The following is a 57,671-nucleotide window of genomic DNA, read 5'->3' on the forward strand; positions in this document are numbered from 1 at the left end:
TCTACTTGATCAACAACAGCCAATTTAAAGGCAAGGTAATAATCACGCTGTGTACGCTTAGATGTTGTGGTCATTGCACTCTCCAATTGTTGTATTGAAAAGTGACAACCTTATTTAGGACGGGTCAACCTCATAAATTGAGGTATCATGAGTAAGGGCTTTTTTTGTGTCTATTTGAAAGGCCGTCTTGCGAAAATGGCTCGATGGCATGTCGGGCTACCTATCGGTGACACTGATTCGAATGGGCACTGTAAAAAGTTTTGGGGCTCCTCAGTTAAGCAGATTGGCTGCTTAATGTTGTACGCCCAGAAGAGCCTTAAACCAAGCGACCATCACCAACCGTCATGAGCGAAAGCCCCTTTATACGAAGCCCCTCGCCTCAATGCAGAATGACTTTACGAAGAACAGCTATAATGGCTAACGCCGCCCATGCGATAGAACGCTTCTGGGCGCAAACGGTAGTATTTATCCTCCATTTCTTGAGACTGCTCCTGGTAGGGGGCATTCAATACTTCTTGCAATTCTCTAATCAAATCATAGTTCCCTTGCTCTGCTTGTTGGTAAGCCGGAACGATAAGCCACTCGCGCCAAGTATATTTTGGATTGATCTGTTTCATAGCTTGGCTAACGCTAGCTTGTTGTTCATCTGCGTTGATGGCTGTCCGCCATTGATCGAGCCACTGTTGCCATTGGTCTAATTGTTCTTGCGTTGGCTTTTTGTAAAAGCTGTGCGCTAGTGTTGCGATGTCTTTGGGTACATGGGACAGCTCACGGAAAAACATGTTGAAGTCGGCGCGAGTGCTGACCATCAGTTTTAATAGCTGTACCACAAGCTCTGAGTCATAGCATTCAAGCCCTAGTTTACTGACCCACATGGCTTCGACTTTTTGCTCCATAACCGAACCGAATTCATTCCGTATTTGCAGCAGCGCTTGGTGAGCATTGGGTTCTTGTTGCAGCAAGGGTTCTAAGGATTTGCAGAACATATTGAAGTTTTGCTGTGCCGCTAGAGGCTGGTTTAGGAATGAGAAGTGGCGGCCACCGCCAGTCCAAGGTTGGAAAACTGGGTCAAACATTTCACAGAAGCCAAACGGGCCATAATCTAGCGTATAGCCTCCAACAGGGCAGTTGTCTCCGTTGAAGTTGCCTTGGCAATAACCGACACGAATCCAGTCAGCAACGAGCGAGCTTAACCGATCACGGAATAATTGAGCGAGTTTAACAAGCTTATCAGGGAAAGCCAGAGCGGAATCAATATCTTCATGGTACTCTCTGTCTATTACGTGACGTACAAGCATTTCAAGCTCTTTGAGAGCGTCTGGATAGGCATCACTGCGAGCGCGTCGAGCAAAAAGCTCTAGTTGACCGACACGTATAAATGACGGCGCTACTCGGGTTGAAATCGCCACTGGGTTGGAAACCATGACTTCTGGATCATTAGACTGAGAGCCTTCAAAGTACCAAGGACGTTGCACTTGCTCGGACTTGGAAACAAACAAACTAAGAGAGCGAGACGTGGGAATTCCCAATGCATTCATGGCCTCTTGCGCCAAAAACTCACGTACGCTAGAACGCAGCACTGCTCGCCCATCACCGCCCCGACAGTATGGTGTGCGCCCGCCCCCTTTTAGCTGCATTTCCCAACGCTTACCTTTAAAAACACCTTCAAATATCGACATGGCACGACCATCTCCATAGCCATTGCCGGTACCAAAAGGGCATTGTTGAGTGTATTCCGTCCCGTAAATGGACAGTGCGTAACCGGTCGCCCAGCCAAGTTTTAGCATTGGCTCGGGAGCATTAGACAGGTCCCCCGAAAAGGCACTCTGAAACTCCTGTGTCAGAGCCAGGGCATCGTCTAAGCCAATTTCTTTAAAAAAGGTAGTGCTATGAGCAATGTATTCGGCGTCTGGCAAAGGTGTTGGTGTTACGGGGACATAGTGCCCAGAGTAGACTTGTCTTGGGTGGTGCTCATTGCCATTGTCGTTGGCATCTGGATCGGCGTTTAGTGACGCCATGAAAGAGTAGTCAACGTGCTCGGCGAACTCTTGAAAGGTTGAGGTCTTGGTAGTGTGATCACTGGTGCTGTCGTTTGCCATGTTGCATCGTCTCTCTTGAATAATCGTCGATTAAGTTTGGCTTAATTTCTCATCTTTGAACGGATGAAGATACGGGTCTTATCGAATTAGTACATGATTGTAATGTCTAGGATACGACTGTTTTAATAAATTTTGCCTATCTACATGAGCACGTGGAGTATTGTATTTCGTCGACGGCATTGAGTGAATGAAGGTATGTCACATGTCATCTGATCCGTTTGTGCGAGTCTCTATCGGCGCTTTGCTCAGATGAGTCACAATATTTTATTAGGTTGAACCTTATTACTTTAAGATTAGCTGCGCAATTGATTGAACTGATTCGTTAAACTATTGCGTAATTTATAAAGCCGAACAGTAAGGAATGTAATGAATGAGCAGTCAGTCGTGGGTAACGAAATTATATAAGTGGATAGTGAAATCGAGTGAAAAAGAGGAGGGCGAGCAGCGTTCGGTAGCAAAAAACTTTCTTAGGTTAATCAGCGCGCAATTCCTAACTAATACAGGTGATGCCATTATAAATCCTAAGGTGACTTTACCTTGGCTTTTGCAAAGTGTTGGAGCGCCGACTTTTTTAGTTGGCTGGTTGGTGCCGATTCGCGAAAGTGGATCATTGTTGCCTCAGCTTTTTATCTCAAGTGCTATGCAAAGGCTCAAGATTCGTAAGTGGGTTTGGGTGTTAGGAAGTCTAATACAGGCCACATGCTTGGTACTTATGGCCGTCGTTGCCTACGCTTTAGAAGGTTTAAGTGCCGGGTTATGCATAGTGCTTTTGTTGGCGTTGTTCAGTCTTGCTAGAGGCTTAAACTCGGTTGCTACCAAAGACATACTCGGTAAGACCATACCTAAATCTGAACGTGGCCAAGTCACGGGATTATCCGCAAGTGCTGCAGGCTTAGTGACCATAGGGATTGGGGTCTTCATGCTATTCAGCGATCAATTGGATTGGGAGCACTCTGGCTACTTTGTTTGGGGATTAATTATAGGTGGTGCGCTTTGGGCGGTATCGGCCATTATCTTCTCTGGTTTGAATGAGCCTGAAAGTGATACTGAAGAGTCGGACTTCAGTATTAAGGGAGCTCTTAAACAACTGGCGTTGCTTAAAACAGACAAAGCTTTTCGCCATTTCGTTATGACGCGTGCGTTTTTCTTGGGAACAGCATTAAGTGCTCCGTATTACGTATTGTTAGCAGAAAAGCATATTGGTGATGCTATTTGGGTGCTGGCTATATTTATGGTGATCAGTGGTTTGGCAGGGTTGCTATCGGGCCCGTTCTGGGGGCGCTTCTCTGATGCTTCAAGCCGCAAAGTGTTAGTTAGTGCTGCGACCTTAGGCGGTTTGACAGGGATTATTCTTCTTGGAATGGTTCATTTTGTACCAAGTGTGATTGGGCAGGTTTGGGTTTTGCCTTTATTCTATTTTTTATTAACGGTGTTTCATCAAGGGATACGTGTAGGGCGTAAAACTTATCTGGTCGATATGGCTGAAGGCAATAAGCGTACTAGCTATACGGCTGTAGGTAATACAGCCATCGGTATTTTGCTTCTTTTATTGAGCCTACTAGGCGTACTAGCAGAAGTCGTCCCTCTAGAAGTTGTCATTGGGCTATATTCCAGCATAACGTTGGTGGGAGTCGTCATGGCATTGCGTTTACCAGAGACTTCTCAAAGTTAGCTAGGAAGTGGAACAGCTACACTCTGTTTCACTTTATTGAGTACGACTGTGGAGCTTGCGTCTCTAACTCCTTCCATAAATGCCAAGTCTTCACTTAAAAAAGTCGCCAGTGAAGGAAGGTCAGGTGCGATGACTTTTAACCAGTAGTCGCTTTCTCCTGTCACAGAATAGCACTCAAGCACAGTGTCCATCATTGCGACACGGTCTTGGAAATTTTTTCGCGCTCGAGTGTTGCCCTTTTCTAGGGTGACGGTTATGAAGGCTGTGACGTTATACCCGAGCTCACTGATATTCAATTGAGTATTATATGACTCGATTAGGTTGCTTTGTTCAAGGCGGTGTAACCTTCGAGAGCATTGGGAAGGAGAAAGGTTGACCTGCTCTGATAGTGCGACGTTAGATAGCCGAGCATTTGATTGCAGGGCTTGAAGTAGTCTCCAGTCGTAAGCATCAAGTTCGAGTGCGTTCATTCAAAATTCCTTGGTGTTATTTCCCCCAGTTTAGATCAATGTCTACTGGCGATTTTTTTATCTCTAATATCCTATGGAATTTCTGTTAATACACAAGCACATTTTTTGCAATATTTGTTGTTACTTTATAAGTCTCCATAATAAAAAGACCAAAAAAAGACCACTTGCATGTGGTCTTTTGTGGAATCAATATCGATATTAGCCATTATAAATGGTTTGACAACCAAGAGAGCGCTTCATCATAAGGGGCAGGCATCGCTTCAAGGCTTTTAATGATGCTTTGGAGCTGTTCAGTATCACCCGAGCAACTATTGAGATGACCAACCTTGCGTCCCACTCGTACATCTTTTTTGTACCAGTAAAGTTCCAAGCCTTTTATCGCCAACCAATCATAATCTACATCGATGCCGATCAGGTTGATCATCATGCTTTGATTTTTGATTTCCGCAGGAGCTAGAGGGAGTCCAGCGACGGCTCGAATATGATTTTCGAACTGACTTACGCTCGCACCAGCTTGCGTCCAGTGCCCGCTATTGTGGACTCGTGGGGCAAGCTCATTAATAAGTAAGTCATCACCGCAGCGAAAGCACTCCATTGCCATAACACCGACGTAATCAAGCGCATCCATTAGCTTGCCAAGCATGTTCTCCGCTTTAGCCTGCAAATGAGAGAGGCGTTTTAGAGGAGAAATGGACGCGTATAGAATTCCATTGATGTGTAGGTTTAGAGTAAGAGGGTAGAAGTATTTCTCACCATTTTTACCGCGTACGCCAACGACCGATACTTCCTCATCGAAGTTGATTGCTTGTTCGGCAATGGCTAGACCTTTCCAGTCATCAGGAATTTCTGTGCCTTCACTTTCTTTTAACCAGTACTGCCCTTTACCATCATAGCCACCACGACGGCGCTTCATGAGCACTCGGCTACCTAGGGTTTGGTATGCTTTTTCGGCTGTTGAGTCGCTTTCTACTGGGAACCAAGGGGCTGTAGCAAGTTCAAGCTTATCGATCCATTGCTTCTGTGTTAAACGGTCAGCGAGTTGTGGAAAGGTTTCCAAGTTGACGAAGTTAGGGTGTGCCGCAAGCTGCTTTGTTGCCGCTGTTTCAGGCCAGTCTTCGCGTTCAGCAGTCACTATATCGTCTGCTTTTAAAGGGAGTACTTCATCCGTTTCAATATCCACTGGTCGTACATCTAGCCCTAATGGTGTTGCAGCGTGCTGAAGCATTGCACCAAGTTGACCTGCACCTAATACCCAAATAGATGACATAAGTTACGCCTCGCGTGGATCTGGATTGGCTAAGACGGTATCAGTTTGCTCATCGCGGAACGCATCAATGCGTTGAGCCAAGTCTGAATCTTCATTTGCAAGGATTTGACAAGCAAGTAAACCCGCATTAAAAGCACCTGCTGTCCCAATTGCCAGAGTACCCACCGCTACACCTTTAGGCATTTGAGCAATGGATAACAAGCTATCCATTCCATTTAGAGCTTTACTCTGTACTGGTACACCAAGTACTGGAAGTCGAGTATGGGCCGCAACCATACCTGGTAGGTGCGCAGCGCCGCCAGCACCACCAATGATAACCTTGAAACCACGCTCAACAGCACTTTCAGAAAACTCTGCAAGCTTAACCGGCGTGCGATGTGCGGACACAACTTCTACATGGTAAGCGACACCTAGCTTGTCCATGATTTCTGCGGCAGCTTCCATGGTGGCCCAGTCACTTTTTGATCCCATTATTAGGGCTACTTTTGCGTGCAAAATAATTCTCCTGCGCTGTTCTCCAACGGGTTAAGAGGGGAGGTGTCGGAGGTTAATTCTGTTTGGTTAGAGAGTTACAAATAACTCTTCAAAATAGGGGCGATAATATAGCTGATTTTGGTTTAAACCGCGAGATTTGAAACTGTGGCCGATGAAATTTAGTTTATAAATAGATTTTGTGAATTGTGAATATTCATGGTTTTGATATCATGGCGATTTATATTATTTGCCGCAAGAGCTCGTTATGCATAATCACTTTCTATTGCTCGATAAGTTTCGTAAGTACCGCTCCACTATACAAGATTTACTCGCTTCTATTACAACGAGTCTTGATGTAGAAAAGCTCATTGCTGACCCTGAAGCACAAAAGGCAAGCTTAGTGAAATTGTCTAAGGCTTATCCATTTATAGAATTAATGTACAGCTTAGACCAAGCGGGAGTGCAGCTTCACGATACTATTTATAGCCAAAATGTTACGGCAGCACCTGATCGTTATATGGGAAAGGGGAGTGATCGTAGCCATCGTCCCTATTTTGTCGCTGCGCAATCGAGTACTACTCATACCGTCGTCACAGACCCATACCTATCCTCTGCGACATACAAGCTGTCGCTTTCGTCGGTACACCATGTCGTCACGTCTGAAGGGGGAGATCAAGGCTATTTAGTGATCAATTTCAATTTAGCTCGTTTGGTATCGTATTTGTTAGGCGATGAGCGGCGTGGTCGGTTACACCCATTTTTCCAAGGGGTGTATACCATCATTGGCATTAGCTTGATTGGTGTGTCGCTTTGGTTACTAGCTGGCGCCTTTTATACGCTAAAAGAAGGTTTTTCATTAGACCACAGCGCGACCAACGCCTCATTTGGTGTAGTGGTGATGCTTACGCTTTCATTGGCGGTCTTTGATTTGGGCAAAACCATACTCGAAGAGGAAGTTTTGATGAGCAAAGACATCAATCACTACCGCTCCTCTAGACGAACAATAATGAGATTCATGGCTGCTATTATTATTGCTGTGTCCATTGAAGCTCTATTGCTAATGTTCAAATCTGTACTGAGTGGCAATATGCAAAATGTCGTCTTTGGAGTATGGATGCTGCTATCAGCAGTGGGTTTGCTGGCAGGCTTGGGTGCGTATTTAAAACTTAGCAGAGGGGAAGAAAAATAAAAGCGAGGTTAAACCCTCGCTTTCAGATAGCTATCGTAATCTGGGATCTGCTTTTCAAAGGGCTGATCGAAAAGTGGAGAACTGACCAAGAAGTTGGCTGACGATACGCTACAAGCGATAGGAATATTCCACACTGCAGCTACTCGTAAGAGTGCTTTTATATCTGGGTCATGAGGCATTGGCTCAAATGGGTCCCAGAAGAAAATAAGTACGTCAATCTTCCCTTCAGCTATTAAACCTCCGAGCTGTTGGTCACCACCTAAGGGGCCACTAATTAGAGCGGAAACTGGGACACCCAACTGCTTCTGCAGCAACGTGCCCGTTGTTCCTGTCGCCATGAGGTCATGCCCAACAAGTTTCTCTTTATGAGCGTTTGCCCAAGCCGTTAGCTCGGGCTTCATGTTGTCATGAGCCACTAGAGCGATGCGTTTTTTCGCTCCAGTTGTGATGGTTATTTTTTCCATTAAGCGACTTCACCCACTTTAACGACTTTGATCATGTTCGTTGTGCCGTGTGAAACCAAGTGGTCGCCCTTAGTGATGATGACTAAATCACCATCTTTGATATAACCTAAAGATTTTACTTTGTTAACAAGGCCAGAGACGATTGTGTCGATGTTGAATTCTTTGGAAGAGAAAGCAACCGGTGTAACGCCTCGATACAGTGCTGTGCGATTTAAGGTTTCTTGCGTAGGAGACAAAGCAAAGATAGGTAAGCCAGATGAAATTCGCGAAAGTAGCAGAGGCGTAGTGCCGGATTCGGTAAGACTGATAATAGCTTTGACACCTTCGAGGTGATTGGCTGCGTACATGGCAGACATGGCTATCGTCTCAGAGATAGATGTAAAAGTAATGTCTATGCGGTGCTTAGAGCGCATTACCGATGGTTGCTTTTCTGCCCCTAAACAAACACGGTTCATGGTTTTGACAACTTCTTCTGGGTAATCACCCGCAGCGGTTTCGGCAGACAGCATAACGGCATCAGTGCCATCAAGAACGGCGTTTGCGACGTCAAATACTTCAGCGCGTGTTGGCATGGCTTGGGTGATCATGGTTTCCATCATTTGTGTTGCCGTAATCACTGGACGGTTTAGTTGGCGGCAGCGTTTAATCATGTGCTTTTGAACGCCTATTAGCTCAGCGTCACCAATCTCTACACCTAAATCACCACGTGCTACCATTACTGCGTCAGACGCTTTGATAATTGCGTCTAATGTCTCGTCGTCTGCAACGGCTTCTGCTCGCTCAACTTTCGATACGATGCCTGTTTTTAAACCTGCGGCTTCTGCAAGCGTCCGAGCTTCTTCTATGTCATCTGCGCTACGCGGAAATGAAACTGCTAGATAGTCTGCTTTCAGAGCCGCGGCAGTTTTAATGTCTTCTTTATCTTTTTCTGTCAACGCAGCGGCGGATAGACCACCCCCTTGGCGGTTGATGCCTTTATTGTTGGAAAGAGCGCCGCCAACGATGACTTTGGTAATCACTTCCGTACCTTTGACTTCTAGTACTTCCAGTACGACACGCCCATCATCAAGTAAGAGAACATTGCCGGGGGATGAGTCTTTCGCTAATTGCGGGTAATCAATACCGACGCGTTGTTCATCTCCTGAGTCTTTATCAAAACCAACATCAAGAATAAAAGTTGCGCCTTCTTTCAGCTCAACTTTAGTATTTTTGAAGCGAGCAATGCGGATTTTAGGACCCTGTAAGTCACCGAGAATCGCTACATGGCAATTATTCTTAGCGGCCATTTCTCTAACAATGTTTGCTCGGTTGATATGATCTTCCGGTTGACCGTGAGAGAAGTTCAAACGAAATACATTGGCCCCTGCTAGGATCAATTTCTCAATCATTTCAGGGGAGCTAGAGGCTGGACCTAAGGTGGCAACAATTTTGGTTCTGCGAGTCATATTCAATCCAAGAAAATTATAAAGCGTGTAATAGATAGTATAAGAGACGAAAAAGGCTGCGTCAGCAGCCTTTATAGAAACGCGTTACTTTGCGTTCATCAATGCAATGGTGTTATCCAGCATCCTATTGGAAAACCCCCACTCATTATCATACCAAGACATAACTTTGACCAGTTTACCTTGAACGCGCGTCTGAGTCGCATCAAAGTTAGATGTATAAGTGCTATGGTTGAAATCGATTGATACAAGCGGTTCATTGTTAATACAAAGCACTTGTGCGAGTACCGGATCAGCGGCAATAGCGTCAGCAATGATTTTGTTTACTTCTTCAGCTGTGGTTTCTCTCGGCGCTTGGAATGTAAGGTCGACAAGCGATACGTTTATAGTAGGTACTCGTACAGCCATACCATCAAATTTACCCGCGAGCTCCGGAACAACGAGACCTACTGCAGCGGCGGCTCCAGTTTTTGTTGGAATCATGTTCATCGCTGCTGCGCGTGCGCGGTATAGGTCTTCATGATAAACATCGGATAAACGTTGATCGTTGGTGTAGGCATGAATGGTTGTCATTAAGCCACTTTCAATGCCAAGCTTTTCGTTGAGCGGTTTGGCGATTGGGGCTAGACAGTTGGTTGTGCACGACGCATTAGAGATGACAGTCATATCAGAAGTGAGAATGTCTTGGTTTACGCCATAGACAACGGTCGCATCTACTTCTTTGCCTGGAGCAGAAATGATGACCTTTTTTGCGCCTGCTTGTAAGTGTGCGGAAGCTTTATCTTTCGTTGTGAAGATTCCGGTGCATTCGTAGACCACATCAACACCTAGGTCCCCCCAAGGCAAGTCTGCTGGGTTTCGTTCTGAGTACGTAAGGATTTTATCTTCATTAATGTAGAGCGCTTCTGTGTCGAAGTTTACGTCCGCATTAAAGCGTCCATGAACAGTATCGTACTTTGTCAGATGGGCGTTGATTTTTGAGTCGCCAAGGTCGTTAATAGCTACAACTTGGATTTGATCCCGTTTCCCTGATTCATAAAGAGCTCGAAGAACATTGCGTCCGATTCGTCCATAACCGTTAATAGCTACCTTAATCGTCATATCTCACTCCTAGAATATTTGAAAAATAGATCTATCCTAAAATAAGTGTAGGACAGAATTGTTTCGATGATATTGTAAAAACACTACAAAAATAAAAAATAAATTCCAACATCTACGTTTTATAGAGCATTTGAGTTATCAAAACGGTAACTCAAATGCTCTATAACTTCGTTCGTCAGCTTATACCTCTATTCTAACTAAAAAAAGCAGGTTATGTGGAGTCTTTTTGGTAAATAAATTACATAAAAAGGCTTTTTAAGTGTTTTTTAGGCTTGTTTGTCGCGAATATTTTATTAAAATGTAGTAAAATTACATAAATTGGTTGTCAGGGTGGCCCTGACAAGCCCGTACGGAGAGTAAATAATGAACCCGATCGTGGAAAATGTAACCCAAGCCATTATTGAGCGCAGTCGAACTTTGCGTACTCAATATTTAGCGGATATGAAGCGGGCTGAGTTAAAAGGCCCACATAGAGGGTCGCTTTCATGTGGTAATTTGGCGCATGGTTTTGCTGCGTGTCAGCCCCAAGAAAAGCAAGCGTTAAAGCTAATGGACGAGGCAAACATCGGTATTGTGTCGTCCTACAACGACATGCTTTCGGCACACAAGCCTTACGAAGACTATCCAAATATCATACGTCAAGCCGTGGTAGAAATGGGCTCTATTGCTCAGTTTGCTGGTGGTGTCCCTGCGATGTGTGATGGTGTTACGCAAGGGCAGGATGGCATGGAGTTGTCGTTATTTAGTCGTGACAATATCGCGCAAGGTGCGGCAATTGCTTTGTCCCATAACATGTTTGATGCCGCTGTTTTCCTAGGAATCTGTGACAAAATTGTCCCTGGGTTATTGATAGCAGCTCTTCGTTTTGGTCATTTACCAAGCCTATTTATCCCAGCTGGTCCAATGCACTCAGGCATTACCAATGCTGAAAAGGCTGCAGTACGTCAGCGTTATGCTAAAGGCGAAGCAACTCGAGATGAATTACTGGAGGCAGAGTCTGCGTCGTATCACAGCGCCGGTACATGTACATTCTATGGCACGGCGAATTCTAATCAGCTTTTAGTAGAGATGATGGGATTGCAATTGCCTGGATCTTCTTTTGTAAATCCAGGTACTCCATTACGTGAAGCGTTAACGCGCTATGCGGCACAGTTGACGACTAAGATTACTGCATTAGGTAAAGACTACCGACCGATTTATGAGGTCATCGACGAGCGGTCCATTGTCAATGCTATGGTTGGTTTGCTGGCGACGGGTGGGTCAACTAACCATACAATGCATATCGTTGCATTTGCGCGTGCAGCAGGAATCATAGTGAACTGGGATGATTTTTCGCAGTTATCAAAAGTCGTACCGTCTTTGACTCGTATTTATCCCAATGGACAAGCGGACATTAATCACTTCCAAGCAGCGGGAGGAATGGCGTTTCTTGTTAAGCAATTGCTTAAAGGCGGATTGCTTCATGAAGATGTTAATACGATTGTAGGTAAAGGGCTTACTCATTACACCAAAGAGCCGTTTTTGGATAATGAGACGCTCGTCTGGCGTGATGGCGTTGAAGCAAGTTTAGATGAGAGTGTGGCACGGCCTATTGATAATCCGTTTAGCAAAGAGGGTGGCCTATCGTTATTACAAGGTAATCTTGGGCGTGCGGTTATCAAGGTGTCAGCTGTTCAGCCTGAAAACCGTATCATTGAAGCGCCAGCAGTTGTATTTCACGACCAGAATGAGCTAGTTAAAGCAATTTCCAGCGGTGCATTGAAACGAGACTGTGTTGCTGTCGTTCGCTATCAAGGGCCGAAAGCTCTTGGCATGCCTGAGCTGCATAAGTTAACTCCATACCTAGGCAATCTACAAGATCAAGGGTACAAGGTGGCCCTCGTCACGGATGGTCGTATGTCTGGTGCGTCCGGTAAAGTGCCTGCCGCCATTCATTTGACCCCAGAGGCTCTAGCAGGCGGTCTAATTGCTAAAATTAAAGATGGAGATCTAGTCCGTCTTGACTCTGTAGAAGGGACATTATCAGTGTTGATCGACGACACTGAACTCGCGCAGCGTCAAGTTGAGGCGGTTGATTTAAGTGGATCTCATCAAGGCATGGGGCGTGAATTATTTAGTGCTCAACGAATGCTTGTAAGTGGTGCTGAGCAGGGGGCGTGCAGCCTATTTAATGACTAAGAATTTCTCTGACTACTAACTTTTGTTAGTAATGGTGTTTTGGCCTCCTTTTGGAGGCCTTTTTTTATTTAAAATATACTGATTCTGATGCCGATTTCATGCATTTTTGTATGCCATAAAAAAAGCCAAGCTAGGAAGGCGGTCTTCTAGCTTGGCTTTTAGAGTGTTAACCCACTTAATCTAATTAAGCGTTTCTAAGTTTCTCTCGTAAGAATCAAATGTGTCTAGCACCTTTTTCTCTGGTGCGCCTGTCATCAGACTGACAACAATGATGGCTAATGTGGACAAGATAAAACCTGGAACAATTTCATAGAGATCAAAAATCCCACCGGAAATTTGTTTCCATACCACGATGGTCACACCACCAATCACAATACCTGCGAGCGCGCCATTACGATTCATGTTACGCCAGAATAAGCTGAGAATGACAGCAGGACCAAATGCAGCGCCAAATCCAGCCCAGGCATAGGACACAAGTCCTAACACAGAGCTTTCCGGGTTAAACGCAAGTATTAAGGCAATAATAGAGAGTGCGACAACGCCCAAGCGGCCAACATTGACAATTTGTTTTTGCGACGCATTGGGGTTAATCCAAGCCTTGTAAAAGTCTTCCGCCAAAGCTGAGGACGATACGAGTAACTGAGAGTCAGCCGTACTCATAATTGCGGCAAGAATAGCAGCAAGAAGAATGCCTGCAATGACAGGGTTAAACACTGCGTTGACAAGAATCATAAAGATTTTCTCGCCATCTTCTAAGCTTCCGCCCATATGGTTATCAACGTACACAATACCGACTAGACCAATCAGCAATGCACCAAGCATCGAAATTGCTGTCCATCCTACGGCAATGCGGCGTGCAGTACTGATATCTTTATTAGAACGGGCTGCTTTAAAGCGAGCAAGGATATGTGGTTGGCCAAAGTAACCAAGCCCCCACGCAACCAATGAAATAATCCCAATGGCGCTCAAGGGGTCGCCACTAATGTCATTCCAAATCGTAAGCAACTCGGGGTTTTTGTCAGCTAACGTCGCGGGTAATGCTGACCATTCTCCTTCCATGATAGCCAGTGGCACAATAGCAAGTGCAGCACACATTAAGAGACCTTGTACTAGATCTGTCCACGATACTGCTAAGAAACCACCAAAAAGAGTGTAAGAGACGACACAGATTGTGCCAATGATAACTGCCCAGCGGTAATCTAGACCGAAAACGGTTTCAAATAGCTTTCCGCCCGCTACCAAACCAGAGCTTGTATAGAACAAGAAAAACAATAAAATAAAGAATGCTGAAATCGTTTGAATCAGTTTGGATTTGTCTTGGAAACGACTAGACAGGTATTCTGGTAGAGTTAAGGTGTTGGATTCGACGCTGTATGTGCGTAAACGCTTAGCGCAGATGAGCCAGTTAAGATAGGTGCCAGCTAAAAGTCCACCAGCAAGCCAGATGGATTCCATACCCGCGGCAAATGCGTAGCCAGGGAGCCCGAGAAGCAACCATCCACTCATGTCAGATGCACCTGCAGAAAGGGCTGTTGGCCAAGGACCAAGCGAGCGTCCACCTAGGAAATAGTCCTCAGAACTTGACGTCCGTTTGTAGGCGTATAAACCGATTCCAAGCATTACCACTAGGTATGCGAGGAACGTAAAGCTTATTGCTAAGCTATTTTCAATCATTGTAGTCCCCATGGTTTTATTTATAGATGTCGTTACTGTGTGCTAGACGAAAAACAAGCGCGAATGGGCTTTTTGTTTAACTGTGCTGGGCGCACGATATACGTTAGGTTATTGTCATCATTGATAGTGATGAAGTAGGTTGAATGTCCATGAAAGTGGCGACAAGTAATTGACCAATTCACAACCTGACGGGCGATTCTAGGCAGAGATAAAGGGTTTATCTTTCAAAAATCTACGGTATCGTTTCAAAAATCTCTGATCAGACGTGGATGAGTGGTATTTTTATTCTACGGTAGATGCCTATGGCGCGCTAAAGAGAGGGGCAGCCTGATGGAGTGTGGGTACGTCGAGTCCTAAATGAACTCAAAGCGGGCGCTACACCCGCTTTGAATTGGCACTAGTCTTGTTTCGGTAGACGAGTGTCTTGAACACTGAGTTTGAGTTTGCGTAGGTGTTCGTTAAACTCAGGTCCACGTTTTAAGAGCACGCCTGTTGCAAGCGCATCGATCAATGTTAAGTAGACGATACGTGAGCTCATAGGTGTATAGATGTCAGTGTCTTCTGTTTCTTCAATCGGCAAAACAATAGAGCAATGATTGGTTAGCGGTGATCCTGGATTGGTGATGCCAACCACTGTAGCCCCCGCTTCCCGAGCAACCCGAGCCGTTTCAATTAGCGGCAGTGTCCGTCCTGACAAAGAAATAATCACAACTGCATCACCAGGGTGGGTGCCTGCTGCGGCCATACGCTGCACGAGTATGTCGGTGTAAGCGACGACAGGCATGTTTAACCGGAAAAATTTGTGGTGTGCGTCTTTTGCAACCGGGCCGGATGCGCCTAGTCCGTAAAATTCTATTCTGCGAGCCTGGGCAAGCACGTCTACGGCACGGCTAATTAAGGTTTCTGGAAGAAGTTCTTGAGCGCGCGTAAGGTTATTTTTAGCGGCTTCAAAAATTTTGTTGGTAATGGCGCCGGGAGCGTCGTCTGGTTCTACGTTCAAATTTACATAGGGGGTGCCTTTGGCGAGGCTTTGGGCCAATGCAACTTTAAAATCAGGGAACCCACTACCAATAAGGCTGCGACAAAAGCGGTTTACGGTCGGCTCACTCACTTCAGCTCGCGCTGCCAACTTGGCGATACTCGAATGAATCGTGGTTTTAGGGTCGGCCAGAATCGCTTCTGCAACTTTACGCTCAGACTTGCTTAGCGTTGTTAGTTGCTCTTGGATTCTGCGAATAATATCTTCATGCTTATTCATCTATGTGCTTCAACAGTATTGTATTGACTCGAAAGGCTATCAAGGACATTCTGACAGCGGTTTCCCCCTCTGGCAATAAGTGATTGATAATGTGTTTAGTTTCTGACTATTTGGCGCGGTTGAACGCAATTTTACCGCAGAACGAAGAAATTGATGTGATCACGCTGGATGAAGGCTTTTCAAACAAGGTGTATCAGCTCAGTTGGGCGGGTAAGCCTCAACTTGTAATGCGCATACCTGGATTGGATGCTTCGTGCTTTCATATTGACCGAGACGTAGAGAAGCTCGTATGGCGTGATGCCTATGCGCGAGGGCTAACATCAAACATTTGTTGGGATGACGGTGATGGAGCCGTTGTCAGTACGTTTTTGATGGGGACGACGTTTTCTTGGGATGTTGCTCATACCACTGAGACGTTAACGTTAGTTGGTGCGGCCGTGGCAATATTGCATCGAATGTCTCGTGTTAGCTACGAATACGATGTTTTTGTCATAATTGACGATTGGCTCACTCAAATCGCGGACCATGATCGATTCGATGATGTGGCTCTGTATTGGCGCTTGGCCTGTCAGTGGCTTCAGCAAATAGACCCTCCCATCAGGCCTCACTCATTGGCTCTTTGCCATAATGATTTAATCCCAAAGAATTTCATTGTCCAACCCCAAAAGGTATGGCTGATTGATTGGGAGAGCGCAGGGATGAATGACCCATTGTTTGATTTGGCTGTATTGGCCCACTCCCATCACCTTAGTAAGCAACAGCTTGAAAGTGTCGCGGCTCAGATTCTATCGGTACCAATGTCGCGTGTTGATCAGAGGAGTATAGAGGCGTACCGCCAAGCCTACGTATTACGTGAGTTGGTTTGGTTGCTGTTGAAAGAGCTCACCGCGCCAGGCGACCTTAATTGTCTGGAGTGGTACCATTCCTTACAGAATAATCCGCAATTTAACCCATATTTTAAGACGTGAGCACACATTAGGTTTTAACCATGTCCATGACACTTCCTTCTGATTGGCAAGCTCATCTTGCTGAAGAATTTGCACAACCCTACATGCAGCACTTAATGGACTTTCTTGCTCAGCGGGAGGCATTAGGTAAAGAGATCTATCCTCCACAAACGCATCGTTTTAATGCTTTCGAAGCGACGCCGTTTTCCAGAGTTAAGGTCGTGATACTTGGCCAAGACCCCTATCATGGTGCGGGGCAGGCGCATGGTTTGTCTTTTTCTGTCATGCCAGATGTTAAAATTCCTCCATCATTGATGAATATCTATAAAGAACTTAATGGAGACTTGAATATTCCGATTGCACGCCATGGCTATCTGATGAATTGGGCGAAACAAGGAGTGTTGTTGTTGAACAGTGTTTTAACGGTTGAAGCCTCTAAAGCCGGATCTCATCAAAACCAAGGCTGGGAGCAATTCACAGATCGCGTGATCAGTTTGATAAATGAACATCACAATGGCGTCGTTTTTATGTTGTGGGGCGCTTATGCGCAAAAAAAAGGACGCCATATTGATCGTAATAAGCACTTAGTACTTGAAACTGTTCACCCTTCACCATTGTCTGCTTATCGAGGTTTTTTAGGTTGTCAGCATTTTTCTAAGGCCAATGCATACTTGGAAGCAATTGGTAGCGCAGCGATCGATTGGGGGGGTCACTTGCAAGGAGAACTGTTGTAGAACACGATAAAAGAGCGCCTGAATTGGCGCTCTTTTATATTATGAGTCCAGTTGATACGGGAGAGGCAGTAGCTCGATTTTTGCGTCACCGACGGTCGCGTGTTCCAGTTCATTAGAGTCTATATTTAATATGATCTGGGCAACATGTACCGCACCGGTATCTGATGTTTGAAAGACCTCACCAATTGTCTTTCCTTCTGAATTTACGATGTCATCACCTCGCTGGAGAGCCATGTCAGCGCACGCGAGCGCCAAATGTTTTTTGGACTTACCGCGGTATTTCATACGTGCGACGATTTCTTGTCCAGTATAGCAGCCCTTCGTAAAGCTGATTCCGCCATTGCGCTGCATATTGATCCATTGGGGGAGTAGCTCTTCACTGTCTTGTTGCGATAACAACGGACGTGCAGCAAGTAACGCCATAATTTCGTGTGCCGCTGGATCTTCTGCGTCAGGTAGCTCTTCGCCGACGGGAGCGACCGTTAAGGTCTGGCGATAAAACGTATTATCTAGGATTAGTTGGCTGCACCCTTCTTGGTAGCTTGTTGGGATTTGAGCGGGATATTGCTCCTGAGGCTCGGTGTTATCGGTTCGCGCAAACATGGAGCTCACGGTGTATTGATCGCTGACATCGTTCAGTTCAGTCTTAAAAAAAACGGCGTACTTTTTAAGGTGATTGAGTAGGGTGCTGAGAGCATCCTGTTTGACGACTAGCCAATAGGCATTTTCATCATGTTGCAGCACAAAGAAATTAGCGATGATTCGTCCTTTGGGCGTGCAAACTGCGGCAAAACTACTGTAATTCGTCGAGATTTTGTCCACGTCGGCGGTAAGCTGACCCTGAAGAAATTTTTTGCTATCGGGTCCAGTGACACAAATAACTCCCATGTCTTTTGAGTGTGCGTAGCTGGTTGGCGGTAGGTGATCATTAAGAAGTTGCTCGAGTTGCATATCGACCTCGATAAATAGTTGCGGTATGAGACTTATATGAGGGCATCCCTATTCATTTCAATGCGCGTAAATGATTGCCATCAAAATTGATGGTTTCTGTGCATCTGTAATACAAAAAATGCAGATCTGCGTTGCAAGATTGACTCTTGGTGCGGATCTTCTGACACTAAGATCTTTGCCAAATTGTCAGCCTCATCAGCGTCGTATAAATGTCTATAAAGAGTAGGCGTATGATGAATATTTGTTGTGGGTAATCTTTATGTTTTTAGGTTTAGATCTAGGCACATCAGGCCTCAAAGGTGTCGTCATAAGTGGAGCGGGTGATGTACTTGCGCAGGCGTCCTGCTCATTAACGGTTCAGTCTCCGAAAGCGACTTGGTCCGAGCAATCTCCAGAAGAATGGTGGCTTGCTCTGGTAGATGTGTGTCAGCAGCTGCGTAATGTCTGTGATTTTTCTGCAATCGAAGCGCTCGGTTTTTCTGGACAAATGCACGGTGCGACGTTACTGAATCGAGCTGGCGAGGTATTACGTCCTTGTATTCTTTGGAATGATGGTCGTAGTAAAAGCCAATGCGAATCTTTAATGCGCCGATACCCTGAGCTGTTAACGCTGTCTGGTAACTTGGTAATGCCAGGCTTTACGGCACCCAAAATAGCGTGGGTAAAAGAGCATGAGCCTGACATCTTTGCGCAATTAGCTAAGGTGTTATTGCCCAAAGATTATATGGTGTTTCGTATGACTGGAGCATTTGCAACCGATTGCTCCGATGCCGCTGGCACACTTTGGCTGAATCCAGAGACACGAATGTGGGATGAGCAATTACTAGCAATGTGCGATCTCACCGTAGCGCATATGCCTAGAGTCTTTGAGGGGCATGAGATTGTTGGTCATGTTTCAAAGTCCGTTGCTGTCGCGTTGGGTCTGGGTGAAATACCTGTCGTAGCAGGTGCTGGGGACAACGCAGCCGGAGCGGTTGGTATGGGGGTGACAGAGCCTGGCCAAGGTTTTGTTTCGCTGGGCACGTCGGGCGTTTATTTTAGTGTGTCTCAGGTCCACAATGCGAACCCTGAAAACACGGTGCATGCGTTTTGTCATGCACTGCCGAATCGTTGGCATCAAATGGGGGTGACTTTGAGTGCTGCAAACTCGTTAACCTGGTTTGCAAACACGGTGAATATGACTGTTCCTGATCTTATGGATGAGTTAGAGCGGAGCGGCGTAACAAAGACACGGGTAGTGTTTTTACCCTACCTCAATGGCGAGCGCACGCCAATTAATGATCCGTTTGCAAGTGGACAGTTCTTCGGCGTGATGAATAATACGACAAGAGCAGAGATGTGTTTGGCGGTGTTGGAAGGTGTCGCATTTTCCATGTTGGATTGTCAGAGTGCACTTTCCAGTGCCGGCAGCGATGTAAGTGAGTTATCACTTATTGGCGGTGGTGCGCGTAGTGCCATATGGCGTCAGATTATGGCAAATGTGTTGAATAAGACGCTAATTTATCGAGATGGAGGGGATGTCGGGCCAGGGCTAGGTGCCGCTCGGCTGGCCTTGTTGGGTAAGAGGGAGCGAGAGGGGGGCGCTATCGAAGCGCTTATCAAGGATCATTGCACCCTCCCAAGCGTTCTTGCAAGCCATGCTCCAGACACTGCATTGCAAGACTATTATCGAAGCAAATATCAGATCTATGGCGCGCTCTATAAGCAAACGTCACTGATGAGCGAAATGCTTGCAGAAATCGTCGCTTAAAAAAGAGGCGCATCAGCAATACGTTGATGCGCCTCTTTTTAGTGAAATGTTAATGCGAACTGACGTCACATCCCTTCGATTCGCTCATTATATTGCGACCGAAAATCTCGAGGGGTCACTCCCTTTAATTCATGAAAACGTCGGTTGAAATTGGCAACATTGTTAAAGCCCACTTGAAAGCAGATATTAGCGATTTGTTGATCGGTTTCAGTGAGTAAACTGCAAGCTCGGCTGACTCTCATGCGATTAACAAACTCGGTGAAGCGATTTCCTGTGGCTTTTTTAAAGAAGCGAGAGAAATGACTATCAGACATGCCGATAAGGTTGGCGACATCTGCGAGGGTTATGTCGTTAGCGTAGTTTTGGGAGACGTAATCAACAACCGTATTAACTTTTCGTTGCAAAGTTTCGCTCGACTTTAAGTCGATTTGCACAGTAGACAGCAATCGATAATTACGGCTGTGGGACAACATATGCAAGAGCGGAAGAGCAGTAATGACGCGCTGAAGCCCGCTTGAATCACGTACTTTACTAAATGTCTCTTCTAAGAAATCGTAGTCCACGTCGAGAAATTCGATACCAGATTTAGCTCGTTGCAGCATTGGCATGATTTCGGCCAATTCTGGGATGATCTTGCACCCTTGTTCAAAGGACTCGTGATCAAAGCGAATGACCATGTCACGCAAGGGAACAGAGGTATCGTTATTTTGACAAATCCAATTATGGGGGAGGCGAGGGCCAGTTAGTATCAATTGTCCTGGCTTGTAATTGCCGATGTAATCTCCGACAAATACTTTGCCTGTCGAGGCGACAATGAAGTGTAATTCGTAATCGTCGTGAGCATGCCAGCGAATAAGTTCGCTCGGGTAGCCATGCTCTAAATAGCGAATGGTTTCGATACCTTCATCAAGTAGTTCGTATTCCGGGGTGAGTCGTTTTGTTGTTGTCATAGTATCACCAGCTTCGGTTAAGCATGCGTTACGCATCACTATCATATTCGATATAAGTGCGCTGCGTATAAAAGACGTCAGCGCACTATAAAGTGCTATGCGTAGTGAGCCTGCATAGCAACGATTGCTTGAGTCAGATCCTTCGTAAACGAGGGGTAATCAACTGGAATATTACCCCATAAATAGCGGTCCTTAGTAAAGGCATCTATTCCAGCCTCATCATCAGTAAAAATGGATAACGCATCCACATTAGGCTCGTGATAAGGTGTAGCGATGGCTTTGTGACGTGCTTTTTGAAAATACGTGAACCATGCTGCGATGCCCTGAATGGTTTTTGACGGGGTGCGTCCAATGGCGTAGCACCCAGCTAACGACGGATAGACAAAAATTGGGAATTTTGCATAGCCGTCGGTGCAAATGCGCTCAACAGTATCGCCTATGTTTGCGTTACTAAATCGTTGCGCGATGATTTGATAGTAGGCATCGAGGTCTACAATGGAGTCTCCAATCGCAGGAATGGCATCCTCGATAATGAATGCCTCAAAGTACTGTCTTAGTTCAGCATCACGCATGGCTTCATCAAAATATGTCATCCCTTTTAAGGCTGCTTGATAAACCACATTGGTGTGTCCGGCATTGAGAATACGTATTTTGGCTTCTTCATAAGGTGCGACATCTTCAACAAATTGTACGCCCACTTGATCGAGTGATGGCTTTTTACCTGCAAAATGATCCTGAATCACCCACTGAATGTAATCCTCCCCCATGACGGTCATTTGGTCATTGATGCCAAATCGGTGTTGCACATCGATACCGTGCTCAGGATTAGGTTTTGGCGTAATGCGATCCACCATGGAGCAAGGGAAAGCTACGTTATGTTGCACCCATTGCGACAGTTCCGTATCACCTTTCGCCGCTAAGAATTGCATTAACCCAGACTCAAGAACTTTACCGTTGTGGCGTAAGTTATCGCAGCACAAGAGCGTTATTTTGGCGTTAGATGTTTGGCTGCGTCGTTTTAAACCTTCATATAAAAACGCATAAATGGTATGTCTTTCACCCGCTAAGTCGGCTTTGATTGCAGCGTGATCTTTCATTAGCTCTCGATTTTCATCGAGGTAATACCCACCTTCTGTCACCGTTGAGGTAATGAGTTGAATGGCGCTGTCTGCAATGATGTGATCAACGCGTTCGGGAGTTTCTGCACCGTCTATTAAGTCAACAATAGAGCGGATGTGCTCGTATTCCGTTGCGCCTTCAGAGTCCATCGTTTTTAGTATGTATTCGCCTTTTTGCTCAGCTAATTGACGAAAGCCTTTAGAGTCTTGAGGGCGAAGGTTAACACCAATAATCCCCCAATTTTTTCCCTCTGTGGTCGCCAAGAGGCGATCAAAATAAACAGCTTGATGGGCGCGATGAAAAGCACCCACGCCCAAATGAACAACGCCCGCTTGGATGTCAGTCCGTTGATAATCACGGGCAAGAAGTTGCTCGACGTTTTTCGTGGCGACTAAATGATTACTCATGGTTTGCTTCCTCTGGTACGACAGAGAAAACACGATCACTTTCATTAAAAAGAATTAATTCGTCGCGATCAACGCGGATCTGTATCATTTCGCCATCTTTTATTTCTGTTCTCGCAGGCGCTTTTACAATGATCGTTTGATCATTTGCCAAACGGATATGGGTGTAGGCTTCTGAGCCTAGATGTTCAATCAACTCAACTCGTCCAGTTAAGTCACCTGAGTCAGATACGATCGTCAAATGCTCTGGACGAATACCTATGGTGGCGTTAGACGGGAGTGGGCCGTGGACACGAGCAACCGGGAAGTCTATTAAGGTGTCCATGAGTTTTAATTGCAGCATGTCGCCTTCACGCGTTAAGCCATCAAGTTTGATCAAATTCATTTTTGGGGTGCCTATGAATTCGGCTACAAATCGGCTGTTTGGTGAGCGGTACAATTCAAGTGGTGTGCCCACCTGTTCAATTTGTCCAGCATTAAGGATAACTACACGATCTGCGAGCGTCATGGCTTCCACTTGGTCGTGGGTCACGTAAATCATGGTTGTTCCAAGCTTCTTGTGTAGACGTGCAAGCTCCAAGCGCATTTGTACACGTAGAGCGGCGTCTAAGTTCGAAAGCGGTTCATCGAACAAGAAAACTTTAGGTTGACGTACGATGGCACGACCAATGGCAACACGTTGGCGTTGTCCACCGGATAATTCTTTTGGTTTTCGTTCAAGCAACTTGTCTAGTTGCAGTGAGGCCGAGACTGAAGACACTTTTTCTTTGATGACGGCATCATCTTCTTTGGCGAGTCGCAGAGCAAAGCTAAGGTTGTCGGCTACGGTCATGTGTGGATATAGGGCATAGGATTGAAAAACCATCGCTAAGTCGCGCTTGGAGGACGCCAACTCTGTGATGTCTCGGCCATCAAGATCTATGCTCCCTCCGGTGCTGGATTCTAAGCCCGCAATGGTACGTAAAAGAGTGGACTTGCCGCAGCCAGAAGGGCCAACAAAGACAATGAATTCACCTTCTTGTATTTTTAGATTAATGCCGCGCAACGCGTGATAGTTGTCGTAGTGTTTCTGAAGCTCGGTAATGTTTAAGTAAGCCATTATTATTATTCCTATAAATTATTTCACAGCGCCGAAGGTTAGACCTTGTACAAGTTGCTTCTGACAGAACCAGCCGAACACAACAATAGGTGCGCATGCTAAGGTAGAGGCAGCGGATAATTTGGCCCAGAATAAGCCTTCAGGGCTGGAGTAAGATGCGATCATTGCTGTCAATGGTGCCGCTTCAGAAGCTGTTAGGTTGAGAGACCAGAAGGCTTCGTTCCAACACAGCACAATGGATAACAGACCTGTTGAAGCGATTCCTCCGACAGAAAGTGGTAGAACGACTTTGGTCATTTCACCCCAAGGCGAAGCACCGTCCATACGAGCCGCTTCTAAAATTTCTTTTGGCAGGTCCTTAAAATATGAGAACAGCATCCAAACAATGATTGGTAAATTCATTAAGGTAAAAATAATGACTAGACCTAGTTGCGTGTCGAGTAATCCGTAGTCACGGCTTAAAATATAGATCGGTACTAGGACGCCAACAGCCGGCAACATCTTGGTAGACAGCATCCAAAGGAGGATATCTTTAGTGCGCTTACCTGGAAAAAACGCCATGGCGTACGCTGATGGAATGGCAATGATAAGTGCCAAAATCGTGGCACCAAATGAGGTAACCACAGAATTCCAAGCGTGTTTTAAGTAGTCACTGCGTTCTTGCACAATGGTGAAATTCTCCAGTGTGGGCTCAAAGAACAACTGCGGTGGTACTGAAATGGCTTGCAGCTCTGTTTTAAAGGACGTGATAAACATCCAAAAGATCGGGAAAAATAACAGTAGAGCAATCGTCCATGAAGCGATCCCCACCAAAATGGTTTTGAGTTTGCGTTGTTGCGTTAAAGTCATATTAAAGCCCTCACACTGTTAGGTTTTTGCCGACAGCGCGGATTAAGAAAAACGCGACGATGTTTGCGAGTAAGACAGCGAATAAACCACCCGCCGAGGCGACACCCACGTCGTATTGCAAGAGTGCTTGGTTGTATATTAGGTAGGCTAAGTTGGTGCTGTCATAGCCTGGCCCGCCACCTGTCGAAACGTAGATTTCCGCAAACACAGCAAGCAAGAAAATAGTTTCAATCATTACCACAACGGCAATAGGGCGAGCTAAATGAGGAATTGTTAGGTAGCGGAATATATGCCATCCTGTCGCGCCATCCATTTGTGCGGCTTCTTTTTGCTCTGTGTCTTGAGACTGTAGCGCGGTTACGAATACGAGAATCGCGAACGGTAGCCACTGCCAACTCACCATGATAATGACAGATACAAGAGGGTAGTTAGACAGCCAGTCGATTGGCTCTAAACCTAAGCTGTTAGATATCCACGCGAAAATCCCGTATACCGGGTTCATCATCATGTTTTTCCAAATCAAAGCGTTGACAGTAGGCATGATAAAAAATGGCGAAATCAGTAAAACACGCACAACGTTACGCCCCGCGAAAGGCTTGTCGATGAGTGCAGACAGAGCCACACCCAGCACAACAGTGATGATCAGCACTGAAAGCAGTAGGGTTAGTGTGTTAGAGATCGCTATCCAGAAACCGGGGTCGGTGACAAAGAACTCAAAATTCATCCAACCGACGAAATTGTTGCGACCTGGGTAGAGTAGGTTGTAGTTGATGCTAGAAAAATAGATAGTCATTGATAATGGCACGACCATCCATACCAGTAGCAATATGACTGAGGGCGCCATTAGTAAGCGAGTGATTGAACGCTTCATGGGATTTTCTCTCGTTATTAGCTGATGAGCGCGTCTCGAGACGTAAAAATCGAAATGAGCGGGGATGTCAATCTCCCCGCTCGTCATCGATTGCGACTAGAGACAAACGGTCGACTAGTAGTAGCCGGCTTGACGCATTTGACGATCTGCAGAACGGTTAGCAGATTTTAGAGCTTGGTCTACGGTCAAGCTGCCAGCTAACGCACCGGATACCATCTGCCCTGTCGTTGTGCCAATTGCTTGGAACTCAGGAATCGCCGCGAATTGAACTCCCACATACGGAGAAGGTTTCAAAGTGCTGTCGTTCGGGTTCGCTGATTTGATGGCTTTTAGCTCTGCATCTGCAAAGACTGCAGCTTTCTGGAATTTAGGGTTTTCGTAGGTGGATTGACGAGTACCCGTTGGTACCGCTCCCCAACCATTTTTAGCCCCAACCAGCTTGATGTAGTCTTTGGATGTTGCCCAACGGACAAATTTTTGAGCTGCGTCCGCTTTTTGGGTAGCGGCGGGAATCCCAAGCGCCCACGACCACAACCAGTTAGCGCCTTTTTCCGTTACAGCGTAAGGGGATTGGGCGAAGCCAACTTGGTCAGCGACTTTAGATTGCTTAGGGTCAGTGACGAAAGAGGCTGCGATCGTGGCATCGATCCACATCCCACATTTTCCTTCGTTAAATAGCGCCAAGTTCTCATTGAAGCTGTTGCCACTTGCACCTGGAGGTCCGTATTTGCTCAGCATGTCGACGTAGAAGTTGACGGCATTTTTCCATTCGTCTGATTCAAGTTGTGGCTTCCAATCCATATCGAACCAACGAGCGCCGAAAGAGTTAGCCATGGCTGACAAGAAGGCCATGTTATCCCCCCAACCTGCTTTACCCCGTAGACAGATGCCGTAAACACCATTTTCAGGGTCGTTCATTGCGGCTGCAGCATCACGAATGTGCTCCCAGCTATCACGATCACTAATTGTTACACCCGCTTTTTTAGCCAAATCTTTACGGTACATCACCATAGAGCTTTCGCCGTAAAATGGTGAAGCGTACATGGTTCCGTCGTAAGACAGGCCACCACGGATCGACGGCAAAATATCATTCACATCATAAGAACCACTGGTATCGATTGGTTCCAACCAACCGCGTTCACCCCAAATAGGTGCTTCGTACATACCAATGGTCATTACGTCATAAAGACCACTACCGTTAGCGATATCTTGAGTAACGTTTTGACGTAATACACCCTCTTCCAGCGTTACCCATTTTACTTTGATGTCTGGGTAAGCTTTCTCAAATTCGGGCGTTAGTTTTTGCATCTCAATCATGTGGCCGTTGTTTACTGTGGCTACTGTAATTTGAGTTTCTGCGAAAGCGTTCATCGCAGCGAGAGAAACCGCGCAAGCGACGGCTGTTTTGGTAAGACTGTTCATAGGTTCTCCCAGTTTGGGTAAGTTTCTTTTTATTGTCGCACCTAGTGGTCTTGATCTAAGTTTGATCAAGTACAGTTAATATAGTGGATACATTAATTGACTCGCTAATACATATATCGCTTATTTTTTGTACTTTTCTGCTTCATTTAGTTAACTTGATCAAAAATGTAGTCAAAATAATACTCTTTTGACTATGCAGTATTTGCGCCCTAAATAATGGGTTTTCTTAGATTCGTGTCAAAAAAGCATTACAAGGCTTTGCAGTCATATTTGCCCAGTGCAACGGAGTCGCTATAATGTCGCGACATTGGTTGGAGTCTTCTCATGACAGATAGAATAGATAGTAAAGAAGCGATGGGGTTTAAGCGCCTCAAATGGCAGTGTCGCCGTGGTATGCTCGAATTAGATGTTTTGTTTGAGCCATTTTTAGATGAAGTGTTTCTGACTTTGAGCGAAGAAGATAAACAACGTTTTTATAAACTGATTGAGTGTGAGGATCAGGAGATCTTTCCTTGGTTTATGCAAAAGGAAGTGCCTGAAGATCCCGATTTAGCGCGTATTGTCGATATTATTGTTACTCGTGTGCAGCCAGAACATTATCGCGCTTAAAGCGTCTCGTATTGCTGGTGGTATGTCGCTGCTATATTTTATTGCGGCGACAATCCTGACGGCATTCTTTCAGCCCCCGCCTTTTTCATACTTACTGGTTTGGGCCGTTATCTTGGGTGGCTTTTTAGTCACAAGAAGGCTCGCTCCCGTCTACATTCGATTCGATCAAAATACTACCTACCTTAAACAATGGGGCTGCTGGTATAAGGCAGAGCTTAGGTATCAAAATGATTATTGGATGACGTTAGTGGTAAAGCCTAACGTCAGTACGTCATGGTGGTGGCGGTTAATGCACCGCTGCTTTTTTAGTCATGTATTTTTATATCGAGACCAATTTGCTCCCACAGATTATCGAAAAGTGCGTTCACTATTAAGCGTGGCAAAGTTGGTCACTTCGCCACAAACTAAGTGATCGGTGGGTTAGGGTGCAAAATCGTCGGCCCTGATTGCGCAAGTTTTTCTGGGTAGTCGAGAGTGAAGTGTAAGCCGCGACTTTCTTTTCGTAAGCTGGCAGATTGAATGATCAAATCTGATACCACAGCAAGATTTCGAAGTTCGAGTAAATCTGCCGATACTTTATAGTTTGAGTAAAATTCGTCGATCTCAGACTGCAACAGATCTATTCGGTGCTTAGCGCGTAACAAGCGTTTGTTGGTACGAACGATGCCGACATAATCCCACATAAAACGTCGTAGTTCATGCCAGTTGTGAGTAATGACAACGTCTTCATCAGAGTTTGTCACCTTAGAGTCATCCCAATCGGGGATGGCAAAATCTCCGCGTGGAGAGGTATCAGTTAGAATATCTCGAGCAGCCGCTCGAGCATACACAATACACTCTAGTAGCGAGTTGCTTGCTAAACGGTTGGCACCATGTAGCCCTGTATAAGAGGTTTCGCCAATCGCATAGAGGTTATCGACGTCTGTGGCACCGTTTTGGTCTACAACGACACCTCCACACGTGTAATGTGCAGCAGGTACCACTGGGATGGGTTCTTTGGTCAGGTCGTAACCATAATTCAAGCATCTTTGATGGATGGTAGGGAAGTGCTCCTGAATGAACTCGGGGTCTTTGTGTGAGATATCAAGTAATACATGTTTGATTCCCAACCGTTTCATCTCATGGTCTATGGCACGAGCGACGATGTCTCGTGGCGCAAGTTCACCACGGTCATCAAAGTTGAACATAAAACGACTACCATCAGGCAGAAGTAACCGACCACCTTCACCGCGAACTGCTTCAGAAATGAGGAATGTTTTAGCCTTGGCGCTATACAGGCATGTCGGGTGGAATTGATTGAACTCCATGTTGCCAACACGACATCCCGCACGCCAAGCCATTGCTATGCCATCGCCTGATGCCGTGTCTGGGTTACTGGTATAGAGATAGACTTTGCTACTGCCGCCACAAGCTAAGGCAACACGCTGGGCGTGAAATACTTCGACTTGGTCTTTTGCTTGGTTTAGTGCGTAGATGCCAATAGCACGATTTTCCCCGCTGTACCCCAGTTTTTTTGTCGTCACTACATCAATCGCCATCCGATCAGGGTAAAAGTGAATGTTGGGATGAGCGACAGCATTTTTTATTAGCGTGTTGGAAATCGCTAAGCCTGTCGCATCGGCAGCATGAATGATACGCCTATGACTATGGCCACCTTCCCGGGTTAGATGGTAGCTGTCGTCCCCATTTTGACGAGTAAAAGGAACGCCTTGCTCAATAAGCCAATCAATGCTTTCTTTGGAATGCTCAACTGTAAAGCGGATCGCCTGCTCATCGCCAAGCTCAACACCAGCAGAAATTGTATCTTGAACGTGTGAATCTATTGTGTCTTTGTCTGAGAGTACGGCAGCGACACCACCTTGAGCATACAAAGTTGAGCCTTCTGTAATATCGCCTTTAGTCAAAATAGCGACTTGGTGTGTGGCGGCAAGTTCGAGCGCGAGCGTTAAGCCAGCTGCGCCAGCGCCTATGATGACGATTTCGTGATGTAAATGTTGGCTCATGTTATTGTTCTAGCAAGTGTAAACGAATCAATATTACACGGCTTTGGAGCCGCAATGAATACCTTATCAATAAACGCTGTAACGTTACGATCCTCATTACAAATCGAATATACTCATTGATCATGAGGAGAGTGCATTTAATGGAACTCCCGAAGAATGACGTTGTCTACCCCAGTATCAATTAGGTGGGCGCAAAATGATGTTACATTATGAGGTGCCTATGCAGCACGATACGTCTAGCGATGAGGCGTTGGTTAAGCGAGTTCAGACAGGAGACAAGCGAGCTTTTGATTTGTTGGTATTAAAGTACCAGCATAAAGTCGCTGCGTTGATCTCTCGTTATGTTCAGGACAAGCATGAAGTGCTGGATGTGGCTCAGGACAGTTTTATCAAAGCATATCGAGCAATTGACAGCTTTCGTGGAGACAGTGCGTTCTATACGTGGCTGTATCGCATTGCGGTCAACACAGCTAAAAATTACCTTGTCAGTCGATCTCGTCGACCTCCCTCTTCCGACGTTGAACTAGATAACGAAGATGAGCACGCAGTATACAGTGCGTTGGCAGATCGCAGCACTCCAGACGCTAACTTGAATCGTGATCGACTTGAAAAAGAGATTCAATCGGCTATCGGAGATTTGCCAGAAGAGCTTCGAGGGGCTCTGACGCTGAGAGAGTTCGAGGGACTCAGTTACGAAGATATTGCCCAAGTCATGGATTGCCCAGTGGGTACGGTTAGATCGCGAATTTTCCGAGCGCGAGAAGCGGTGGAAAAACGTATTTACCCCATCGTTGGGGGAGGAGAGTAGTCATGTCTAAGTACGATGACACACACAACTCAAAGACTTATGAAAGCTTGTCTGCTTTTCTTGATAATGAAGCCAGTCAGGCTGACATTGAGGTATTGTTGACGGCTGACAAGGAAGGGCTAGCGAATAAGCTGGATCACTATCATCAAATTCACCAAAGTACTCAGTTGGACGGTGAGCAGTTCATTTTTGATTCAGGGGCCTTTTTATCGGGCATCAAAGATAAGCTCAAAGAAGAGATGTCTGATAGCAACGTTGTAGCATTCCCTCAAAAAAATGTCCTGCAACAGACCAATGTCGATGCCGAATTTTCTGAGCTTGAAGAGCAGAATGATGATCCCCAAGTTTCCCATCGACCTATGTGGGGTGGGTTAGCGGTTGCTGCCAGTGTTGCTGTGGCAGTTGTGATGGGTGGAAACCTGCTTTTAGGTGGCTCCAGTACAGATGTCACGACGCCTGTGTTTGCAACGAACTCAGTCCCCGTCGTTGAGCAAAATAGCATATCAATTCAAAATATAGACGAGGTTGCTGACCTTGAGAATAATGAGCGTCTGAAAAACTACCTTCGCCAACATGCACAACAAGCGTCAATGACCGTCGGTCAGGGTATGATTCCGATGGCTCGTGTTGTTAGCTACCCTCAGGACGTCAAGCAATGATACGCGCTGTGCTTGCCTCGATACTGCTGGCTTTTCAAATAACGGCTTTTGCCGCAGACCATAAAGGTGTTGATTGGTTGACGCGCATGACGGAATCTTTTGACTCTTTAGCTTATGAAGGTGTTTTCGTTCACCAGGAAGCGGGTGCGATGAATAGCATGCGGATACGACATGGCCTGATTGGCGGTGTTGAGTATGAGAGCTTAGAAGATCTTGACGGAAAGCGGGTTGAAGTTATTCGTGCAGACGATAGCGTTATTTGTGTGTTCCCAGAAAAAGAAGATTACACAACTGGTTTTGTTCCTGGCGAACCATTTAAGCGCTTTCGGGAACTCGATCAAGGGCGGTTAGAGAGTGCCTACGATATTCAAGTCATCAAGGAACCACAGCGTATCGCATCACGAGATGCTGTGAAGCTGGTACTAACGCCAAAAGATGAATACCGCCATGGGCATGAGTTTTGGATTGATAAGAGCAATGGATTCTTGTTAAAACATGATGTTTTGGACGCTCAATTCAAATTACTTGAACGTATACAATTTACATCTGTAGACTTCTCTCCAGACTTGAAAGAAGAAGACTTCACCCCCAAAAAAGGCTCATATACGCAACAATTTGTTGAGATGAAGCCTCAGCCAGTAGCGAATGACTGGACTTTTGAGTGGTTGCCAGAAGGATTTTCCCTCGTTTGGCCATATGCTCGACGAATGAATGAACATACAAAAATGTTGCTGCTGTCGGATGGTATGAGCACCATCTCGGTGTTTGTTGAGCCGTCTGACAGAAAGCGCCCGCAGACATTGATGAATCTCGGGGCGACGATTGCTGGTGAGAATAGTATTCAAGTGGGGGAGCAAACGTATTTGCTTACCTTGGTTGGAGAAGTGCCAGCTCAAACCATTCAACGATTAATGACGGTGATTATGCCGAAACCAAACAATGATTGAAGAACACGGTACCGTTCTGGCTATCAATGATGGCATAGCAGATGTGGAAACGATACGCACAAGTACGTGTACGAGTTGCCGTGCGCGTCATGGCTGTGGTCATCACGCCATTGCGAAGGTTTCTAGCAGCAATCGAATGTTGATGAAGGCAATTGCCCCCGAAGCATTAGAAGTCGGTCAAAGCGTGACCGTCGGTATCCCAGAAGATACATTGCTGCAAGCGTCGACATGGATGTATGCAGTGCCGTTAGTCGGTTTAGTCGCTGGGGCGGCAATCCCGTCTATGTTTACGGAACAATCTATAGTTTCGATTGTCGGAGCTTTGAGTGGATTCGCTGGAGGCCTCTGGGCGGCGAAAAGGAAGTCGTCTCGAGAAGCGAATAATCCAGATTTTTATCCACGGGTTCTGAGAATCAATAACCAACAGGCTGATGCCATACCTATCGTGCAAAAAGCCTGAAATCCTCTTCACCTGACACAATGATAGCAACATAGTAACTTTGGTACGTCTGAGGAGACCAATACATGAACAGATTGCTAAAACGTGTGAGCTTATTCAGCATTAGTATCTTAATGCTGTTCTCTACACTAGTTAATGCTTCCAACTTACCTGACTTCACTGAACTTGTAGAGGATTCATCGCCTGCGGTGGTCAATATCAGTACAGAGCAGGCGGTATCATCGCGAGGGAATTCGCAACTGAGCCCGGATGCACAAGAACTCAATGAGTTTTTTCGACACTTTTTTGGCCAGCAACCGTTTGGTCAAGGTCAAAAACAACCCCGTCAACAGCAACGCCAGCGTAGTTCTCTAGGGTCTGGGTTCATCATCTCGAAAGATGGTTATGTGCTAACAAACAACCATGTTATCGATGGCGCAGACGTGATCCATGTGCGTTTGAATGATCGCCGAGAATACGAGGCGACATTAGTAGGTACGGATGCTCGCACGGATTTGGCGTTACTCAAGATAGACGCTGATGATCTGCCGACGGTTAAGATAGGTGATTCTGATAAACTGAAGGCTGGTCAATGGGTATTAGCCATCGGTTCTCCATTTGGATTTGATTACACAGTAACAGCCGGTATTGTCAGTGCCATTGGACGCAACTTACCCAGCGACAACTATGTGCCTTTTATTCAATCCGATGTTGCCATAAACCCTGGGAACTCTGGCGGACCATTATTTAACCTAGATGGTGAGGTGGTGGGTATTAACTCTCAAATCTACACCAGATCAGGTGGATTTATGGGGGTTTCATTTGCCATTCCTACCAATGTTGCCATGTCAGTGGTAGATCAGCTTAAAGCTGACGGTAAGGTCTCACGAGCATGGTTGGGTGTCTTGATACAAGATGTGAATAACGATCTGGCCGAATCGTTTGATTTAGATCGACCTCACGGAGCATTGGTGAGTAGAGTGATGCCTGATTCCCCTGCTGAAGCGGCTGGTTTGGAGCCAGGTGACATCATTATGAAATTTAATGGTAAGACGATCGAGCATTCGTCTGAGCTACCATACTTAGTGGGACAGCTTGCCGCGGATAGCACTGCAAAAACGGTTGTGTTCCGAAATGGTAAAGAGAAAACGATTTCTATTACGCTTGCAAAGCGTCCAGATGACCAATCATTAGCGCAGAATAGTCCAGAACAAGGTCGTTTAGGTATGTCGGTGGCGCCAGTGCCAGAAGATATGGCGGAGCGGTTAGGTATCGATGGTGGTGTTGTTATTCAGCAGGTATTAGGTGGTGCGGCCGCACGAAATGGATTGCAGCAAGGTGATGTAATTACCATGCTGAACGGCCAGTACGTTAAGAGCCCTGCGGAATTTTCAGAAATAGCAAAAGAGCTTCCAAATAACCGTTCTATTCCGATGCGTGTTATTCGAGATGGTTATCCGATGTTTATTCCCTTTAAAGTCGTTGAATAATTTGGTTTTCGACTGAGTGTTTGTATAAAAGTAAAACCCACATGATGTGGGTTTTCTTTTGTCTAAAACTTGAACTAAAAGATTAGACGTGTAAGTATTTAGAGGCAATTACTAGGTGTTTTTTGTAAGGAAAATATTAGAGTAGAAAGTTTTTTGGAGTGTGATGAGTGGAGCAGCTTGTAGAAAAAGGTATCTGTTTTCGACTGGGGGATGAGCGCTACGTGCACCCATTGTCCACTGTTAAAGAGATATTAAGTTACCAGTCACCTGCCCCTGTACCTGGCGCAAGCCCTGGCGTAGAAGGGATGATAGATGTTCGTGGACACATGGTGACGGTACTGTATGGTTCTCATTTGCTTAGCTTAGATCCAAACCAGTGTGAAGCGGAAGGCCATATTGTCGTGTTGGATTTACCAACAGGGTACTTTGGTATCCGAGTTGAAAGTGTTGATCAAGTTATAGACTTACCCAGTGATAATGAAACACAAAGTTTAGAATACCGCAATCACGAGTGCATTCAAGGCACTATGCAACGGGACAATGAGTTATACATCCTAGTTGATTTTAGTGATTACTGTTCCGCTTTGAATTAGCCTGTCTATGGTAGGTCCCCTGAAAGCAAGGTTTAGTGATGCTTTCAGGGGAAATACTAGAGTCGTTTTGAGAAGATTTTGGAGTTTCGTTGATAGTTGTAAAGCGCTTGTTTTTTGGCAGGTAACGAGGCCAAAGTCGTTTCTCTAAAACCACGCTCAATGAACCAGTGGGCGGTACGTGTCGTCAGTAAAAATAGCGTATCTAATCCAAGATTTTTCGCTTCTCTTTCTAGACCTTTTAGCAGCCTTTCGCCACGGTTAGAGCCTCGGTACTCTGGAGATACCGCCACACATGCAAGCTCACCAGAGCGCTCTTGCTCAAATGGATACAGTGCGGCGCAGGCGACAATAGCTCCGTCACGTTCAATCACTTGAAACCGCTCTACTTCGTTTTCTAACAGCTCTCTAGAACGCCGGACTAGAATACCTTTCTCCTCCAGCGGCGCAAGTAACTGCATCATGCCACCCACATCATCAATGGACGCGCCTCTTAATTTTTCGTAGCTGTCCTCATCAATCATGGTGCCAGAACCATCTCGCGTGAATAATTCGCTGAGCAAACCGCCATTTTCGTTAAATGAAATAATGTGCGAGCGAGGCACTAATGCTCTAACCGCCATGACACAGGCTTCCAAAGCACTATGAGTTGGAAAGCTCAGAGAATGCTTGGCTAAAATGCCATCTGCTTGGTTTGCTAATAACTCGGAGTATAGCTGTCCCTCATCATCGAAGATTCCTTCGTCTTCTGTAAAAATAATGAGTTTATCCGCTTTTAGCTGGATAGCTGCTTGGGTTGCAACGTCCTCAGCTTTTAAGTTGAAGACCTCACCCGTTGGTGAGAACCCTAAATGAGGCAGCAATACCATATTATCATCTTCCAGTAGACGGAAAATGGCTTCGCTGTCGATGCGGCGAACTTCACCAGAGTGGCCATAATCAATGCCGTCAACGACTCCAAGAGGGCGAGCGATAACATAGTTACCGCTACAGACCTTGAGTCCGGCGTTTGCCATTGGCGTATTAGATAGCCCCATTGATAATTGTGCTTCTAGTTGCACTCGTACCGCTGCGGAGGCTTGGATAATGTCGATAAGTTGATCGTGTGGCGTCACTCGGTATCCATCTTCAATGACTGAAGATAAGTGACGGTTCGCGAGCGCGCGACTGATTTGGGGGCGAGCACCTTGTATTAATACCAAGCGTATTCCGAGTGAGTCAAGCAATGCCAAATCGTGAATGATGTTAGGAAAGTTTGGACTCTCAAATGCCTCTCCGGGAATCAAGATCACAAGAGTTTTTCCGCGGTGAGCATTAATGTACGGAGAAGAATGGCGGAACCAGTCTACATAATTGCGTTCGTCAGACACGCGATGCCTCATTTTCGTTGCTAGGAGTGATACAGTAGCGTTGGATTAAACCTTGTATCACGTCCTGCATGGGTTTTATTTGGTCAAGCGCCATAAACTCGTTTGGCTGGTGTGCCTGATCAATCGAGCCAGGACCGAGTATCAGAGTCTCCATCCCTAATTGATTTAGATAGGCGCCTTCGGTTGCAAAAGCGACGGTAGTAGCTGCTTTGTTTGTTAACCGCTCACAGGCTTGAATAATATCGGACTCTTTCTTGGTTGAGAATGATGGAACACCAGGAAACAGCTGATTGAGTTGAATTTTGGTGCCAGTTCGCTGTTCAATCTCTGGCAATAACGCCTCAATCTCATGCAACAGGGTGGCATTATCCATCCCAGGTAGGGCCCGCAAATCAAATTCTAGTTCACAGCGTCCGCAAATTCGATTCGGGCTGTCACCGCCATGTATGCAGCCAAAGTTCATCGTCGGGTAATCAATGACAAAGTTTGCGTCGCGATATCGTGTTTTGAGTGATTCTCGATAGGTCATTAGTTCGCTCATGACCTGATGCATCGCGTCTAATGCGTTATTTCCAAGGTTTGGATTAGAGGAGTGGCCCGCTTGCCCTGTTACTTGAATTCTTTCCATCATGATGCCTTTGTGGGCATGGATGGGGGTTAACGAGGTTGGCTCACCAATGAGCGCATAGCGCCCCATAGGCCGCTCTGATTGGACAAGGGCGCGAGCCCCTTCCATCGAGCTTTCTTCATCTGCGGTCGCTAGAATAATTAACGGTTGAGAGACATTTGCTAACGCCATTTGACGAACAGTATCTATGACAATGGCAAAAAATCCTTTCATGTCACAAGTGCCAAGGCCATATAGGCGATTGTCACGCTCGTGCAATTTAAAAGGGTCGCTCTGCCAACGATCTTCGTCATAGGGTACGGTATCCGTATGGCCAGATAGTACCAGCCCGCCAGGGCCTGTGCCGAGCGTTGCGATAAGATTGAATTTATCTGGTTGTGCAGGAAGCGGCATGATTTCGCATTGAAATCCTAAGCTTGAGAGCCAGTCTTCTAATAATAAAATGACGCCTTTATTTGACTGATCCCAGCTTGCTTGACTACAACTGATAGAGGGCGTGGCGATCAGTTGTGACATCATGCTCAGCAGCGATGGAAGTGAGTGCAAGGGATACTCCTTTTTGAGCGTTACCGAAATGTTATCTAGCGTGCGTAGGCTTCTGGTAAACTTACTTCGATATAAGTTATCTCCGGCCTTGCCGGACGTTTAAGAGGTTATCAATATGGCTACCGAGCTTGAGCTTAAGTTAATGGTTCAACCCGAGTATCTCAAGTCAGTATGTGCTTTTCTCGATGAATTTTGTGAAAAATCTTTGAGTCATGATAATGCACGCCAGCCCACGCTCGATCTGATGAATGGATATTACGACACTTCTGATGCAAAACTGATGAAAAACGGTATCGCGATGCGTATTCGTGCCGTTAATCAGCAGTATATTCAGACCGTCAAAACCAAAGGCAGCAGTCGAATTGGTATGCATGAACGTGGTGAGTGGGAGTGGCAGATCTCGACGGACTCTTTAGATCTTTCGCTGTTAAAAGAAGTACCTCTGCCGGACTCACTTGCTGACATGTCTTGGTCTCATGATCTGATTGAGGTCTTTCGTACGGATTTTAAACGTAAAGTGTGGAATGTAGTGTACGACGGTGCGCTGATCGAAGTGGTGTGCGATCAGGGGGATGTCACTTCTCAGTTTGGTCGCGATGTGATCTCTGAACTGGAGTTGGAACTTAAGTCCGGGCCAGAGCTATCGTTGTATGCGTTCGCGAAACACATTGCGAACTCACTCCCTGTACAAGTTAGCACCGTCTCTAAAGCGCAAAAAGGGGCTCGGTTAAAGCATCGTCGTATCGAATTTCCATCCAAGCCCGCTAAAAGTGATTCTCTATTAGTATTTGCCGCATACTGGTATGAAACTTGGCTAACCTACTGGGAAGCATTGTTCTACTTGAATGATGAGGCCTTGATTCAGCCAATACTGACTTCGCTGGTTCAGTTACAAAAATGTGTTCCAGGCGCTTTGTCTAGGCAGCTTGCGGCGTTGGAAAGGGACTATGAGGCACTGTTTGATCAAGATGATGACGCTCTGCTCGCTAAGCTTGCTGGGGGCACACAAACAGGTGTTATGATGTTGGAAACAGGCCTTTGGCTTAACCGACAATTGGATTAGTGTTTTTTACGCAGTAAGGATAGTAGTTTGACCCTGATACCAACCTCTCAAGTTCAGTCCCTATATGCGACGGACGTGTTGAATAATAAACGCCAAGCCATTGTAGATTCCATTGAGCGCCGTTATGGCTTAGAGATTTCCACTGATGTCATTGATCATGCTGAACGCGTGTGGTTATTGAGTGAATATGTCCATAAACAACTGACACGTTATCCTCATTGGCTAGAGAATCTATTTGTAGATCCTAGTACATGGGGGCGCCCGTCGATTGAGCAATTTGTCGCAGGCGAAAAGTATTGGGGAACATCCGCTGAGTTGGATCTCCAAACTGAATTACCTGATTGGGACGAAGCTACCTTGATGCAGCAACTACGTCGCTATCGTCACTGGTGGATGGTGAGGCTCATTGCGGCAGATATTGAGCAGTCCCTCACGCTAGAGAAATTAACAGCCTTGCTGAGTCAGTTGGCAGATGCAGTCGTTAATATCAGTCAAATATGGAGTATGCGCCAGTATCAGTCGCTTTATGGCCAAGCCTTGGATAACAAAGGCCACGCGCAGAAGTTGATTGTCATAGGTATGGGGAAGCTAGGCGGTTATGAGCTGAACCTATCTTCCGATATTGATTTGATTTTTGCGTTTCGTGAACACGGGGAGACACAAGGCGGACGAAAATCCCTTTCGCATCAAGAATATTTTACTAAAATCGGGCAAAAGCTGATTCAGCATTTAGATCAAGTGACAGCGGACGGTTTTGTGTTTCGTGTCGATATGCGCCTTCGTCCATTTGGGCAGTCTGGTGCGTTGGTTATGAGCATGGACTCGTTGGAGAATTATTATCAAGATCAAGGGCGTGATTGGGAACGCTACGCCATGATCAAAGCGCGTGTGATGGCCGGGGACCAACAGGATGTGGAGGAGTTTGAAGCGTTACGTCGACCTTTTGTGTATCGTAAATATCTAGATTTTGGTGCAATCAGTGCGTTGCGGGATCTCAAAGCGATGATTGCAAAAGAAGTGCGCCGCAAAGGAATTGAACACAATATAAAACTTGGGGAAGGTGGCATCCGCGAGGTTGAGTTTATTGTGCAAGCCTTGCAGATCCTTCACGGAGGTCGAGATCAAGCATTGCAAAGTGCTGCACTGTTTAAAGTGTTGCCAGCGTTAGCGGACCACGAATACTTGCCTGATCAAGAAGTGAATGAATTACTGGCGGCCTATCGTTATTTGAGACGAGTTGAGCACGCCTTGCAAGGCGCTGCAGATGAACAAACACAATTATTACCTGAGACCGAAAGTGAGCGAGAGCGCTTGGCCTATCATGTCGGTGAGCCAGATTGGAACACGCTATATGACACCCTATGGCAGCATCGATGTAATGTGCATGCCTATTTTCAGGATCTAATCGATGATGGCGCTGACGAACGCTCTTGTGATACGCGTCAACAAGAGGCATGGCGTGTCGTATTAAAGCACCCAGACGATTTAGCAGGGATTGATGAAGCGATATCAGGCGTCGTTTGGAATGATCAAAGTACCGTATCCGAAACGCTGTCCAAGTTTCTTAGTTCTCGTTCGGTCGTGTATATGCAACCGATTGGGCAGGAGCGTTTGGCGGTCTTCCTCGCGACCTTGATCAGTCATTTGGAGGAGGAAAGTAAGCCAGACTTAGTACTAGAGCGTATCGTTCCTATTATGGAAGCGGTCATACGTCGAACGGCTTACTTAGTCTTACTCTCTGAAAATCAAAGCGCTATCGGTCACTTGATTCGTTTGTGTCGTGAGAGCGTTTGGTTTTCTGAATCGATCAGTAATTCACCGGCACTACTGGATGAATTGCTTGATGCCAATACGCTGTTTTCACCACCATCAAAACAAATGATGGAAGAAGAGTTAAGGCAAACACTCATGCGTTTGCCAGAAGACGATGAAGAAGCGCATATGGATGCTATGCGACGATTTAAACGCTCTATTACTTTGCGTGTTGCTGCTTGTGATATCACCGGAGTACTGCCGTTGATGAAAGTGAGTGATCACTTAACGTGGTTAGCGGAAGTACTGCTAGAGCAAGTATTGCAGCAATCTTGGAAGTACTTAACTAACCGTCACGGGTTTCCTATGACGGATAGTGAGCCCGTAATGACGCCCGATTTAGTAGTGGTGGGTTACGGCAAATCGGGCGGTTTTGAGCTCGGATATGACTCAGATTTAGATCTTGTTTTTATTCATAATGCTCAGCCCAATCGAATGACAAATGGCGAGCGAGGTATTGATAGCCTTGTATTCTATACCCGCTTAGGTCAGCGCATGATTCATATGTTAACTAGCTTCACTGCTGCCGGGCGTTTATATGAAGTTGATATGCGTTTGAGACCATCCGGAAACTCTGGCCTGCTCGTTGCCAGCTTAGATGCATTTCGAGATTATCAGCAGCAAGAGGCGTGGCCATGGGAACATCAAGCGCTTTGTAGAGCCAGAGCGCTAGCGGGCAGTGATACCCTTAAAACACAGTTCGAGGAGACTCGTAAAGACATATTGTCTCGTCCAAGAGATCGAGCCGAGTTAAAACAAGAAGTGATAAAAATGCGCGAAAAAATGCGCGCGCATTTGGATACTGGCGGTGAAGAGAAGGGGTTTGACCTGAAGCAAGGGGCCGGCGGTATTATTGATATTGAATTTTTGGTGCAGTATCAGGTGCTAGCATGGTCACACCAGCACCCTGAGTTAACCAAATATTCTGATAATATCCGACAGCTTGAAGTGGCGGTCGAATGTGGTTTGTTGACGTCTGCTTGGGCAGAGAAATTGATTGACGCGTATACTTTTTATCGCGCGACGGTACATCGGCAAACGCTGCAACGATTGGGGCGTTTGGTCCCAGTAGAGACACTGGAGCAAAACCAAACTCTGATTTCAGAGTACTGGGATGCTTTTGTACAGCAAGAGAATAACTAACAGCCATATCGTAATTCGGACTCCGACAACTGAGCCAAATGACGCCTATGTACTAAATTAGCGATAGTTTGGTAAGAGATTGTAGTCTTGGCTTTTAAGATGGGTGGCTTTGTACTACAGTTAGAGCTGAATTGTGGAGGACTAACACTATGAACAATGTGACAAATGTTAGTACATCGTATGCGATGGAAATGATGGGTGTAGCGATGGCTAAGACGCAACAAGAAGAGCAGGGGCGTCAGTCTCTTCAACTACTTGAAAGTGCTGCATCGTCCGCACAGCAGATCCAAGCAAGCGCACCGAGCACTGGTAATGTAGGGCAGAATATCAATATCAAGGTATAGCTCTGCTACTCGGCTAGTAAAAACGTAAAAAAGCTGCGAACTCGAAAGAGGCGCAGCTTTTTTTGTAAGACATTATAACGGCGCAAAAATGGTCTTAGCAGGTTCGCCAGGTATCTCTTTTGCGAGCCTTGGCATCAGATATCCCGGCAGTTTTTGAGCAACTTGCCCCATGAGTCTCTGGGCCGTATCGATACTAATATCAAAGTGCGCACCGCCCTCAATTGGGTCCAGTGTGAACATGTAATAAGGCAGTATTCCGGCTGCAAATAACCGCTCACTTAAAGCTACCTGTGCCTCAACCGTATCATTGATGCCTTTGAGGAGTACGCCTTGATTCAAGACCGTGGCGCCAGCCTGCTTAAGCTGTAAAACCTTCTTCGCGATGATGTTGTCGATTTCATTGCCATGATTACTGTGCAATACCATGATGACATCCAGTTTGGAGTCTTCAACCCACTGTAGCAGCTCAGCGTTAATTCGTTCAGGAATAACAATAGGTAAGCGAGTGTGAATTCGTAGGCGCTTTAATTGGGGCAACGTATTAAGGCGCGCAATGTGTTTGCTCAGCAGACTGTCTTTAAGCATCAAAGGATCTCCGCCACTCAGGATAACCTCATTAATAGATGGATTAGCTTCAATATAGTGTATGACGCTATCCCATTCTTGCTGTGCTAGCTGGTTGTCTGAGTAAGGAAAATGACGTCGGAAGCAATAGCGACAATTGACCGCACAGCTGCCCGCGGCGATAACCAAAACGCGTCGCTCATATTTATGAACAAGTGCTTTTTGAGGCGTGTGATTACCTTCATCAAGCGGGTCTTGGCTGTAACCGGCATTTGGTTGCATCTCGATGTCATCGGCTAGTACTTGGCGCAATAATGGATCTTCGGCGTTGCCGTACTCCATTCGGGCGATAAAGGGGCGCGGAATTAACATTTTAAAAGCGCTCATCGCGTTTTGTGAGGAGGGTAAATGTCGATCATCTAGCCCCAACAGCGTTAAGAGTTCTGATGGTGTTTTAACAGCATGCACTAATTCATCAGTCCAGTGCGTTGGTTCGGTATTTTGAATCGGGATCACGTCAAATATCTGCAAAATCAAGTTAAATTGGGTTATTATGACCGCCAACCTTCGGCCTTAGCGGCCACTGGCTCTTAGAAGTCCGCGCTTTAAAGAACGCGTTGATCTTCAACGGACACGTCATTGTTCAGTTTGAGCCTTTATCTAAATCATGACATTGTGAGGATTTATGGCGAGTTATTCTACCAGCGAATTGCGCAGCGGTAACAAAGTAATGGTCGATGGAGACCCTTGTGCGGTATTAGACAACGAGCACGTGAAGCCTGGTAAAGGTCAAGCGTTTAACCGTATCAAACTACGTAACCTAAAATCAGGTCGGGTTTGGGAGCGTACGTTCAAGTCTGGTGAATCTCTGGAAGCCGCGGACGTGATGGATACAGATATGGAGTATCTCTACACTGATGGTGAGTTTTACCACTTTATGCTCACTGACGGATCATTTGAGCAGCATGGTGCGGATGAAAATGCCGTGGGTGATACGGTGAAGTGGCTTAAAGAGCAAGAAACGTATGTCGTGACATTATATAACGGCGCGCCACTGGCTGTAACGCCACCAAACTTTATTGAACTGGAAGTGACAGAAACGGATCCAGGTCTAAAAGGCGATACTGCAAACGGCGGCTCTAAACCTGCCACCTTATCGACTGGAGCGATCGTTCGAGTTCCGTTATTCATCAATATCGGTGAAGTGCTACGAATTGATACACGTACTGGTGAGTACGTGTCTCGCGCAACAGGCAAGTAATAGTTGTGATAAAAAGCCCTCAAACCGAATGGTTTGGGGGTTTTTTTATGTCTGAAAGGTAAGAGATTATGTATCAAAGTGAGTTATGGCAGCCCACTGCAACATTGCCCACGTTAAAAAAGCGTGCAGAGATATTTCATCAGATTCGAACCTTTTTCTATGAGCGTGATGTACTAGAAGTGGATACGCCCTGTTTGTCCCTAGGGAGCATTAGTGACCCGCATATTGAAGTATTAACTAGTCAAACTCGAACCTTGGGTCAAGACGTTACCTATTACCTGCAAACGTCTCCAGAATACGCTATGAAGCGTCTATTGGCGGCAGGAGCTCAGAGTATTTATCAACTAGGTAAGGTATTTCGAGCAGAAGAAATAGGACGTCGTCATGGCATTGAATTCACCATGTTGGAATGGTATCGACTAGACTTTGATCATTGGCAACTCATGAATGAAATAGATGATCTGTTAACCCTGCTCACAGGCGCGGAAGTAAACAGTGAAAGGCTGAGCTATCGTCGTGCATTTGTTCGCTATCTCAATGTCGATCCGTTTACGGCTTCGCTTGAGTGTTTACAGCAGTTGAGTTTTGATTATACGGAATACGGTTTACAAGAGACCGACCGCGATACCTTGTTGGAGCTATTGTTTGCAACGGTTATTGAGCCAAATATTGGTACGGACGAACCTTGTTTTATTCATTCTTACCCCGTTACTCAAGCCGCGTTGGCGCGTCAACAACAAGAACCTGATGGGCATATGAGTGCAGCTCGTTTTGAGCTGTATTGGCAGGGAATGGAGTTGGCGAATGGTTATTATGAACTCACAGATCCAGACGAACAGGCTCAAAGGATGGCCGCAGAGATGGCAGAGCGAGCCGCGTCGGGGCGAGCTTATCGGCAAAAGGATGAGCGATTGATAAGTGCTTTAGAGCAAGGCTTACCACGTTGTGCTGGTGTCGCTTTAGGCGTCGATCGACTATTAATGTTATTGTTAAATCACAAACATATTGATCAAGTTGTCCCCTTTGGTGGCGCGCACGCTTAGGTTGCTCAAACCTTTTTGATAATGAGAACAATAAAAATGGCTTTACTGTCTTTTCCACTGCTGCATCGGCTTTCTAATACTCATCCACGGCGTTTAATTTGGCTTTACGTTTCAGTCTTTGTTATTTGTTTTCTCACGTTGTGGCGAGGCGGCGAAGCGCTCAAACAGCAGCAGATTGAGGATCTAGAAGTTGAAACGAAAGAGCAGTTGGACCAATTAGCGAGTGTAATAGAAAGCGCGATAGCCAAGTATCAGCATATGCCAACCTTATTGGCGTCTAATGATCGGGTTCGAATAGCGCTGCGTGATGGTTTGCCTTCTGATATCAATCAACTCAACCGAGAGCTAGAGCAAATAAATCGCATCACTGAGGCGTCTGATAGCTACATTATAGATGTTGATGGCAATACTATTGCAGCGTCGAATTATCGCTCAAGTAAATCATTCGTTGGTGGGAATTTTTCGTTTAGGCCGTATTTTAAAGACGCTTTAAAAGGGAAGCCTGGGCGCTATTATGCTTTAGGAACCACGTCTAATATTCGCGGCTATTACTTTTCATATCCGGTATACGAAGGCGACTCAATCATCGGGGTCGCCGTCGTAAAGGTTGACCTCGGCCAGTTCGAAAAACGCTTCAGTAACCAGTCTTACGAATTCCTATTACTTGATCCAGATGGTGTTGTGTTTAGTTCTTCACGTACACAGTGGCTCTATAAAGTCATGCGTGAGCTTTCTCACAATGAGCTGCGCCGCATTGCAGAATCACAGCGTTATTTTAATCGGGCAATTGTCACATTGCCGATCGCGTCGCACCGAGACTTTTCTAGTCGTTCAACCATTATTGAAATGCTGGAAGAGCTGGCGGATCCACCAGGTGATAGCGTTGTCGAGCGGCGCAGCTATTTGGCGATGCAAAAGCCCATTCAGTTGCTGGATTTTAAGATTTCGGTATTGGTGCCTCTTACCATAATCGAGGAACAGATTGCTTTATGGCGTGCTATTTTTGCGGGTGGTATTACTATCACGATGCTGATTTTGGGGTTGGCGCACCTACGTTCCCGAATGTTGCAGGAGCGCTCGGATGCAATTGAAATGGCGCGTCATAATCAGGCGTATATTCGTGAAGTTATCCAGCATACTCAAGCCGGTTTGGTGACATTAAATGACCAATCCGAAATAGAGGCGCTGAATCCCGCTGTGGAGAATTTGCTGTCATGCTCTTTGTCTGGACTAATAGGTCGACCATTATCATCGTTGTTTCATGTGTCGGAAAAGGATCGAGTACGTTGGGTAAAAGCACTGCAATCTGACTTTGATAATACTGATGCGCGGCTCACTACCGTTGAGGGCGAACTGCATGCTACAGATCGGCCAAGTATCATTGTTGAAGCAACCATTTGTGAATTGCAATTACCTAACCGCCGTAGTCATCTGGTGACCTTCCATGATATGACCGAGCGTAAGCGCTACGAGCAAGAAATCACCTCAGCACGGAATGCACTCGAGTTGAGGGTAAAAGAGCGGACATCGGAGCTTGAGGAATCCAACCACTTACTACGCCAAGAAATTGGCGAGCACAAAGCCACGCAGCAAGAGCTAATTCAAACGGCAAAACTGGCGGTGCTTGGGCAATTAAGTGCGGGGTTGAATCACGAGTTGAATCAGCCCCTGACAGCGATTCGTGCGTTTGCCGACAACGGCCTTAAATTTCTAGAGCGTGAACGATATGAACAAGCAAAAGGTAATTTGCATCAAATCAGTCAGTTAGGGCTGCATATGAGCGACATTATCGCCCGGTTTAAAGTGTTTGCACGTAAAGGCAGTGAAACGCACTCACCTATTGATGTTCAAAGTGCGATCAATGGAGCTTTGAAGATTGTTCAACCGCGCTTTAAAGAAGCCAATATAGATGTTCGAATGAACGCTTCTGTTCAGTTAGCCGTGTTAGCCGATATGGTATTTTTGGAGCAAGTTCTGGTCAATTTGCTGGCCAATGCCGCTGATGCGATTCTCGAAACAAACATGGATGAAAAGTGGGTCGAAGTAAGCGTTGAATCAAATGAGCAGCATGTCCGTATAAAAGTCAGAGACTCCGGTAAGGGGTTATCCGATGAAGCGTTGGCACATCTGTTTGAGCCGTTTTATACGTCAAAAGCTTCTGGGCTAGGTTTAGGGCTTGGTTTATCGATTAGCCAACGTATTATGGAGTCCATGAAGGGGGGCTTGTCTGCTCAGAATCATCCCGAAGGTGGGGCCGAATTTTGTGTTACGCTTAATGCCTTTCAGCCAGAGTAAATAATAAGGATCGAAGTGATGTCTGATCTTGATCGAGTGATTGTCATTGATGACGAGCAGTCCGTGCGTATGGCTATATCACAAACACTTCAATTAGAAGACTTTGATGTTCACGAATATGCCAGCACGCAAGGTGTGATGGATCAGTTATCGATTGATTGGCCGGGTGTGATTGTAAGCGATATCAACTTACCCGGAATGAGCGGCTTAGAGCTTTTCGAGCAAGTCAAAAAAATCGATCAGGAGATACCGTTTATACTCATCACTGGCCATGGTGACATCAGTATGGCTGTGACTGCAATTCGAGACGGCGCATACGACTTCATCGAAAAGCCCTTCTCTAATGATGACTTTGTTGAGGTCGTACGGCGTGCTTCAGAGAAGCGTCGATTGACGCTAGAAAACCGTAATCTACGTCTCGAGTTGGCGGCTCAGAACGCCCCCGGCCCACGTATTATAGGTAACACCTCTGGCATACATCGGTTACGCCAAGCTTTATTGCACGTCGCAGATACCGCTGCCGATATCTTAATTCAAGGGGAAACCGGCACTGGTAAAGAGATGGTGGCCCGATTTATACATGAACACAGTTCACGGCGTAGTCGTCCTTTTGTAGCAATAAACTGCGGTGCTGTGCCTGATTCGATTATGGAGTCTGAACTATTTGGCCACGAAAAAGGGGCCTTTACCGACGCTAAGACTCAACGTATTGGAAAGTTGGAGCATTCCAATGGCGGCACATTATTCTTAGATGAAATTGAAAGCATGCCCATGTCAATGCAAGTCCGATTGCTGCGAGTATTAGAAGAGCGCAAAGTCGAGCGACTAGGGTCGAACAAAGGTGTGGATTTGGATCTGCGAATACTAGCTGCGACCAAAGTTGAATTAAAAGGGTTAAGTGAAACAGGCACTTTTCGCGAGGACTTATATTATCGTTTAAATGTTGTCCGCGTTGATATCCCACCATTACGAGACCGCAAAGATGATATTCCATTGCTCTGGCAGCATTTCTGCTTAGTGGCAACTGCGCAATATAAGCGTGAATCTGAGCAGCTCTCGGCAGAGCGAATGCACAGCCTCATGAGTTACGATTGGCCAGGAAATGTTCGAGAGCTACGAAACCTAGCTGAGCGCTATGTTTTGATGGGAGAGGCTGGATCATTTGAATTTGATCAAATCATTACGAACGAAGCGAATCCTGGTGTGATGACTTTACCAGAGCAGATGGAGCGCTTCGAAAAAACACTTCTAGAGCAAGAGCTGATGAGGCAAAAAGGCTCAATCAAGGGCACAATGGATGCCCTAGGGCTGCCTCGTAAAACGCTCTATGACAAGATGCGTAAATACGGAATAGATAAAGACTTATATAAATCTTAATAGAGTGGCGGGTGGATAGAAGATCGCACTTTAAAGGCGATCAACTATCCTTCAACTGTACTGGGTTGGTGCTAAAAAGATAGCCATCAAAATGAGCAGATTGGTGCTCGGACAGCTCCATTAATGTGTCTTTGACGTTTTCTAAATGCTGCCACATAGCTAAGCGCGCGGGACCTGCTTTTTTTTGTTGAATGGCTAACAATATGTGCTCGTGGTCGACCAGCCATTTTTTGCGATACGCTTGGTCGGTGATGTGGATATGCAATTGTTTCCACATAGGGCTGTTTTCGCGTCGATCCCAAAGGTTTTTTACGAGATCAACAAGTACACTGTTTTGAGTCGCTTCAGCAATGGCAAGATGGAAGAGTTTATCTGCGACGTGATCGTTACCTGACTCATCAATACTTTTCTTTTCTAGCTCCAATGCTTCACGCATCTTAATGATGTCTTTTTTGGTCGCCTGAGTGGCGGCAAATTCAGCGACATGACTTTCAAGTAACTGCCTTGCCTGCATCATCTCAAATGGTCCAACATCATCTTTATCAAATGCGGTGTCCTACCTTTTTAGATCATGAGAGCGATGATTTATAGCAAGACGTGGTATGCCGGTGGTCAAGAGATTACGTTGCCCGCAGCACTAGAAGAGTTGCCATTGCTGGCTCGTGCAGGAAGCGTGATCCCGATGAGTAATCGAATTGCCCACGTTGACGCAGACAAAGAGACACTGCGCAAATTCCTAGTTTTCCCACACAAAGGCACAGGGCAGCGTCATATATCGATATTTGACGACGATGGCCTCACGACAGGTTATTTGAATGACCTTTATCTGCAGCTCAACATCATTTTGTCATCCGATTTGTCGAGAATTGACTTAACTATCTCGCGAGAAGGCAAATGGAAGCCTGCTTATGAAGACATTGCCTTTGTGCTGCCAGAGAGTGAACAGAGAGACTTATATGTTAATGGTCAATTGGTTACCTCTTCTAAAGTGGTTCGTTTAAGTGAGCTCGTTTAAGCAAGCTAATACCTTGCCTTGCTAAGGAAATGATATGAAAGCATTTATGACAGAAGATTTCTTACTAAGCACAGAGACAGCGAAACGCTTGTACCATGATTACGCCGCTGAGCAGCCAATTTATGATTATCACTGTCATCTGAATCCAAAGGAAATCGCAAACAATCGCCGCTTTAATGATTTAGGTGAGATTTGGTTGGAAGATGATCATTACAAATGGCGTGCTATGCGTACTGCGGGGGTGAAAGAGCATCTGATTACAGGTAATGCGAGTTTTAAAGAGAAATATCAAGCGTGGTCTCAGACCGTACCGCAATGCATTGGTAATCCCATTTATCACTGGACCCACCTAGAGTTACGTCGCCCGTTCGGTATTGACGGTGTGTTGTTTTCCCCTGAAACAGCAGATGCGATCTGGGACCAATGCAATGAGATGCTAGGGCAACCCGAATTTTCTGCGCGCGGTATCATGCAGAAAATGAATGTCAAAATGGTGGGGACCACTGATGATCCTGCGGACAGTCTGGAACACCACAAATTCATTGCCAACGATGCGAGCTTTGATATCCATGTCACACCAAGTTGGCGCCCTGATCGCGCCTTCAAAGTAGAGCACGCTGGCTTTGTTGATTATCTCACGAAACTGGGTAAGGCTGCAGACATCGAAATTACAGGCTTCAGTGATTTGATTAGTGCTCTGGCGCGACGTCTTGACGTATTTGATGCACATGGCTGTCGAAGCGCTGACCATGGCATTGAAATCATGCGCTTTGCAGAGATTCCAGTTGAGGCAGATCTCGATACCATCATGTCAAAACGTATCAAAAATGTGTCTCTCAGCGAGCTTGAGATGGCCCAATTCTCCACCGCTGTGCAGGTTTGGCTAGGCCAACAATATGCGAAAAAAGGCTGGGTGATGCAGCTGCATATTGGCGCACAGCGTAACAACTCCTCTCGCATGTTTAAGCTAGTCGGCGGTGATTCTGGTTTCGACTCTATGGATGATCGAGCGTATGCCGCCCCCTTAGCAGGTTTACTGAACGCGCTGGACCAAAGTAACGAGCTACCGAAAACGATCTTGTACTGCTTGAATCCGATGCACAATGAGATGCTCGCAACGATGGTGGGTAATTTTCAGGGTGGTGGCGTGGCTGGCAAAGTCCAGTTCGGCTCGGGTTGGTGGTTCAATGATCAGCTTGATGGTATGCAAAGACAGCTCACCAGCGTGGCTCAGATGGGCTTATTGAGTCAGTTCGTCGGCATGTTGACCGATTCTCGCAGTTTCTTATCGTACACCCGTCACGAATATTTCCGTCGTTTGTTGTGTGACATGATCGGCGGTTGGGTAGAACGTGGCGAAGCCCCAGCGGATATGACTCTTTTGAGTAACATGGTGAAAGGCATCTGTGCGGATAATGCGAAATCATATTTTGGTTTTCAGGAATGATTGCCTCTTTCACCATACTAATTAGGAGCCATCAATGATTACGGTACAAAGAAGCCATAGTACATACACTCCTGACAATGTGGGTGTTGGAATAGTGCATATTGGGCTCGGTGCTTTTCATCGTGCGCATCAAGCGGTTTATATCGAGAAAAACCTCAATCGCAATCTTGGCGGGGATTGGGGAATATGCGCAGTGAATATTCGCTCGAATAACCAACTAGTGGATCAACTGAAAGCCAACGATTGCCGCTACCACATTGCGGAATATCAAGACAGTCAACATGTCGAGTTGCGAGAGGTTAATGCGATCCGTGAGGCCCTGTTTGCCGGAGAAGACAAAGCGCCTTTGTTCGACAGATTAGTATCGCCTTCGACGAAAATCGTGACATTGACTGTGACAGAGAAAGGCTACTACTTAACACCTTCAGAAAAGGCTCTACGCCAAGATGATCCTCATATTCAGCATGATATTGCACACCCCACAGCGCCTAAAACAGCACCGGGGATTTTAGTTGAAGCGTTGCATCGAAGACGTGAATTGGGCCTGCCCCCGTTTACGGTTCTGAGTTGTGACAACATGCCCAGCAATGGCCGGTTGACCCGAGAAGCTGTGTGTTCACTCGCGCGTCATCGATCCACAGAATTAGCCGAATGGATTGAGAGCAACGTGGCTTTTCCAAGCTCCATGGTGGATAGGATTGTGCCCGCGATGTCAGACGCCTCCCGCGAACGCCTGCAAGTAGAGTTACAGTGTAATGACCTTAATGCCGTGATGTGTGAATCGTTTAGTCAATGGGTTGTAGAAGATCACTTTCCCCAAGGGCGGCCTGATTGGGAGAACGACGGTGTGCAAATGGTAAAAGATGTTCATCCTTTTGAAACGATGAAACTACGCCTTCTGAACGGCAGCCACTCTTTGCTCGCTTACGTCGGGCTAGCTGCAAACTACCAAACGGTTGCAGAAGCCGTGGCTGATAATCGCTTCGCTCAGTTGATTCGCCATTACATGAATGTCGAAGCCTCTCCGACACTGGATTTGCCAGAAAGTGTTGATGTTGAAGCCTACATTGAAAGGTTGGTGGGGCGATTTGGCAACGATAGTTTGCAACATCAATTGGCACAAATTGCGATGGATGGATCACAAAAAATCCCCCAGCGTTGGCTAAATGGTGCGTTGGAAAGGCTTGATCAACATGCTGACATAGAGGCTACCGCGCTTGGTGTGGCGGCTTGGCTTGCATTTGTAAGAGGTAAGGATCAAGCAGGTCGTACCTATACCGTTGATGACCCCATGGCAGAGACATTTAGTGAGCTGCACGCTCGTTGCCAAGATGCTAATCAACTTGTGAGTGAAGCGCTTAAATTAGATGACATTTTCCCTCGTCAGCTGGCGCTCAATGAAACATTTTCTAAAGCAGTGCTCAAAGCATATCAAACAATTATTTCAAGTGGTGTAGCGGCATGCTTAGGCTCCAGCGACACAGCTCATTTCGGAGGATAATATGGAACATACTTGGCGTTGGTTTGGACCCAGCGATGAAACCACGTTGACGGATATTCGTCAGACAGGCGCGACGGGAGTGGTGACGGCATTGCATGAAATTCCGAATGGCGACGTCTGGCCTGTTGAAGCCATCCAAGCACGGAAAGAGATGATAGAAGCGCACGAACTTCGTTGGTCAGTGGTTGAAAGTGTCCCTGTGCATGAAGACATTAAAAAGCGTACCGGCAATTTTAAGCAATACATAGAAAACTATCGGCAAACTCTCCTGAACTTAGGGGCATGTGGGATAGATACAGTGTGCTATAACTTCATGCCAGTTCTAGATTGGACACGTACGGATCTTGATTTCGCTCTACCTGACGGTTCTCGTGCGCTACGCTTCGATCAAACGGCGTTTGCAGCCTTCGAGCTGTATATTCTTGAGCGCAAAGGGGCAGAGTTAGAATACAGTGCAGAGGAAAAGGCACAGGCGAAAGCGTATTTGGAAGCGGTAAGCGACCAAGACAGAGAGCGTTTGGTGGCTAATATTATTGCGGGTCTACCTGGCTCAGAGGAAAGCTATACCCTTGAGCAGTTTCGCGCCAAATTAGACGAGTACGCACACATCAATAAAGATACCTTGCGTGAACACTTGAAGCTGTTCTTGGAAGATATCGTGCCTGCAGCGGAACAAGCTGGCTTGTGTTTGGCGATCCATCCTGATGATCCACCACGTCCTATATTAGGACTGCCTCGAGTCGTGTCGGTAAAAGACGATATTGAATGGTTATTGAATGCGGTGCCAAGCCCTGTTAACGGCATAACACTTTGTACGGGGTCTTATGGGGTTCGTGCAGACAACGATTTGGTCGATATGGTGCAGCGTTTTGGTTCCAATATTTTCTTTACACACTTGCGTTCAACCAAGCGCGAAGAGGTGGCTGGGAGCTTTCATGAAGCCTCTCACCTTGGTGGGGACGTTGACATGGTAGGCGTTGTCAGAGCCTTGTTGCTGGAAGAGAAAAAGCGTCATGACAGCAGTACTCCGCGCCTAATTCCTATGCGACCAGACCACGGGCACCAAATTCTGAACGATCTTGAGCAGAATGCTAAACCTGGCTACTCCAAACTTGGTCGCATGAAAGGTTTAGCGGAGGTTCGGGGCTTAGAGCTGGGCCTCAAGAGTACTTTATAAGAGGGGCTGTACTGCATGAATGAGTCGAACAATCCAGTGCGGATCGCTTTCATTGGCGAATGTATGATACAGCTTCAGGGCCCCCTGTTTGGCTCACTTAAGCAAAGTTGGGGGGGAGATACCTACAACACCGCGGTGTATTTGCGCAGACTGCTGCCAGAGGAGTTTGAAGTGCACTACTTGACGGCGTTAGGGGATGACGCATTGAGTGAGCATTTAAAGCAAGCATGGCATGCGCAAGGGCTGGACGTCGGTAAAATTCGAACCATAGCCGACAAGCGCCCTGGTTTATATCAAATCAGTACCGATGCCAGTGGTGAGCGATCGTTTCATTACTGGCGTAATGATGCAGCGGCTAAATACCTGTTTGACCAGCGGAACGTTGATGAGGTGGCAGATCTTCTCATGTCATTCGATCAAGTGTATGTATCGGGTATCAGCTTGGCTATTTTGACGCAAGAAGGACGATCTGTATTACTGAGTGCATTAGAGCGATACGCTGATCACGCAGGTAAGGTCGTATTTGATAATAATTATCGACCGGCCCTTTGGGCCTCATTAGAAGAATGTCGACAAGCATATCGTCGTATTTTAGCGGTGGCCGACATCGCGCTAATTACCGAAGACGACGATCAGCTTTTGTGGCAATACACCCAAAGTGATGAGATTTTTGCGGCCTATCAATGTCCGGAAGTGGTCATCAAGCGCGGCTCTGAAGCCTGCTTGCTGCGTGTTAATGGGCAACGCATGGCCGTGCCGACTCAAGCTGTTGACAATGTGGTGGATACCACTGCAGCGGGCGACTCGTTCGCAGCGGGCTATTTGTTTGGGCGTCTGACATCCGAATCACCAGAGCAATCAGTGCGCTATGGCCATACTCTAGCGGGCCGAGTGATTCGATTCCCAGGGGCGACTATAGACGAATCGGCCATGCCTCACTTTTGATCAATATTCTAATCTGCTTTTCCTGTGGTAGTGGGCCATTGCTCTAATAGGATCTGAATAAACAGGTCTGCTGACGGAGATACGGGCGTAGATGTGCGTCGTATCAGCCCAATGGAGCGGTCGATTTGCTCTCCTGCTAGGGGGCGGTAGGTGAGCGCACTGTTGGTCCCCAAAGGCATAGCTAAACGCGGTACAATCGACAGTCCCAAACCCGTTTCAACAAGGCCTAAAGACGTCGATAAGTGTTGAACTTCGTAGAAACTGTTGAGATTGACCTGATCGCGAGCAATCGATTTGTCTAATAGTATTCGGTTGCCACTGGTGCGACTCACACTGATTAATTTGTAATCTTCTAAATCCTTCCAAGTGATTTCTTCCAATGCGGCCAAAGGGTGATCTTGGCGCATACATACCACAAATGGGTCGTCGATAAGTGGTGTAAAGCTCACTTCTGAATGCTGAGCGATGGCCATATTGATACCAAAATCGGCATCACCCTGTATGACTGATTCAAGCCCTTGGTTAGCGCTTTCATCCAATATTCGAATCTGAATTCCAGGATATTTATCGTTAAATGCTTTGATAACAGAAGGTAAGAAATAAAACGCCGCCGTGGGGATGCACGCAATCGTGATGGTGCCTTTTTGTTGGCTGGCCATGTCCTTGATACCTAACACCGAAAGCTCAAACTCTTCTAACATTCGGCGCGCTTTGGGGAGAAACTCTCGACCCACTGTCGTCAGTTTTGTTTTTCTCGTCGTTCGTTCAAACAGGCTTGCTCCCAGCACGATTTCTAGCTTTTGTATGCGTCGGCTCAGGGCTGGTTGAGACAAAAACGTGGCTTCAGCTGCCTCGTGAAAATTCCCTGTTTCGGCGACCTTTACAAAGATTACAAGGTCCTTAAATTCGATTTGATGCATGAAATTGAGTTCCTATTGATGCGTGTCACGCATTGATTATGGCCTATATTTGCATTTGATGCATTTGTATTTGCGTGTAATTCTTCACCCTACAAGAACAACACGCGGAAATTACGTTAAATGGGTGAACTTACTATACCTTGCATGCTTATGAGAGGAGGGACTTCGAGAGGTCCTTACCTTCGTTTGACTGACATGCCAGAAAACCGCGATCAGTTAGCAGAATTACTGATCAAGATAATGGGGTCCGGCCACGAATTGCAGATCGATGGTTTGGGCGGCGGTAATAGCCTCACCAGCAAGGTCGCTATGGTTGGGCCTTCAAGAACTGCTGATGCAGATGTCGAATATTTGTTCGCACAAGTTGGCATCGCAGATAAAACAGTCGATTTTTCGCCTAACTGCGGCAACATGCTTGCGGGAGTTGCTCCGTTCGCCGTTGAGTCGGGGTTGGTCTACGCTAACGAAGGTAAAACCACCGTACGCATTAGAAACCTAAACACCAATAAGCTGATCCACTCAACCGTTCTAACACCGAACAAACGAGTGGAGTACAAAGGCGATGTGATGATCAGTGGGGCTAATTCTCCTGGTGCCCCTATCGAACTGACTTTTTTGGATGTAGCAGGCTCTAAAACAGGAAAGTTATTCCCTACAGGTCAGAAAGTTGACGTCATTGATGGCATTCCCGTTACCTGTATCGACGCGGCGACGCCCGTCATGATCGTTGATGCTTCAAGCTTAGGTAAAACAGGCCATGAAGCGCCAAAGGATTTAGACGCAGATGACATTTTCATGCAGCGACTTGAGGCATTACGTCGTAAAGCTGGGTTGCTAATGGGAATGGGCGATGTGTCTGAAAAGGTGATTCCAAAACCAATTTTGGTGTCGCCACCACAAACCCAAGGGGTTATTTGTGCACGCTATTTCGTTCCCAATCGTTGTCACAAAGCGTTGGCTGTGACGGGCAGTATTGCGATTGTGAATGCGCTTTGCAATGAGGGCACACTTGCACAAGAACTCGTTCAAGCTGAATTAGGTGCGACAGCATTTAAGCTAGAGCATCCGACTGGGTTTATTGATCTTACTGCGAACTGGCAAAATGGAGAGGTGCAATCCGTTTCATTGGTCAGAACCGCAAAACCGATTTTCTCTGGGTTGGTCTATCTAAATTAGACCGCTTCAATCAATAAAAATAACAGGTGTCTACTATGAAAAAATTGAAACAATTCGCCGTGGGTGCTGTGGCAGCACTGACACTAACTACAACCTTTGCCGCGGATCAGGTTGTGCCTGATACGGTCGATTTCACCATTCCATTTGGTGTAGGCGGAGGAACTGACGTTTGGGCGCGTTTTATGGCTCCAAACTTAGCATCTTTTATTGATGGTAATCCTACTTTAGTGATTAAGAATCAGCCTGGTGGTGGTTCTATCACGGGTACTAACCTTTTCTACAAACGTGCTAGCGACGATGGTTCAGACATTATCGGTACATCTGCATCGACTTTGTTCCCATTCATGCTTGGTGATAAGCGAGTTCGTTTTAAATTGGACGAGTGGTCGCCGATCCTTGCTAGCCCAACAGGTGGTGTTGTCTACGTACAACCAGACATAGGCGTTTCTGACAGCAGTGACGTAGCGAAGCTGATGGGTCAAGAATTGAAGTTCGCTTCTCAAGGTCCTACTCAGTTGGAACTACCGATTCTAATCGCATTGGACTTAATGGGTGCGGATATCAAGCCTGTGTTCGGTATGAAAAGCCGCGGCGCTGGTCGTTTGGCATTCGAACGTGGCGAAGCGACGATCGACTTCCAAACATCTTCTGCTTACAAGAACTCTGTTCAAAGCTTAGTGGATGATGGTAAAGCCATTCCTGTGTTCAGTGTTGGCGTAATGAACAACGAAGGCGACATTGTTCGTGATCCGACTTTCCCGAACACCCCAACGTTTGAAGAAGCGTACGCAACGGTTCATGGTAAGCAGCCAAGCGGCATGCAATACGACGTGTACCGTAAATTCTTGGCGGCAGGTTTTGCTTTCCAAAAAGTAATTTTTGTACCTTCTGACGTGCCAAGCGCCGTGCTAGATGAGTACAACTCTGCTGTGCGTAAGATGATTGCTGATCCTAAATTCCAGCAAGAATCGGCTGAGAAATTGGGACCTTACCAAAATGCTGTTGGTATCGATATTGCAAAATACCTTGGCGACGCGGTCAATATCTCTCCTGAAATGTATGTTTGGATTAAAGACTGGTTGAAGTCAGAGTTTAATTACAAGCTGTAATTGGTACATCGCTTAGATAGTTGGAGAGTTTATGTCTGTTTTATTCAGTGCCCTAGATCAGGTGATGTCCGTCATGCATCTGTCGTACCTGATGCTTGGTGTCGTCATAGGTCTAATTGTTGGGATTATCCCGGGATTAGGCGGTATTGCAGGGATGTCTTTGCTGTTGCCGTTTATTTACGGTATGGATGCTTCTGTTGGTTTAGGGATGCTGATGGGACTGGTGGCCGTGGTGCCGACTGGGGATACATTTACGTCCGTGTTGATGGGGATACCCGGATCCAGTTCTTCGCAGGCAACCGTCATGGACGGCTTTCCACTAGCGAAAAAAGGGCAGGCAGCGCGCGCGCTGTCTGCTGCATTCCTTTCTTCGATGATCGGCGGCGTGGTTGGGGCGATTGTCCTAAGTGTCTTCATTTTAGTCGCGCGACCTGTGGTGCTATCGTTTTCATCGGCTGAGCTGTTCATGCTGACCCTTTTGGGTTTGAGTGTGGTGGCCTCTTTGTCTGGTGGAAGTGTGTACAAAGGTCTTGCAGCATGTGGCATGGGACTTCTTGTTGGAACCATTGGTGGTGCGCCTGCTACAGGTGACTTCCGCTTCACGTTCGATGTCGATTATTTATACGACGGAATTCCGTTGATTGTTGTTGGCTTAGGTATTTTTGCATTACCTGAGATCATTTCGTTATTGATTCAGAATAAGTCGATTGCCTCGAAAGGTAATCAGCTTGGTCATGGCTTAGGCCAAGGCTTAAAAGATGTAATGCGCAACTTGCCTTTGGTAGGGCGTTCATCTGTGTTTGGTAGTCTCGTCGGTGCAATTCCTGGGTTGGGTGGTTCTGTTGTTGATTGGATGACCTACAGTTTTGCAATGGGGGCTAGTAAAGATAAAAGTCAGTTTGGTAAAGGTGAAATTAAAGGTGTCATTGCGCCTGAGTCTGCGAACAACGCGTGTTCGTGTGGCAGCATGATCCCGACCATTCTGTTTGGTGTGCCTGGATCCGGT

50 protein-coding genes (1 of these 50 running past the window's edge) are annotated in these 57,671 nt (G+C 46.2%); 28 read left to right on the plus strand and 22 right to left on the minus strand.

The features are described from left to right. Window positions 1-395: 395 nt before the first annotated feature. Window positions 396-2,099, minus strand: coding sequence for a protein adenylyltransferase SelO (locus tag DN730_RS07510; protein ID WP_115467510.1), 1,704 nt, complete (start codon window positions 2,097-2,099; stop codon window positions 396-398). Window positions 2,100-2,469: 370 nt separating this feature from the next. On the opposite strand from DN730_RS07510, the gene DN730_RS07515 reads away from it, so the two are divergent. Continuing rightward, window positions 2,470-3,771 (plus strand): MFS transporter, encoded by a 1,302-nt coding sequence (locus DN730_RS07515; RefSeq protein ID WP_115467511.1) that lies wholly within the window; start codon window positions 2,470-2,472, stop codon window positions 3,769-3,771. Here DN730_RS07515 and DN730_RS07520 read toward each other — a convergent pair. From DN730_RS07520 to purE, 3 genes are all read right to left on the minus strand, one after another. Next, the gene (locus DN730_RS07520; protein WP_115467512.1) at window positions 3,768-4,241 is read right to left on the minus strand and encodes an Lrp/AsnC family transcriptional regulator; all 474 of its coding nucleotides are present in this window, start codon (window positions 4,239-4,241) and stop codon (window positions 3,768-3,770) included. The two genes, DN730_RS07515 and DN730_RS07520, sit on opposite strands and share 4 nt — an antisense overlap. A 205-nt stretch (window positions 4,242-4,446) precedes the next feature. After that, window positions 4,447-5,508 (minus strand): 5-(carboxyamino)imidazole ribonucleotide synthase, encoded by a 1,062-nt coding sequence (gene purK / locus DN730_RS07525; protein ID WP_115467513.1) that lies wholly within the window; start codon window positions 5,506-5,508, stop codon window positions 4,447-4,449. Window positions 5,509-5,511: 3 nt separating this feature from the next. After that, entirely contained in the window at window positions 5,512-6,003 is a 492-nt protein-coding gene (gene purE, locus DN730_RS07530; RefSeq protein WP_115467514.1) for a 5-(carboxyamino)imidazole ribonucleotide mutase, read from the minus strand. Between the two features lie 244 nt (window positions 6,004-6,247). Between purE and DN730_RS07535 the strand changes: the two genes are divergently transcribed. Then, complete coding sequence (locus DN730_RS07535) at window positions 6,248-7,171, plus strand: PDC sensor domain-containing protein (protein ID WP_115467515.1); 924 nt, start codon at window positions 6,248-6,250, stop codon at window positions 7,169-7,171. 8 nt (window positions 7,172-7,179) lie between these two features. Here DN730_RS07535 and DN730_RS07540 read toward each other — a convergent pair whose 3' ends face one another. The 3 genes from DN730_RS07540 to gap form a co-directional block, all read right to left on the minus strand. Beyond that, window positions 7,180-7,635: a methylglyoxal synthase gene (locus DN730_RS07540; RefSeq protein WP_115467516.1), complete on the minus strand. Its 456-nt coding sequence runs from the start codon at window positions 7,633-7,635 to the stop codon at window positions 7,180-7,182. Then, window positions 7,635-9,080: a pyruvate kinase gene (gene pyk, locus DN730_RS07545; protein ID WP_115467517.1), complete on the minus strand. Its 1,446-nt coding sequence runs from the start codon at window positions 9,078-9,080 to the stop codon at window positions 7,635-7,637. The genes DN730_RS07540 and pyk overlap by 1 nt, the downstream gene beginning before the upstream one ends. 84 nt (window positions 9,081-9,164) lie before the next feature. After that, on the minus strand, window positions 9,165-10,178 hold the full coding sequence (gene gap / locus DN730_RS07550) for a type I glyceraldehyde-3-phosphate dehydrogenase (protein WP_115467518.1): 1,014 nt from the start codon (window positions 10,176-10,178) through the stop codon (window positions 9,165-9,167). Between the two features lie 363 nt (window positions 10,179-10,541). On the opposite strand from gap, the gene edd reads away from it, so the two are divergent. Beyond that, window positions 10,542-12,356, plus strand: coding sequence for a phosphogluconate dehydratase (edd, locus tag DN730_RS07555; RefSeq protein WP_115467519.1), 1,815 nt, complete (start codon window positions 10,542-10,544; stop codon window positions 12,354-12,356). Window positions 12,357-12,536: 180 nt separating this feature from the next. Here edd and putP read toward each other — a convergent pair whose 3' ends face one another. Together putP and hexR are read right to left on the minus strand one after the other, a co-directional pair. Beyond that, a complete protein-coding gene (gene putP / locus DN730_RS07560) occupies window positions 12,537-14,030 on the minus strand; it encodes a sodium/proline symporter PutP (protein WP_115467520.1) in 1,494 nt (497 codons plus the stop codon). A 397-nt stretch (window positions 14,031-14,427) separates the two neighbouring features. Beyond that, window positions 14,428-15,288, minus strand: a complete 861-nt coding sequence (gene hexR / locus DN730_RS07565) for a transcriptional regulator HexR (RefSeq protein WP_115467521.1) — start codon at window positions 15,286-15,288, stop codon at window positions 14,428-14,430. 89 nt (window positions 15,289-15,377) lie between these two features. Between hexR and DN730_RS07570 the strand changes: the two genes are divergently transcribed. Both DN730_RS07570 and ung read left to right on the plus strand, forming a co-directional pair. Continuing rightward, window positions 15,378-16,256 carry a phosphotransferase gene (locus tag DN730_RS07570; protein WP_115467522.1) on the plus strand — a complete coding sequence of 293 codons (879 nt, stop codon included), beginning with the start codon at window positions 15,378-15,380 and terminating at the stop codon, window positions 16,254-16,256. Between the two features lie 20 nt (window positions 16,257-16,276). Then, a complete protein-coding gene (ung, locus tag DN730_RS07575) occupies window positions 16,277-16,969 on the plus strand; it encodes a uracil-DNA glycosylase (RefSeq protein ID WP_115467523.1) in 693 nt (230 codons plus the stop codon). Window positions 16,970-17,008: 39 nt separating this feature from the next. Here the strand turns inward: ung and ygfZ are convergent, their stop codons facing one another. Then, window positions 17,009-17,920 (minus strand): CAF17-like 4Fe-4S cluster assembly/insertion protein YgfZ, encoded by a 912-nt coding sequence (gene ygfZ / locus DN730_RS07580; RefSeq protein ID WP_115467524.1) that lies wholly within the window; start codon window positions 17,918-17,920, stop codon window positions 17,009-17,011. 259 nt (window positions 17,921-18,179) lie between these two features. Between ygfZ and xylB the strand changes: the two genes are divergently transcribed. After that, entirely contained in the window at window positions 18,180-19,670 is a 1,491-nt protein-coding gene (gene xylB, locus DN730_RS07585; RefSeq protein WP_115467525.1) for a xylulokinase, read from the plus strand. A gap of 65 nt (window positions 19,671-19,735) precedes the next feature. Here xylB and DN730_RS07590 read toward each other — a convergent pair whose 3' ends face one another. From DN730_RS07590 to DN730_RS07615, 6 genes are all read right to left on the minus strand, one after another. After that, entirely contained in the window at window positions 19,736-20,620 is an 885-nt protein-coding gene (locus DN730_RS07590; RefSeq protein WP_115468017.1) for a helix-turn-helix domain-containing protein, read from the minus strand. 95 nt (window positions 20,621-20,715) lie between these two features. Next, on the minus strand, window positions 20,716-22,146 hold the full coding sequence (locus tag DN730_RS07595) for a mannitol dehydrogenase family protein (protein ID WP_115467526.1): 1,431 nt from the start codon (window positions 22,144-22,146) through the stop codon (window positions 20,716-20,718). After that, a complete protein-coding gene (locus DN730_RS07600) occupies window positions 22,139-23,242 on the minus strand; it encodes an ABC transporter ATP-binding protein (protein WP_115467527.1) in 1,104 nt (367 codons plus the stop codon). The genes DN730_RS07595 and DN730_RS07600 overlap by 8 nt, the downstream gene beginning before the upstream one ends. 18 nt (window positions 23,243-23,260) lie before the next feature. Further along, window positions 23,261-24,091 carry a carbohydrate ABC transporter permease gene (locus tag DN730_RS07605; protein ID WP_115467528.1) on the minus strand — a complete coding sequence of 277 codons (831 nt, stop codon included), beginning with the start codon at window positions 24,089-24,091 and terminating at the stop codon, window positions 23,261-23,263. A 10-nt stretch (window positions 24,092-24,101) separates the two neighbouring features. Continuing rightward, window positions 24,102-24,962: a carbohydrate ABC transporter permease gene (locus DN730_RS07610; protein WP_115467529.1), complete on the minus strand. Its 861-nt coding sequence runs from the start codon at window positions 24,960-24,962 to the stop codon at window positions 24,102-24,104. Between the two features lie 114 nt (window positions 24,963-25,076). After that, the gene (locus DN730_RS07615) at window positions 25,077-26,384 is read right to left on the minus strand and encodes an ABC transporter substrate-binding protein (protein ID WP_115467530.1); all 1,308 of its coding nucleotides are present in this window, start codon (window positions 26,382-26,384) and stop codon (window positions 25,077-25,079) included. A 324-nt stretch (window positions 26,385-26,708) separates the two neighbouring features. Between DN730_RS07615 and DN730_RS07620 the strand changes: the two genes are divergently transcribed. After that, complete coding sequence (locus tag DN730_RS07620; RefSeq protein WP_115467531.1) at window positions 26,709-26,993, plus strand: FAD assembly factor SdhE; 285 nt, start codon at window positions 26,709-26,711, stop codon at window positions 26,991-26,993. Between the two features lie 404 nt (window positions 26,994-27,397). On the opposite strand, the gene nadB is transcribed toward DN730_RS07620, so the two are convergent. Next, entirely contained in the window at window positions 27,398-28,996 is a 1,599-nt protein-coding gene (gene nadB / locus DN730_RS07625; RefSeq protein ID WP_115467532.1) for an L-aspartate oxidase, read from the minus strand. Window positions 28,997-29,216: 220 nt separating this feature from the next. Here nadB and rpoE point away from each other — a divergent pair, with 220 nt between their 5' ends. The 6 genes from rpoE (at window position 29,217) to DN730_RS07655 (ending at window position 33,932) form a co-directional block, all read left to right on the plus strand. After that, window positions 29,217-29,804, plus strand: coding sequence for an RNA polymerase sigma factor RpoE (gene rpoE / locus DN730_RS07630; protein WP_115468018.1), 588 nt, complete (start codon window positions 29,217-29,219; stop codon window positions 29,802-29,804). A 2-nt stretch (window positions 29,805-29,806) separates the two neighbouring features. Continuing rightward, on the plus strand, window positions 29,807-30,463 hold the full coding sequence (locus DN730_RS07635; RefSeq protein WP_115467533.1) for a hypothetical protein: 657 nt from the start codon (window positions 29,807-29,809) through the stop codon (window positions 30,461-30,463). Next, window positions 30,460-31,410 carry a MucB/RseB C-terminal domain-containing protein gene (locus tag DN730_RS07640; protein ID WP_115467534.1) on the plus strand — a complete coding sequence of 317 codons (951 nt, stop codon included), beginning with the start codon at window positions 30,460-30,462 and terminating at the stop codon, window positions 31,408-31,410. Before DN730_RS07635 ends, DN730_RS07640 begins: the two co-directional genes overlap by 4 nt. Beyond that, a complete protein-coding gene (locus tag DN730_RS07645; RefSeq protein WP_115467535.1) occupies window positions 31,403-31,870 on the plus strand; it encodes a SoxR reducing system RseC family protein in 468 nt (155 codons plus the stop codon). The genes DN730_RS07640 and DN730_RS07645 overlap by 8 nt, the downstream gene beginning before the upstream one ends. A 65-nt stretch (window positions 31,871-31,935) precedes the next feature. Further along, complete coding sequence (locus DN730_RS07650) at window positions 31,936-33,339, plus strand: DegQ family serine endoprotease (RefSeq protein WP_115467536.1); 1,404 nt, start codon at window positions 31,936-31,938, stop codon at window positions 33,337-33,339. Between the two features lie 167 nt (window positions 33,340-33,506). After that, window positions 33,507-33,932: a chemotaxis protein CheW gene (locus tag DN730_RS07655; protein WP_115467537.1), complete on the plus strand. Its 426-nt coding sequence runs from the start codon at window positions 33,507-33,509 to the stop codon at window positions 33,930-33,932. Window positions 33,933-33,988: 56 nt separating this feature from the next. On the opposite strand, the gene argA is transcribed toward DN730_RS07655, so the two are convergent. Next, a complete protein-coding gene (gene argA, locus DN730_RS07660) occupies window positions 33,989-35,299 on the minus strand; it encodes an amino-acid N-acetyltransferase (protein WP_425452722.1) in 1,311 nt (436 codons plus the stop codon). Beyond that, a complete protein-coding gene (gene argE / locus DN730_RS07665) occupies window positions 35,292-36,473 on the minus strand; it encodes an acetylornithine deacetylase (protein WP_115467539.1) in 1,182 nt (393 codons plus the stop codon). Before argE ends, argA begins: the two co-directional genes overlap by 8 nt. A 115-nt stretch (window positions 36,474-36,588) precedes the next feature. Here argE and DN730_RS07670 point away from each other — a divergent pair, with 115 nt between their 5' ends. The 3 genes from DN730_RS07670 (at window position 36,589) to DN730_RS07680 (ending at window position 40,835) form a co-directional block, all read left to right on the plus strand. Further along, entirely contained in the window at window positions 36,589-37,536 is a 948-nt protein-coding gene (locus tag DN730_RS07670; protein ID WP_115467540.1) for a CYTH domain-containing protein, read from the plus strand. A 27-nt stretch (window positions 37,537-37,563) separates the two neighbouring features. After that, entirely contained in the window at window positions 37,564-40,491 is a 2,928-nt protein-coding gene (glnE, locus tag DN730_RS07675; RefSeq protein WP_245957923.1) for a bifunctional [glutamate--ammonia ligase]-adenylyl-L-tyrosine phosphorylase/[glutamate--ammonia-ligase] adenylyltransferase, read from the plus strand. A gap of 149 nt (window positions 40,492-40,640) precedes the next feature. Next, window positions 40,641-40,835 carry a hypothetical protein gene (locus DN730_RS07680; protein ID WP_115467541.1) on the plus strand — a complete coding sequence of 65 codons (195 nt, stop codon included), beginning with the start codon at window positions 40,641-40,643 and terminating at the stop codon, window positions 40,833-40,835. A 72-nt stretch (window positions 40,836-40,907) separates the two neighbouring features. On the opposite strand, the gene epmB is transcribed toward DN730_RS07680, so the two are convergent. After that, entirely contained in the window at window positions 40,908-41,915 is a 1,008-nt protein-coding gene (epmB, locus tag DN730_RS07685) for an EF-P beta-lysylation protein EpmB (protein ID WP_115468020.1), read from the minus strand. Between the two features lie 169 nt (window positions 41,916-42,084). Between epmB and efp the strand changes: the two genes are divergently transcribed. From efp to DN730_RS07705, 4 genes are all read left to right on the plus strand, one after another. Further along, window positions 42,085-42,660, plus strand: coding sequence for an elongation factor P (gene efp / locus DN730_RS07690; RefSeq protein ID WP_115467542.1), 576 nt, complete (start codon window positions 42,085-42,087; stop codon window positions 42,658-42,660). 68 nt (window positions 42,661-42,728) lie between these two features. Further along, window positions 42,729-43,703 (plus strand): EF-P lysine aminoacylase EpmA, encoded by a 975-nt coding sequence (epmA, locus tag DN730_RS07695; RefSeq protein ID WP_115467543.1) that lies wholly within the window; start codon window positions 42,729-42,731, stop codon window positions 43,701-43,703. Between the two features lie 36 nt (window positions 43,704-43,739). Then, complete coding sequence (locus tag DN730_RS07700) at window positions 43,740-45,998, plus strand: ATP-binding protein (protein WP_115467544.1); 2,259 nt, start codon at window positions 43,740-43,742, stop codon at window positions 45,996-45,998. Between the two features lie 18 nt (window positions 45,999-46,016). Further along, window positions 46,017-47,375 (plus strand): sigma-54-dependent transcriptional regulator, encoded by a 1,359-nt coding sequence (locus DN730_RS07705; protein ID WP_115467545.1) that lies wholly within the window; start codon window positions 46,017-46,019, stop codon window positions 47,373-47,375. A gap of 40 nt (window positions 47,376-47,415) precedes the next feature. Here DN730_RS07705 and DN730_RS07710 read toward each other — a convergent pair whose 3' ends face one another. After that, window positions 47,416-47,892, minus strand: coding sequence for an FCD domain-containing protein (locus DN730_RS07710; protein ID WP_245957924.1), 477 nt, complete (start codon window positions 47,890-47,892; stop codon window positions 47,416-47,418). A 63-nt stretch (window positions 47,893-47,955) separates the two neighbouring features. On the opposite strand from DN730_RS07710, the gene DN730_RS07715 reads away from it, so the two are divergent. Genes DN730_RS07715 through DN730_RS07735 form a run of 5 tightly spaced genes read left to right on the plus strand, consistent with a single transcriptional unit; the run spans window position 47,956 to window position 53,460 of the window. Further along, the gene (locus tag DN730_RS07715; RefSeq protein ID WP_245957925.1) at window positions 47,956-48,390 is read left to right on the plus strand and encodes a DUF5110 domain-containing protein; all 435 of its coding nucleotides are present in this window, start codon (window positions 47,956-47,958) and stop codon (window positions 48,388-48,390) included. A 34-nt stretch (window positions 48,391-48,424) separates the two neighbouring features. Continuing rightward, window positions 48,425-49,837 (plus strand): glucuronate isomerase, encoded by a 1,413-nt coding sequence (gene uxaC / locus DN730_RS07720; protein WP_115467547.1) that lies wholly within the window; start codon window positions 48,425-48,427, stop codon window positions 49,835-49,837. 34 nt (window positions 49,838-49,871) lie between these two features. After that, on the plus strand, window positions 49,872-51,338 hold the full coding sequence (locus DN730_RS07725) for a mannitol dehydrogenase family protein (RefSeq protein ID WP_115467548.1): 1,467 nt from the start codon (window positions 49,872-49,874) through the stop codon (window positions 51,336-51,338). A gap of 1 nt (window position 51,339) precedes the next feature. Then, window positions 51,340-52,515, plus strand: a complete 1,176-nt coding sequence (uxuA, locus tag DN730_RS07730; RefSeq protein WP_115467549.1) for a mannonate dehydratase — start codon at window positions 51,340-51,342, stop codon at window positions 52,513-52,515. Window positions 52,516-52,530: 15 nt separating this feature from the next. Then, window positions 52,531-53,460 (plus strand): sugar kinase, encoded by a 930-nt coding sequence (locus DN730_RS07735; RefSeq protein ID WP_115467550.1) that lies wholly within the window; start codon window positions 52,531-52,533, stop codon window positions 53,458-53,460. Between the two features lie 8 nt (window positions 53,461-53,468). Here DN730_RS07735 and DN730_RS07740 read toward each other — a convergent pair whose 3' ends face one another. Next, entirely contained in the window at window positions 53,469-54,380 is a 912-nt protein-coding gene (locus DN730_RS07740; protein WP_115467551.1) for a LysR family transcriptional regulator, read from the minus strand. A 120-nt stretch (window positions 54,381-54,500) separates the two neighbouring features. Between DN730_RS07740 and DN730_RS07745 the strand changes: the two genes are divergently transcribed. The 3 genes in view from DN730_RS07745 to DN730_RS07755 are tightly spaced (at most 35 nt apart) and all read left to right on the plus strand, a layout consistent with a single transcriptional unit that may run on beyond the window. Then, window positions 54,501-55,556, plus strand: a complete 1,056-nt coding sequence (locus tag DN730_RS07745) for a 4-oxalomesaconate tautomerase (RefSeq protein WP_115467552.1) — start codon at window positions 54,501-54,503, stop codon at window positions 55,554-55,556. 35 nt (window positions 55,557-55,591) lie between these two features. After that, on the plus strand, window positions 55,592-56,665 hold the full coding sequence (locus DN730_RS07750; RefSeq protein WP_115467553.1) for a type 2 periplasmic-binding domain-containing protein: 1,074 nt from the start codon (window positions 55,592-55,594) through the stop codon (window positions 56,663-56,665). 31 nt (window positions 56,666-56,696) lie between these two features. After that, on the plus strand, window positions 56,697-57,671 hold the 5' end (the start) of the coding sequence (locus DN730_RS07755; protein WP_115467554.1) for a tripartite tricarboxylate transporter permease. 978 nt of this gene lie beyond the right edge of the window; 975 of the gene's 1,953 nt are visible here — the first part of the coding sequence; it begins with the start codon at window positions 56,697-56,699; its stop codon lies beyond the right edge, outside the window.

This window comes from Marinomonas piezotolerans, from assembly GCF_003362755.1.
In the GTDB taxonomy this organism is placed as follows: domain Bacteria; phylum Pseudomonadota; class Gammaproteobacteria; order Pseudomonadales; family Marinomonadaceae; genus Marinomonas; species Marinomonas piezotolerans.

Coding starts and splice junctions, on each gene's coding strand:
- DN730_RS07680 (WP_115467541.1), top strand. CDS start 40,641: ATGAACAATGTGACAAATGTTAGTACATCGTATGCGATGGAAATGATG.
- DN730_RS07670 (WP_115467540.1), top strand. CDS start 36,589: ATGGCTACCGAGCTTGAGCTTAAGTTAATGGTTCAACCCGAGTATCTC.
- DN730_RS07510 (WP_115467510.1), bottom strand. CDS start 2,099: ATGGCAAACGACAGCACCAGTGATCACACTACCAAGACCTCAACCTTT.
- ung (WP_115467523.1), top strand. CDS start 16,277: ATGTCCATGACACTTCCTTCTGATTGGCAAGCTCATCTTGCTGAAGAA.
- DN730_RS07535 (WP_115467515.1), top strand. CDS start 6,248: ATGCATAATCACTTTCTATTGCTCGATAAGTTTCGTAAGTACCGCTCC.
- DN730_RS07725 (WP_115467548.1), top strand. CDS start 49,872: ATGATTACGGTACAAAGAAGCCATAGTACATACACTCCTGACAATGTG.
- DN730_RS07615 (WP_115467530.1), bottom strand. CDS start 26,384: ATGAACAGTCTTACCAAAACAGCCGTCGCTTGCGCGGTTTCTCTCGCT.
- DN730_RS07595 (WP_115467526.1), bottom strand. CDS start 22,146: ATGAGTAATCATTTAGTCGCCACGAAAAACGTCGAGCAACTTCTTGCC.
- DN730_RS07610 (WP_115467529.1), bottom strand. CDS start 24,962: ATGAAGCGTTCAATCACTCGCTTACTAATGGCGCCCTCAGTCATATTG.
- nadB (WP_115467532.1), bottom strand. CDS start 28,996: ATGAGCCAACATTTACATCACGAAATCGTCATCATAGGCGCTGGCGCA.
- DN730_RS07620 (WP_115467531.1), top strand. CDS start 26,709: ATGACAGATAGAATAGATAGTAAAGAAGCGATGGGGTTTAAGCGCCTC.
- gap (WP_115467518.1), bottom strand. CDS start 10,178: ATGACGATTAAGGTAGCTATTAACGGTTATGGACGAATCGGACGCAAT.
- uxaC (WP_115467547.1), top strand. CDS start 48,425: ATGAAAGCATTTATGACAGAAGATTTCTTACTAAGCACAGAGACAGCG.
- efp (WP_115467542.1), top strand. CDS start 42,085: ATGGCGAGTTATTCTACCAGCGAATTGCGCAGCGGTAACAAAGTAATG.
- putP (WP_115467520.1), bottom strand. CDS start 14,030: ATGATTGAAAATAGCTTAGCAATAAGCTTTACGTTCCTCGCATACCTA.
- purK (WP_115467513.1), bottom strand. CDS start 5,508: ATGTCATCTATTTGGGTATTAGGTGCAGGTCAACTTGGTGCAATGCTT.
- DN730_RS07590 (WP_115468017.1), bottom strand. CDS start 20,620: ATGACAACAACAAAACGACTCACCCCGGAATACGAACTACTTGATGAA.
- DN730_RS07635 (WP_115467533.1), top strand. CDS start 29,807: ATGTCTAAGTACGATGACACACACAACTCAAAGACTTATGAAAGCTTG.
- DN730_RS07740 (WP_115467551.1), bottom strand. CDS start 54,380: ATGCATCAAATCGAATTTAAGGACCTTGTAATCTTTGTAAAGGTCGCC.
- DN730_RS07600 (WP_115467527.1), bottom strand. CDS start 23,242: ATGGCTTACTTAAACATTACCGAGCTTCAGAAACACTACGACAACTAT.
- xylB (WP_115467525.1), top strand. CDS start 18,180: ATGTTTTTAGGTTTAGATCTAGGCACATCAGGCCTCAAAGGTGTCGTC.
- epmA (WP_115467543.1), top strand. CDS start 42,729: ATGTATCAAAGTGAGTTATGGCAGCCCACTGCAACATTGCCCACGTTA.
- DN730_RS07645 (WP_115467535.1), top strand. CDS start 31,403: ATGATTGAAGAACACGGTACCGTTCTGGCTATCAATGATGGCATAGCA.
- pyk (WP_115467517.1), bottom strand. CDS start 9,080: ATGACTCGCAGAACCAAAATTGTTGCCACCTTAGGTCCAGCCTCTAGC.
- DN730_RS07750 (WP_115467553.1), top strand. CDS start 55,592: ATGAAAAAATTGAAACAATTCGCCGTGGGTGCTGTGGCAGCACTGACA.
- DN730_RS07520 (WP_115467512.1), bottom strand. CDS start 4,241: ATGAACGCACTCGAACTTGATGCTTACGACTGGAGACTACTTCAAGCC.
- DN730_RS07515 (WP_115467511.1), top strand. CDS start 2,470: ATGAGCAGTCAGTCGTGGGTAACGAAATTATATAAGTGGATAGTGAAA.
- rpoE (WP_115468018.1), top strand. CDS start 29,217: ATGCAGCACGATACGTCTAGCGATGAGGCGTTGGTTAAGCGAGTTCAG.
- DN730_RS07540 (WP_115467516.1), bottom strand. CDS start 7,635: ATGGAAAAAATAACCATCACAACTGGAGCGAAAAAACGCATCGCTCTA.
- hexR (WP_115467521.1), bottom strand. CDS start 15,288: ATGAATAAGCATGAAGATATTATTCGCAGAATCCAAGAGCAACTAACA.
- DN730_RS07710 (WP_245957924.1), bottom strand. CDS start 47,892: ATGATGCAGGCAAGGCAGTTACTTGAAAGTCATGTCGCTGAATTTGCC.
- edd (WP_115467519.1), top strand. CDS start 10,542: ATGAACCCGATCGTGGAAAATGTAACCCAAGCCATTATTGAGCGCAGT.
- DN730_RS07650 (WP_115467536.1), top strand. CDS start 31,936: ATGAACAGATTGCTAAAACGTGTGAGCTTATTCAGCATTAGTATCTTA.
- DN730_RS07715 (WP_245957925.1), top strand. CDS start 47,956: ATGATTTATAGCAAGACGTGGTATGCCGGTGGTCAAGAGATTACGTTG.
- DN730_RS07705 (WP_115467545.1), top strand. CDS start 46,017: ATGTCTGATCTTGATCGAGTGATTGTCATTGATGACGAGCAGTCCGTG.
- DN730_RS07700 (WP_115467544.1), top strand. CDS start 43,740: ATGGCTTTACTGTCTTTTCCACTGCTGCATCGGCTTTCTAATACTCAT.
- DN730_RS07570 (WP_115467522.1), top strand. CDS start 15,378: ATGTGTTTAGTTTCTGACTATTTGGCGCGGTTGAACGCAATTTTACCG.
- DN730_RS07640 (WP_115467534.1), top strand. CDS start 30,460: ATGATACGCGCTGTGCTTGCCTCGATACTGCTGGCTTTTCAAATAACG.
- DN730_RS07745 (WP_115467552.1), top strand. CDS start 54,501: ATGGGTGAACTTACTATACCTTGCATGCTTATGAGAGGAGGGACTTCG.
- uxuA (WP_115467549.1), top strand. CDS start 51,340: ATGGAACATACTTGGCGTTGGTTTGGACCCAGCGATGAAACCACGTTG.
- DN730_RS07605 (WP_115467528.1), bottom strand. CDS start 24,091: ATGACTTTAACGCAACAACGCAAACTCAAAACCATTTTGGTGGGGATC.
- ygfZ (WP_115467524.1), bottom strand. CDS start 17,920: ATGCAACTCGAGCAACTTCTTAATGATCACCTACCGCCAACCAGCTAC.
- DN730_RS07735 (WP_115467550.1), top strand. CDS start 52,531: ATGAATGAGTCGAACAATCCAGTGCGGATCGCTTTCATTGGCGAATGT.